This is a genomic window from Ruegeria sp. CDSA141 (assembly GCF_059612005.1).
Window position 1 is genome coordinate 1 of the sequence record NZ_JBXWPT010000010.1, and the last position, 56,367, is coordinate 56,367.

The following is a 56,367-nucleotide window of genomic DNA, read 5'->3' on the forward strand; positions in this document are numbered from 1 at the left end:
GCTGACGACCCAGTTCCGACGTGATCGAGCCAAAAAGCTCAGGATCACGATCAGCAAGGGACTGGGTAAAAAATCCGGTGTCACGAAGATTGGCGTTCATGGGCGCTCCACATGGCTGGGTAAAATTCTTGCGGATTTCCTATCGGAAACGCCACATTTGCAAAAGGCTTAAAGCGACGATTTGGCCCGCTACGGCGTCAAGACTGGCCTATCGGGGAAAGGTATGTTTGTTTCGGAACCAAATGTGCAGCACCGGAAACCGGAAAACATGAAAAAAAGAATCGCCTTTCTTGCCAGTGAGGTCAAAGTGGCGCAAACAGCCCGTGACACTCTGGTGGCCAAACACGGCAATGCCGCTCCTCGCGACGCAGATGTTGTGGTTGCTCTTGGAGGGGATGGCTTCATGTTGCACATCCTGCACAACATGCAGCATCTCGATACACCGGTTTATGGTATGAACCGCGGCACGATCGGGTTCCTGATGAACGAGTACCACGAAGACGACCTGATGGCACGGCTGGAGGAAGCCGAAGAAGAGGTGATTAATCCATTAGCAATGCGGGCGATGGATCAGTCCGGAAAATTACACGAGGCGCTGGCGATCAACGAAGTATCGCTGTTGCGCGCTGGGCCACAGGCTGCTCGTTTGAAGATCAGTGTTGATGGCCGCGAGCGCATGGATGAACTTGTCTGCGATGGAGCTCTGCTGTCTACTGCGGCGGGGTCAACGGCATATAATTACTCGGCGCACGGGCCTATTCTGCCGATCGGCTCGGACGTTCTCGCGTTGACACCAATCGCCGCATTTCGCCCCCGCCGATGGCGTGGTGCCTTGCTGCCTAAAATCGCAAAGGTGCGGTTTGATGTGCTGGATGCGGACAAGCGACCTGTTATCGTTGCGGCTGATTCCATAGCCTTCCCAGACGTTGATTGGGTCGAGATCCGATCCGAGCCAGCGATCTCACATCGCATTCTTTTCGATCCGGGACACGGGTTGGAGGAGCGGCTGATATCCGAGCAATTCACTTAAATTTACGTTTCTGCGAGCTTTTTTGAGCCTGTGTGAAGCAGTTCACAGGGGATTCGCTCACAATTGGATAGTGTGAACTTGCTCGGAGAACACGCCAAGGTGGGAGTGAGTGGCCACCTGAAAGGCGTTTTCGAATGATTGCGCAGATTTTGCGCTGGCGAGGGTGGGTGGTGCTACGCTCGTCATCAGAAATCCGGGCTTATTTTAGCAGTCGGGCCCCGGGTACAATGTCCCGGGGTCTATTTTTTCAGCCACCCTGCAACTCTGTCCTTTCCCATAACGGCAGGCACATTTGCCCCACGCGTGCTTCGATGGCCGCGGCCGCATCCACCGCCAGATCTTCGCGCCAGCGCTGAGCGGCAATCTGAACATTGATCGGCTGAGGACCCTTCGGCAATTCAGCCAGCCGGGCCGGGACACATGCCGCAGGCAGGCCTAAAAAGTTCATCGCATAAGAATATACGGCGCACCCCAGAACCTCGTGCACACCTTCAGCGCCTTCGGAGTCCCGGTCGGGTTTGAAGAACGGTTGTGGCAGGAAAGGCGACAGTACCAAAGGGAAATCCTGCAGAAACAGGGACCATTCGCGCGCGTAGTGGCTTCGTTTGGCCAGCATCTGGATCATCTCGGTTTCAACAATTGGCGGGAACTCCTGGAAATAGACCTCAAAGATATTCTGAATGGTTTTGGAACCAGCGGCTTCGATATCTGATTTCATGAGCGTCAGCACTTCGCCCATCAGCGTACGATAACCGATCCGACCACATTCAAAAACATCAGGCGGGTCAATCTCTTCCACAACATAGCCCGCATCAACCAGCGCCTCTCGTGCCGTGTCGAGCGCTTTCTCGACCTCGGGGTGCAAGGCATAGCCGAATGTGTTTTTTGTAAAGGCCACTTTGACTGGTGCGTCGAGGTCAGGACCACGCCAGGGCATGGGCACGTGAAACGGGTCACGCGCGTCGGCGGCGATCAGGCTGGGCATGGACAGATGCAGGTCGGCAGCCGACCGGGTTAACAGGCCCTGAACGGACATCGATTGCGCCAGCAAGCCGCGTTCGGCTTTCTGGCTTGGGTTCCACGCCGGGACACGCCCCAGCCCGGGTTTCACTGTCACGGCTCCGTTGGCTGCTGCAGGAAAGCGCAGGCTGCCGCCGATATCGTTGCCGTGGGCCAACGCGCCGATTCCGGCCATGACCGCGGCGCCAGCCCCGCCGGAAGAGCCGCCGGGAGAGATATGCCGCCCCCAGGGGTTGTGCGTACGCCCATAAAGCGGGTTGTCCGTGTCGGCGCGGAACGAGAACTCGGGCGTGTTGGTCCGCCCGATAACAATTGCCCCGGCCTTTTGAAGATTGCTCACAACCGGGGCGTCATCCGGTGCCATTACATCTTTCAGAGCAACAACACCGTTGGTTGTGGCATGGCCTTTTTGGTCAACATTCACCTTGATCGTGACCGGCACGCCATGCAGCGGCCCCGTCGGTTGGCCGTTCGCCCGCGCATGGTCCAAGGCCTTGGCACGTTCCAACGCCTCGGCGCGCAGGTCTTCCACCACTGCATTCAGGTCGGGGTTGACCGCATCCATTCGCTCGATCGAGGCCTGAACCGCCTCGGTTGCACTCAGGTCCCCGCGTCTTGTCAGGGTGGCCAGGTCAGTGGCGCTGAGACGCCAGATATCGGTTTGTGTCATGGGTCCTCACTGTCTTAATGCGACAGTAGGGAGGCTGCTTCCGGTTGCAAGAGAAGACACGACAAAGGGCGGCTTGCGCCGCCCTCAGGTTACTTGGCATAACCGATTGTCTGTAAGGCTTCTTTGATTTCGTCAAGAATGGCAGGGTCGTCGATTGTTGCAGGCATTTTATAGTCTTGGCCGTCTGCAATCGACACCATCGTACCGCGCAGGATTTTACCTGAACGGGTCTTGGGCAATCTGTCGACGACCACAGCCAGCTTGAAGGCCGCCACCGGGCCGATCTTTTCCCGAACCATTTTGACGACTTCCTGAACCACGTCGGCATGATCCCGGTTTGCGCCGGCATTCAGGCACAGGAACCCAACGGGCATCTGACCCTTTAGCTGATCCGATACACCGATCACCGCGCATTCGGCCACATCCGGGTGAGCGGCAAGCACTTCTTCCATCCCGCCGGTCGACAGGCGGTGACCCGCGACGTTGATGACATCATCGGTGCGGGCCATGATGTAAAGGTATCCGTCCTCGTCGATCATTCCGGCGTCGCCGGTTTCATAATACCCGGGGAAGTGCTCCAGATAGGATTTCTTGAACCGCTCCTCGGCGTTCCACAGGGTCGGCAGGGTGCCCGGAGGCAGCGGCAGCTTGACAGCGATGGCCCCGAGTTCGCCGGCTTTCATGGGGTGACCACCTTCGTCCAGTATTTGTACGTCATAGCCCGGCATCGGTTTGGCAGGCGAACCCAGCTTGATCGGAAGCTCTTCGATGCCCAGCGGATTGCCGGCAATGGCCCAACCGGTTTCGGTTTGCCACCAATGGTCGATCACCGGAACCTTCAGCGCATCCTGTGCCCATATGATGGTATCAGGATCAGCGCGTTCGCCTGCCAGATACAGAGCCCGCAGATGAGACAGATCGTATTTGGCGATCAATTCGCCCTTTGGATCTTCACGTTTGACGGCGCGGATCGCTGTGGGCGCGGTGAAGAAGCTTTTGACCTTATGCTCGGAGATTACGCGCCAGAAGGTGCCCGCATCAGGGGTGCCGACCGGTTTGCCTTCGAACACAATCGTCGTGTTCCCGTGGATCAGGGGTGCGTAGCAGATGTAGGAGTGCCCAACGACCCAACCCACATCGGACGCCGCCCAGAATACATCACCCGGATCGACGTTATAGATGTTCTTCATACTCCAGTTCAGCGCCACCAGATGCCCGGCAGTTGGGCGCACGACTCCCTTGGGCGCCCCGGTGGTGCCCGAAGTGTAGAGGATATACGCCGGATCGTCTCCGTCGACGGGGACACATTCTGCTGGTTCAACGCCGTACTGGAACCCGTGCCAGTTGTAGTCACGCCCTTCGATCAGCTGAGCAACTTCTTGTTCGCGCTGGAAGATGACGCAGAAATCCGGCTTGTGTTCAGCAAGTTCAATGGCGCCGTCCAGAAGCGGCTTGTAGTGCACCACCCGCCCAGGCTCCATTCCGCAGGACGCGGCTATGATCGCTTTGGGTTTGGCGTCATCGATACGGACCGCCAATTCGTTGCTGGCAAATCCACCAAACACCACGGAATGCACAGCGCCCAGACGTGCGCAGGCCAGCATCGCCTCAAGCGCTTCGGGGATCATCGGCATGTAGATGATGACGCGGTCACCTTTCTCGATACCTTTTGCCCGCAGCGCACCGGCAAGATTGGCCACGCGGTTGCGCAGTTCAACATATGAAATCTCGCGCTTGGTGTGGGTGATCGGGCTGTCATAGATGATTGCGGTTTGTTCGCCGCGCCCGTTTTCCACGTGGCGGTCCACGGCGTTCCAGCAGGTATTGACCCGTGCGTCGCTGAACCATTCGTACAAGGGCGCATTGTCGTCGAACAGCGCTTTGCTGGGTTCCCTGACCCAATCGATCCCCTTGGCGGCGTCCATCCAGAACGCCTCGGGGTCCTTCTTCCAGCTGTCATAAACGTCCTGATACGCCATCTCGTCCTCCTCACAACGACTTGGTCTTTGTGTTAGGACCCAGAAAACTTTCGGGCAAGCGCGTCAAATGACGACGCGTCAGTTTATCGCAAAATATTTGCAGGAAATCGCACAATAGCTTGCAAATTTTTGCAAACCTCTTTTCCAGCATTGAATTTTCCGCGCCGAAAATGCCATTTTGCAAACTTGCAAATTCGGCAGTGCAAAAGATCATGCGAGAGGCGACTCGGCGCAACGCCAATTCGCCACTCATCCGCTATCGTCACCACGGAGGTGAAACGACATATAGCAGCCAAGGTGTGAGTGTTTTATTAACCGCACCCCCGCGAGGATTGCGGTTCACGTCGAGAGGAGACCAGCTTACCCGTAATGCGCCACCGGGGTCCCCGCTATGGCAGCCATGTTCAGCAATCCGCGTGCGGTAATGGACGGGGTGACGATATGCGCTTTGTTGCCCATTCCCATCAGAATGGGTCCGACTTCGATCCCGTCCGCTTTCATTTTCAGAATATTTCTCACGCCGCTGGCTGCGTCCGCATGGGCAAAGATCAGCACATTTGCCGCGCCCTGAAGGCGTGATCCCGGAAAGATCCGCTCGCGAAGGTCCGCATCAAGGGCGGCATCCAGGTTCATTTCCCCTTCATAGATAAAGTCGCGTGGTTTCTGGTCCAGGATTTCCAATGCGGCGCGCAGGCGTTTTCCGGAACCTTCTGCCTGATTGCCGAATTGCGACTGCGAACAGAATGCGATCTTGGGCTCAAGCCCAAATCGACGAACATGCCGTGCCGCGCCAATGGTCGATTCGGCCAACTCCTCCGGTGTCGGCAGTTGCCGAACGTGCGTATCGGCTATGAACAAGGGGCCGTCTTCCAATATCATCAGTGACAAAGCGCCGTGCGGGCGCAGGTCGCCGTCGGCCAGCACCTGTTCAACATAGTTCAGATGCCAGCGATATTCGCCAAACGTGCCGCAGATCATACTGTCAGCTTCGCCTCGATGCACCATGATCGCGCCGATGGCGGTCGTATTTGTGCGCATGATTGCCTTGGCCAGGTCAGGCGTCACACCTCGGCGCTGCATGATCTGATGATACGAGTTCCAGTAGTCGTAATAACGCGGATCGTTTTCCGGGTTCACGATCTGGCAATCTGTGCCCGGGCGAATAGTCAGGCCCAGCTTTTCGCAACGGGATTCGATTACTTCGGGTCGCCCGATCAGGATCGGCGTTTCTGTTGTTTCCTCAAGAATGGCCTGTGCAGCCCGCAGCACCCTTTCGTCTTCGCCCTCGGCAAAAACGATGCGACGGGATGCGACAGCCGCAGCCTCGAACACGGGGCGCATCAAAAGGGCCGACTTGAAGACAGTCTGGTTGAGCTTTTCCTTGTAGGCCTCAAGGTCCTTAATGGGGCGCTTTGCGACGCCGCTTTCCATGGCTGCCTTGGCAACCGAAGACGAGACGACGCCCACCAGACGCGGGTCAAAGGGTTTCGGGATCAGGTAATCCGGCCCAAAGGTCAGTTGTTCGCCCTTATAGGCGGCTGCGGCCTCGGCGCTTGTCGTCGCGCGGGCCATATCCGCAATGCCGTCAACGCAGGCAATCTGCATTGCATCATTGATCTCGGTCGCGCCCACATCCAGAGCCCCCCGGAAGATAAACGGGAAACACAATACGTTGTTGACCTGATTGGGGAAATCGCTGCGCCCCGTGGCGATGATCGCGTTCGGGGCAACCTCACGCGCGGCCTGTGGCAAAACTTCAGGCGTTGGGTTGGCCAGTGCGAAGATGATTGGACGATTGGCCATTTTCTTGACCATTTCGGGCTTCAGGACATTCGGGCCGCTAAGGCCCAGAAACAGATCTGCATCGCCGATTACATCATCCAGAGTACGCAAGTCCGTTTTCTGCGCGAACTGCGACTTATGCGGGTTCATATCCTCGGCACGCCCCTCGTAGACGAGCCCGTGAATATCGCACAGCCAGATGTTTTCCTGTTTCACACCCAGCTTCACAAGCATGTTCAGGCACGCAATCCCGGCAGCCCCGCCACCGGTTGATACGACCTTGATGTCTGCAAATGTCTTTCCGGCTACATGCAGAGCATTCTTCGCAGCGGCCCCCACGACAATGGCCGTTCCGTGCTGATCGTCGTGGAAAACGGGAATGTTCATGCGTTCGCGGCACAGCTTTTCGACTATGAAACAATCCGGCGCCTTGATGTCTTCCAGGTTGATGGCCCCGAATGTCGGCTCCAGCGCGCAGACGATATCCGCCAGCTTTTCCGGATCGGGCTGATCGACTTCGATATCAAAACAGTCAATGCCTGCGAACTTTTTGAACAGGACGGCTTTGCCTTCCATCACCGGTTTCGAGGCCAGCGCCCCGATATTGCCTAAACCAAGAACCGCAGTGCCGTTGGACACCACGGCGACAAGGTTGCCGCGCGCCGTATACTTTTCAGCGTTCGCAGCGTCGGCTTTGATTTCAAGGCTGGCCTCGGCAACGCCGGGCGAATAGGCGCGCGCCAGATCGCGACCATTGGCCATCGGTTTCGTGGCCTTGATCTCAAGTTTTCCAGGTTTCGGATGGGCGTGATAGTCAAGCGCGGCCTGTCGCAGGCTGGGGGTGTCAGACATTGGAGATTCAGTTCCCTCTGAGAATTTGATTTAACATTAAACTATTCGTCCGAGCTTGGCTACGTTGCGTAATTTTGCCGACGTCTCGCAGTTGCGAACCGGAATTGGGTTGAATTTTGACACATTTTTTTTACATCTAGGTAACTTTGCGAAACGAACAAACACTCAGGCAAGACGAAGCAGTAATGACTTTCAAGGCAAATGATCAGGTCGATGGCCTGTCCTCTGGTCCTGTGGCGGATACTGGAGTTGCGCGGCTGACCATATGGTTTGCGGTGCTGTCGGGTGTTGTGCTTCTTGGTGCTGTTGGCATCTGGCCAGAACAGGCACTGGTTTTCAATCAGGAAGGCGGATTGTTTGAAACAATTTCCGCGGCGTGTTTGTTTGCAGCGGGTGTGGCGGCTTTGTGGCGATACCCGGGTGTCACCCGGCTGTATATCGGGCTGACATTCCTATTGTTGGCCGAGCGTGAGCTTGAGGAAAGCGTTTACCCTGAAGGCAGTTTGCCGTTCCTGATCCTTGACGGTCTGGATGCCGTGCTGGACGTCACTGTGGTCAGGGTCCTGCTGGCCTGCGTTGTTCTGAGCGGCGTCATCTGGCATGGGATCCCGACGGGATGGCGTGCTATCAAGCAACGCGCGTCTTTTATGATCGTGTTCATAGTGGCCGGCTGTCTTGCCGTCATCGCCCAACTTCTCGAGGAATTCACCGGGCTGCACAGCGACGCTTTGTCGTCAGTTATGAAAACGCGCCTTTTCGTGATGGAAGAAACGCTCGAGATGTTCTTTTCGATTGGCATTTTGGCCTCTGTTCTGATCGGATGGCCAAAATCGAAATCTGATGAGACATCTCATGACAAAGACATCCGAACCTTCCCGGACCCAAGCTGAATTTCGTTTGCCTACCCAGGAAATTCGAAACGACATCCCCTTTTATACCAAGGTGTTGGGGATGCAGATGGACATGATCTATCCCGCAGACGATCCGCGCGTCGCAGTGTTTTCAGGGCACGGTCTGCGGCTGCGGATCGAAAAAGACGCGCCCGAAGGTCCGGGAGCATTGCGCATCCTGACAGATGACCCGGAAAGCTTTGCAGATGGCCAACGCGTTCTTGTCGCGCCGAATGGGACCCGGATCGAAATCGAAGAGCGAAATCCGCCGCTGGTGATGCCTGAAACAGTTCATTCCTTCGTGGTGCGCAGGCTCAAGGATCAGGCACCCTGGATCATCGGCCGGGCTGGGATGCACTATCGCGATCTGGTGCCAGACCGTTTGGGCGGATCGATCATCGCAAGCCACATCCGTATCCCGGACGGTGGTCCGGTGCCCGACATGGTGCATTTTCACAAAGTTGGGTTCCAACTGATATTCTGCATCCATGGCTGGGTGGATGTTGTCTACGAGGATCAGGGAGAGAAAATGCGCCTGAATGCAGGGGATTGCTTTATCCAGCCGCCGGAAATTCGTCACCGTGTACTCGAAGCGTCAAACAATGTTCAGGTCATCGAAATAGGGGTGCCAGCAGAACATGTCACGGAAATCGACCATGACATGCAGCTTCCAACGCCGCATTTTCGCCCGGAGCGCGAATGGCAAGGGCAACGCTTTGTCTATAACCAGGCCAAGGACGCTGAATGGGTACCGTTCCGTCTTCCGGGTTACATCTGCCGCGACACGACAATTGCCGAGAACACCAAAGGGGTCGCAGGGGTCCAGGTCGTCCGCAAAGGGCAGGGCGACACCGAATGGGCCAGCCACGATACGGACATTCACTTTACCTTCGTGATGGACGGAGCGGTCACGCTGGAAGGCGAAGGGCGCGAGCCCTACCGGCTGGAGCAAGGAGACGCCTTTGTCATCCCGCCCGGGATGTGCACGCGGTTATCTGCCCCATCGGACGACATCGAGTTGCTGGAAGTCACCTTGCCCGGTACCTTCAACACAACACTGGGCTGACTGAAAAACATCGGCTGGGGGCTTCAACTTCTCCGCCTTTTTACTTTACGGTGCAATTTTCTGACCAGACGATCAAAAAATGGGGAATCGCCATGTCGCTCAAAGACGCTGCTTTGTCCGTCCGGGAAAATGCCTATGCGCCTTATTCGAATTTCAAGGTTGGCGCGGCGCTTCGATCCTCCTCGGGTCAGGTCTATTCCGGGTGTAACGTTGAGAATGTGGCATATCCCGAAGGCACCTGTGCTGAGGCCGGTGCAATCGCCTCGATGGTTGCTGCGGGCGAGCAGGAATTTACAGAAGTCTACGTGGTTGCCTCCAGCCCTCAGCCTGTGCCGCCCTGCGGTGGGTGCCGCCAGAAACTGGCCGAGTTTGGCAAGCGCGATGTGAAAGTTACTCTGGCAACCGTGGACGGTGCCGAATTTGAGACAACCATCGGGGATCTGTTGCCGGGCGCATTCGATGCTTCACACATGGAGGATGTCTGATCGCATGGACGCCCGCTCGATCATAGCAAAACTGCGCAGGCAGGAGGTGCCGGGTCGCGAGGAACTGATCTGGTTTGCGCAGGGACTTGCGGACGGAAGCGTCAGCGACGCGCAGGCCGGGGCTTTTGCCATGGCCGTCTGCATGGGCAGTTTGGGCGCTCAGGGGCGTGCGGATTTGACGATCGCGATGCGCGACAGTGGAGACGTACTGACTTGGGATGTGGACGGACCGGTGATCGATAAGCACTCGACCGGAGGTGTCGGGGACAGTGTCAGCTTGGTTCTTGCCCCGGCGCTTGCGGAATGTGGGGCGTATGTCCCAATGATCTCGGGCCGGGGCCTGGGGCACACTGGTGGAACGCTTGACAAGCTTGAGGCTATCCCGGGGGTCAACACTCAGATCGGGCAGGACCGTCTTGCGCAGATTTTGCGCGAAACCGGCGCCGCCATCGTCGGAGCGACGGGCCAGATCGCGCCGGCAGACAAGCGCCTTTATGCGGTGCGGGATGTGACCGCGACAGTTGAGAGCCTGGACCTGATCACAGCGTCGATTCTGTCCAAAAAGCTGGCCGCCGGCCCGGACGCGCTGGTTCTTGACGTCAAGGTCGGCAGCGGCGCTTTCATGAAAACGATGGAAGATGCCCGCAAATTGGCCACCGCATTGACCGAGACCGCAAACGCAGCAGGGTGTCGCACGTCGGCGGTGATCACTGACATGAATCAGCCATTGGCCCCGGCGTTGGGGAATGCTTTGGAGATCGCTGAGGTGATGAAAGTCCTGACCGGCTCGGATATGTCACCTTTGGCAGACATTTCTGCCGAGCTGGGGGGCGTCTTGCTGACCGATGCAGGAATGTGCGGTTCGGTCGATGAGGGACGTGATAAAATCTTTGAAATCATCCGTGACGGACGCGCCGCAGAGCGATTTGGGCGCATGATGGCAGCGGTTGGTGGCCCCGTTCAGTTCGTCGAGACCTGGGCTCGGTTCCTTCCTGAGGCGAATGTCATCCAAGAGGTTCCGGCGCCGCGGGACGGCTTCATTTCTGCTATCGATGGCGAAGCTCTGGGTCTTGCCGTGGTTGCGCTGGGCGGTGGCCGTCAGGTCGAAAGTGATGAGATCGATCCAGCCGTCGGAATATCCAATATTCTCCGGCTGGGGGATCGTGTGACCAAAGGTTCACCGATTGCCGTGATCCATGCTGCTCGGGAAGATGCCGCGCGCCGAGCCGCAGAAACCGTGCTGAGCGCGATTGAGATCAGCGATACGACTCCGATGCTTCCGGATCTGATCCACGAAAGGATTAGCGTATGAGCCGTGCATTTCTCGTCGTCATGGATTCCGTTGGAATAGGCGGTGCGCCTGATGCCGATTGTTTTTTCAATGGGGACGTCCCGGATAGTGGGGCAAATACGCTGGCTCATGTCGCGCAGGCTTGTGCCGAAGGGCGGGCCGAAGACGGTCGCTCGGGCCCTTTAAACCTGCCGAACCTCGACGCGATGGGTTTGGGTGCGGCTGCGCGACTGGCGTCTGGGGACGCAACCCCCGGATTGGACGCCAGACCCATTGGGCTGTGGGGCTGCGCGCGCGAGCATTCGCCCGGCAAAGACACGCCCTCGGGCCACTGGGAACTGGCAGGTCTGCCGGTACCCTGGGAATGGCACTATTTCCCGGATACGGTTCCAGCTTTTCCTGCGGACCTGAGCCGGGCAGCGGCCCGGGCCGCCGGGACCGAAGGCATCCTTGGCGATTGCCATGCCTCGGGCACGGCGATCATCGCTGAATTAGGTGCCGAGCATATGCGAACCGGCTGGCCGATCTGCTACACCTCAGCCGACAGTGTGTTTCAGATCGCAGCCCATGAAGAGAGTTTCGGGCTGGACCGTTTGCTGGGTATGTGCCGCGCACTTGCACCGCGCTTGCACGAGATGAAAGTGGGCCGTGTCATTGCGCGCCCCTTTGTCGGCACGCCAGAGGCGGGATTTGAACGGACAACCAACCGCAAGGATTTCGCCATTCAGCCGCCCGCTCCGGTTCTGACCAATTGGGTGCAGGATGCCGGGCGGAAGGTGCACGCGGTGGGCAAGATCGGCGACATCTTTTCCATGCAGGGTATCGACACGCTGCGCAAAGGGTCGGACGCTGAACTCATGCGGCACCTTTCAGATCTGGTGGATGACGCCGAAGAGGGCAGCCTGACTTTCGCCAATTTTGTTGAATTCGACAGTCTTTATGGCCACCGTCGGGATATCAGCGGCTATGCCCGAGCATTAGAATGGTTCGACCGGGAGATCGGTGAGATTCTGGCCAGGCTCCGCCCCGGCGACCTGTTGGTGTTGACCGCCGATCATGGCAATGATCCCAGCTGGACCGGAACAGATCACACACGTGAACAAGTACCGGTTCTGATTTCCGGGTCTGGCACGGGGCAGATCGGCCAGGTGGACTTTGCCGACATTGCCGCCAGCATCGCCCATCACCTGAACATTCCGGCGCAAGGGCCGGGAAGGAATTTTCTATGAGCGTCGCCGACCTGCCGAAAATAGAACTGCACCTGCATCACGAAGGCGCCGCGCCACCGGCATTCATCCGCCAGCTTGCGCATGAGAAGCGGGTGGACCTGAGCGGTATCTTTAAGTCCGACGGTTCTTATGATTTTCGCGATTTCGCGCATTTCCTGAATGTGTATGAGGCCGCCTGCGAAGTCCTGAAAACGCCTGAAGACTTCCGGCGGCTGACATTGGCCATTCTCGAAGAAAGCGCCCGGAACGGCGTGGTCTATTCGGAGACCTTCCTCAGCCCGGACTTTTGCGGGGGTGGTGATCTGCACGCGTGGCAGGACTATCTGAATGCCATTCAGGACGCTGCGGATGAAGCCGAACGCAAGTTCGACATAACCCTGCGGGGTGTCATCACATGTGTCCGCCATTTTGGCCCCGAGCAAGCCAAGCGGAGCGCCTATTGTGCAGCAGAAACAGCGGACGACTGGATTACCGGTTTTGGCATGGGGGGAAATGAATCCGTTGGCACACAGGGTGACTTCAAATGGGCTTTCGACTGCGCGCGCGAAGCCGGGCTTCGCCTGACGACACATGCGGGTGAGTTCGGAGGCCCTGAAAGCGTGCGTGATGCTGTGCGCGATCTGGGGGTCGAGCGCATCGGGCACGGAGTTCGCGCCCTCGAGGATCCGGACCTTGTTCGCGAACTGGTCGACCGGGAAATCACTCTTGAGGTCTGTCCTGGATCGAATGTGGTTCTGGGGCTTTTCCCCGATTTTGCGGCCCACCCGATTGCGAACTTGCGCGATGCAGGCGTGAAGGTAACGGTATCCACAGACGATCCCCCGTTTTTTCACACGACCATGCGACGGGAATATGAGATGTTGAACGCAGCCTTCGGCTGGGAGGCCGAAGATTTTGCGGCCCTGAATCAGGCCGCCCTGGAAGCGGCCTTTTGCGATGATGATACCCGCGCGCGGGTCAACAAAAGACTGGAGAACACATGAGCGAACATCTGACCGTCGTCGATCACCCGCTGGTGCAACACAAACTGACGCTCATGCGGGACAAGGGTACCTCGACCGCCGGGTTCCGGCAGTTGCTGCGCGAAATAACGTTGTTGTTGGCCTATGAGGTCACGCGCGAAATTCCGTTAACCACGCGCCATATCGAAACGCCGATGGAAGAAATGGATGCCCCCATTCTTGCGGGCAAGAAAATGGCGCTGGTGTCGATCCTGCGTGCCGGAAACGGGATGCTGGATGGGGTGTTGGAATTGGTTCCTTCTGCGCGCGTCGGTTTTGTCGGTCTGTATCGCGACGAAGAAACGCTGAAGCCCGTGCAGTATTACTTCAAAGCACCCGAGAGCCTGAAAGACCGTTTGGTTATCGCGGTGGATCCGATGCTGGCCACTGGCAACAGCTCGGCTGCGGCCGTTGACCTGCTGAAAGAGGCGGGGGCGACGGATATCCGCTTTCTCTGTCTGTTGGCCGCGCCGGAAGGGGTCGCGCGTATGAAAGAGGCGCACCCGGATGTACATATCGTCACTGCTGCACTGGACCGCGAGCTGAACTCGAAAGGCTATATCATGCCGGGTCTGGGCGATGCAGGCGACCGGATGTTTGGAACCAAGTAACCCGGATTATTCGCCGCATATGTTTTGCAGCCGGACCCAATCGCGGTCCGGCAACACCTGTTCCAGGGTTCGGCCGACCATGGGATCAGCCTCAATCAGACCCAGTACTGATTCACCGGTAATGTCCTGAGCATAGGCGTAAGGGGTAGAGGGCAGGGCGCTTTGTGAGAACATCGCCAACAAGTCTTCGTCCGGAAGGGATGGTCGGGGCTGCGAAAGGACCTGTTCGGTATACGTGTCAATGATCTCAGGGGTCAGTTCCCCGGTCGTCAACAACCGAAAGGCCGAGGATGCCCCGGTTCTGTCCAGCAGATCATCCAGCGGGTCGTTGAGCGCCGTACGCGCGCGCTCTGCGATAATGTAACCTGCTGCGACGGCAGGGTCTTCATGGTCTTCTACCAGGGCACGATTTAACAGAACGGTGCCACCGGGCAGGCTGAGGCTGTCCTGAACACCTGCGGGCAGAATAATGATCTGCCGGACGCCTGTACGGTGGGCCAACTGATTCAGCGAAGCCTGCGCATCCACAGACGTGCAGGCCGGTCCCGAGACGCGCTCGATCCGACGCAAAATCGTGTCTCCGATCTCCTGTCGTTTGACCTCGGGCACGACCGAGACAACGTGGTTTCGCAAAGCACCGGGGAACCAGAACAACAATACCGCCAGAACCGCTGCCACAACGCCTCCGACGCTCATCCAGCGCAAACGGCCGGGACGGGGACGAGAGCGTTCGATGGCACGTTGCAGCCGATCGATCGCTTCGAGCATCGTGGTTTCGGATTCTCCCAGTTCCAGTGTCTCATCCGGATCACCATCGGGGTTGAAAACAGCCGGAAAGGCACCGGGATTCTGCCGTTCCAGCGCCGCCAAGGACCAATGAGTCAAAGCCCTGTCATTGAAATCGGAAATTGTCAGGGTTGCTTTGCCAATCGATACCACAACTTCGCGCCGCTGTTCATCGGGCGAAGGGCGCCACAGACCGGTGGCTTCGATCCGCTGGTACTTTTTCAGGGCCGTCATCTGGTTGAGGTCTGCTCGAAATTGTTTTGCCGCAGCTTAGCATGGCAAAATCCCCGGGCGCAAACCTGTTGCGCAGGCATTCCGATTTGTGCTGGATACCCGTCAGGAAAAAGATCGCCGATCTTTGATCGCAACAGAGGCGCGAAAATGCAGGCAGACACGTCCACCGCCCCGGTGCTGGCTTCGGCCCTGATGGTAGCTGCGATGGCAATTATCGGCGTGATCGACAACGTTGTGATCCTGCTGGCCGAGACGGTCGGGCTGTGGCAATTCCATTTTATGCGGGCACTTTTGATGCTGCCGCTGATTGTTGGCCTTTCCTTTCTGGGGCTGGGTGGGCTGAGGCCGCATCGGTGGGGACCTGTCATCTTACGCAGTTTGTTGATCACAACGGCTATGTTTTTCTATTTTGCGTCTCTGTCGATGATGCCGATTGCGCAAGCCCTGGCAGGGTTGTTCACCTCCCCGATTTTCGTGCTGTTGATTTCGTCCATTGCGCTCAGACAAAAGATAGGGCCGTGGCGCATTCTGGCTGTACTGATCGGTTTTTCGGGTACTCTTCTGGTTTTGCAGCCAAACCCGGTCGAGTTTGATATGCGTTCGGTTTTCCCGATTGCCGCTGGTTTTTTCTATGCCTTGAGTTCGATCATGACGCGGACATATTGCGCGCGTGAAAGCACGGTTGCGATGCTGGCGGCCATGGTCATTACCCTTGGCCTGTCAGGGGCCGTGGGGGTTATTTTGTTCACGGTCTCGCCTGTTGCCACGCTGGACGGGCCCGAAGGCTTTGTCACGCGGGGATGGGTCTGGGGCGTGGGGCCCGCATTGCAATGGATTTCAATTCAGGCAGTCGGGTCGACGATTGCGGTCTTCATGCTCATCAAAGCCTATCAGGTAGGCGAGACCTCTTACGTGGCCGTGTTCGAGTATTCGGTGATGATCTTCGGGCCGCTCTTTGCATTCGTCGCACTGGGTCAAACCCTCGATCTGATGCAGGTGTCCGGGATCGTCCTGATCGCGACAGCAGGGGTTTTGCTGGGCTGGCGGGCCAAACGGTCATCCACCCAGCAAGAACTTGCCTGACGCGTGCAATACCGCACTCTGTCAACGGTTTTAAAATGCTGCAATCTGAATAAGCGACTTCATTTCGTCTGATCGGGGGCAGGTGGATTCGAACGAACACAACATGGTGTCCGTTTCGAAAATGGCACAAAAGCCGGTTTGTGGCCTGTCAGTGTTTACGAGATCTCTACAAAAATACGTTGAGACGGCCCAAATTGGGCATAAATCTGTCTGAAATAAGACAGTCTCGATTTTTGATGTTAGCTGTTTGGCATAGTGAGTTTGTGCCAAAGGGGGTTAGGCACGTGTCTGAAGTTACGAGTATTTCTGTATATCTTGATCAGTCGTCCGAAACCGATCCATCCAGTTTGAACCACGCCGTGAATGCGCGCCGTGGCGGATTTTTGAACGGCACGAAGATTGCGACAACCAGCGGGTGGAAACCGGTGGAACGCATAGCAGTTGGCGATCTGGTCCGAACACTGGATCACGGGTTCAAAGAGGTGCGCCGCATCTCGACCAGCGTCGTGGTCATTTCTGCCGAAGAGCGCCGTTCGGAGTATTTGCCGGTTTTTGTACCTGCACGCGCCGCATATAACGGGCGTCCCGTCTGGCTGATGCCCGAGCAGGGCATTGCTCTGAACCTGACACGGTCTGATGTCAGGGCCAGCGTGTGTTCCGTAGTGTCCGCACGATTGCTGAACGGCGTGGGTCGGTTTATGTCGCAGGCACCGGGATCGTCGTTTGAGGTCCGTTCCCTGTTTTTCGACGAAGATCAGGTGATCTTTGTTGAAGGCGGCCTGCAGGCTTACTGCCCTTCCGGCCTTTTCAACATGCGCGGCACGGCCAGCGGGCCTGGTTACGATGTCGCTGATGAAGAGACCGGTACAGAACTGGTCAACCTGATTGCAAGCAGGGGCGATATGTCAGCCCTTGCCAACCCATTGGGTGCCCTGCCTGCACCCATTCCGCAGGAGCCGATATTTCCGATCCGTCCGCCCTCTGGGGTCAGGCGACCGGGTCGACCGGGGCGTCCAAACGCGCCGGTGCTGTTTCTGCGGCCCGAATGGCAGATCTAACCAAACACTGACAAAAAAGATGCAGGCGCGTGATCTCACGCGCCTGCATCACTGTTTCAGGCAGCCTTTGCTTCGGGGTTGAAGCGCCCGTAGAAGGTTTGACCCTTCTCGGCCATCTCACGCAGCAGCGACGGGCAGGCAAAGCGTTCGCCATATTTCTCGGCCAGCTGATCACATCGTTCGGCCGCATAGGGCGTGCCGATGATGTCGAGCCAGCTGAGCGGACCACCGGACCACGGCGCAAAGCCCCAGCCCAGAATGGCGCCCACATCGCCCTCACGGATGTCTTCCAGCACGCCTTCTTCCAGCGCCCGAACCGCTTCCAGAACCTGCGCGAACATCAGACGCTCCTGTACTTCGATCAGGTCGGGCTGGTCTTTGGCAAGTGGATATTTTTCCTGAAGACCCTTCCAGTATTCGACACGTTTGCCCTTTTCGTCATAGACGAAGAAGCCGGCATTCGCCTTGCGCCCCAGACGGCCCTGTTCTTCCATCCAGAAGATCAGATCGTCCGAGGGGCTTTCCGGATAGGCATTGCCCATGGCTGCCTTGGTCGCACGGGCGATCTTGGCACCCAGATCAATCGAGGTTTCGTCGGTCAGCTGTATCGGCCCCACCGGGAAGCCCAGCTGACGCGCCGCGTTGTCGATCAGCACAGGGTTTACACCCTCGGCGATCATCCGCACGCCTTCGTTGATGTACGGAATGATGCAGCGGTTGGCGTAGAAGAAGCGGGCGTCGTTGACGACGATGGGTGTCTTGCGGATCTGGCGCACATAGTCCAGTGCCTTGGCCACCGCGCGATCACCGGTTTCCTTGCCCTTGATGATCTCGACCAGCAACATCTTCTCGACCGGCGAGAAGAAGTGGATGCCGATGAATTGTTCCGGACGCACGCTTGCCTTGGCCAGATCCGAGATCGGCAGGGTCGACGTGTTCGAGGCAAAGATGCAATCTTCCGGGATGATCGCCTCTACCTTTTTGGTCATCTCGGCCTTTACGCCAATGTCTTCAAACACGGCTTCAATAATCAGGTCACACCCTTTCAGATGGTCCAGATCCGGTGTCGCCGTGATGCGCGCCAGCATGGCCTCTTTCTTTTCAGCCGTGACCTTGCCGCGCTTGATACCCTTGTCCAGATAGGTTTCGGTATAAGCTTTGCCTTTGTCGGCCGCTTCCTGATCGCGGTCGATCAGAACGACTTCCATGCCAGCTTGGGCAGAAACCAGTGCAATACCGGCCCCCATCATGCCGGCGCCCAGAACGCCGATTTTCTTGACGCGCTGATCGGGCACACCTTTCGGACGGACCGCGCCTTTTTCAAGCGCTTCCTTGTTGAGGAACAGTGTCCGGATCATCGCCGACGAGGAGGGGTTCATCAGAACGTTGGTGAACCAGCGGGCTTCAATTTTCAAAGCGGTGTCAAAATCAACCAGCGCGCCTTCATAGATCGCGCTCAGAAGGGCTTTGGCCGCAGGGAAGGCGCCTTGAGTTTTTCCGTGAACCATGGCGCTTGCGCCCACGAAGGTCATGAATCCGGCAGGGTGGTAAGGCGCGCCACCGGGCATCTTGTAGCCCTTCGCGTCCCAGGGTTTCACCAGATCAGCGTCCTTGGCATTCAGAACCCATTCTTTGGCTGCGGCAACCGGATCGTCTGCAACTGCATCGATCAACTGTGCGCCCTTGGCTTTGGCCGGGTCCATCATCTTGCCTTCAAGCAGTACGGGGGCCGCCGCCATCGCACCAACCATGCGGCTGTAACGGATGGTGCCACCTCCGCCGGGGAAGATGCCCAGCAGGATCTCAGGCAGACCGATCTTGGACTTTGGGTTGCTGGTCATAACTCGGTGATGACAGGCCAGTGCGATCTCGGTCCCGATCCCGGCGCAAGTTCCGTTGATCGCGCAGGCGATGGGTTTGCCGCCTTTCTTGGTCTTGGGGTCCATGCCCGCCAATTCCAGCGTGCGCAGGATGTGGTGCCCGCCCATGACGAAATCAAACAATGCCTGTGCGGGTTCGTCACCCGCTTCCTGACGGATAGTCGCCAGTGTATTCAGGTCCATGCCGCCGGCAAAAGAGCCTTCCTTGCCCGAGGTGATGACAATACCTTTGATCTCGTCGTCGCTTAGGGCCTGATCAATTAGTTGGCTGACTTCTTGAAAAGCTTCGCGGGTCAGCACGTTCATGGATTTTCCCTGGGCGTCCCAGGTAACAAAGGCGACGCCGTCCGCGTCTTTGGTCAGAGTGAAATCAGTCATTGTCATCTCCAATCTGGTCAGCCGTCAGCGGGCTGCCGTCCTTGCGGGTGAAGGAGAAACCGTTCTCATCATCCTTCACCATCATGTCTATGTCGCTGTAAAAGCCGGTCTCGGTCGGGGTTCGCGTGCCCACCACCAAAAAGGTTGCGGGCGCATCGGATTTGTTCACCAGATGATGGCCATTGGCCTCACCTGCGGGCCAAGCGGCGCAATCGCCGGGCAACATCTCATGCTCACCATCGTCATCGATCAGCACGCAGGTGCCACTGAGCATGATGGCAAATTCGTCCTGCTCCATGTGGTAGTGGCGCAGCGAAGACAGGCCCCGCGGTTCAAGCCGCACGATGTTGACCCCGTATTGGGTCAGGCCGCCCGCATCCCCGATCCGCTGAATGAAACGACCCGCAGTCGCCTCGGCCAGCCTGCCGGGGTAGGACGAGCCGCCCTTGAACGGTATCTGTGAAAGATCCAGTTTGGGCATCAGACGCGCTCGATAATCGTTGCCGCACCCATGCCGGACGCAATGCAGAGCGTGGCCAGACCGGTTTCCTTGTCCTGACGCTCCAGTTCATCCAGCAAAGTGCCGATGATAATCGCACCGGTTGCGCCCAGCGGGTGTCCCATCGCGATCGAGCCGCCGTTGACATTGACCAGGGCGGGATCGACATCGAATGCCTGCTGGAACCGCAGCACGACCGAGGCAAAGGCTTCGTTGACCTCGAACAGGTCCAGATCGCTGATCTTCATGCCGTTGTCAGCCAGGATCTTCTCGGTCACAGGAACCGGGCCGGTCAGCATGATGGTCGGGTCGGTGCCGATCTTGGCGGTGGCCTTGATGCGGGCGCGCGGTTTCAGGCCATATTTCTCGCCGAATTCCTTGTTGCCGATCAAGACCGCAGCCGCACCATCCACGATGCCCGAGCTGTTGCCCGCGTGGTGGATGTGATTGATCCGCTCAAGATGCGGGTATTTCAACATTGCTACCTTGTCGAAGCCGGGCATCTGTTCGCCCATCATCTGGAAGGACGGGTTCAATGCGCCAAGGCTTTGCATGTCGGTGCCGGGGCGCATGTATTCGTCACGGTCCAGAATGGGCAGGCCGTTCTGATCCTTGACGGTGATGACCGACTTTTCGAACCGGTTGTCGGCCCAAGCTTCGGCCGCGCGCTTTTGCGATTCAACCGCCAGAGCGTCTGCGTCATCGCGGCTGAACCCATATTCCGTCGCAATGATGTCGGCCGAGATACCCTGCGGCACGAAGTAGGTATCCATCGCCAGAGAGGGGTCAACGGCAATCGCCGCGCCATCGCTGCCCATGGGAACACGACCCATCATCTCAACGCCACCTGCGATGTAAGCGTCGCCTGCGCCGCCTTTGACCTGGTTTGCCGCCAAATTCACTGCTTCCATTCCGCTCGCGCAGAAGCGGTTGATCGCCAGGCCGGGGATCGACTGGTCCAGATCCGAGGCCAGGACCGCCGAGCGTGCCAGACAGCCGCCTTGTTCCATCACCTGCGTGACGTTACCCCAGATCACGTCCTCGACGGCGTGCCCTTCAAGGTTGTTGCGTTCTTTCATCGCGTTCAGGGTCAGGGCGGACAGGCGCACCGAGGTTACCTCGTGCAGGCTGCCATCCTTGCGGCCCTTGCCGCGCGGTGTGCGCAGGGCGTCATAAATATATGCTTCGGTCATGGGTCTTCTCCTCAAGCTCGATCCGACGGGTTGCCGGGCATCAGGTCATAGGGGTGTTTCCAGCCGGGCTGCTCGGACAGGCGAGAAAGCCAGGCGTCGATATGGGGCCAGTCGGCACGATCAAAGCCGAAAGGTTCTGGGTAATAGAGATAGCCACAGCAGCTAAGGTCGGCGTTGGTCACGCCGTCACCAACGATCCAGTCTCGGCCTTCCAGATGCGCGTTCAGCACCTGATAGGCAGCCTTCAGGCGGTCCTGGTTGAAGGCGATCACATCCGGGTTGCGATGCTGTTCGGGCAGAAAGTTGATCAGGAACCGGGTCAGGCCCGCCATCGAGCTGAGCTTGTGATTGTCCCAAAGCACCCAGCGTAGAATGTCATAGTTCTCTTCCCGGTCCTTACCGCCGAACTTGCCGGACTTCTCAGTCACATAGGCCTGGATGGCGCCGGATTGGCTGGTGCGAAAATCGCCGTCGATCAGAACAGGTACTTCGCCCATTTCATTCACTTCGGCGCGATACTCAGGCGTGCGGGTTACACCTTTGAAGAAGTCGACGAAGACCGGTTCCCACTCCAAACTGGACATTTCCAGTGCCAAAGCAGCCTTGTAGCTGTTCCCACTTTCTCCGAAGCAATGAAGTTTGATGGACATGTGCTCGCCCCTCCCAAGGCGCATGGTACGAAGTCGACATTCGCGTATTTCGAGAAAGACCAACCAATAGGCAGCGCCCTTGGAGTTCATCTTTCTGAAAAAACGCCCACCCGAGATCAGGTGGCTGGTTTTGTTAACGTTTCCGCGCCTCAAGCTCGGAATTGAAGATGCGTAGGCGGTGGGTCAGGTTCTCCTCATCAATTACACTGTTGAAATTCTCGAACAGAAACGAAAGTGCCTCGCCTTCGTCCAGGCCAGCCTCGCGCGCGAACGCTTTGAGCTTGCGGTACCCGTCCTCGGTCATTGCGATCGGAAAGCGGCGGGTCAGGCGAAAACGTTTCGGCATGTGGTTTCCTTCGAAAGGCTGGGTCCGGGCAATGTTACCCGAACCCAGACTGTGATCAGAAATTCGCAGCGTCCAGTACCATTACCGTGTCCGCGCCGGTCTGGATGCGTGCAAGATGCATCGCCGTGGCGGGCAGACGGCGGGCCATGTAGAAGCGGCCGGTGTCGATCTTGGTTTCGTAGAACGCTTTGTCCGACGCACTACCGTCCAAAGCCTCTTGCGCGGCCTTGGCCATCTGCGCCCACATCAGGCCCAGGCAAACATGGCCGAACATGTGCATGAAGTCATAAGAACCGGAAAGAGCGTTGTTGGGGTTCTTCATGCCTTCCTGCATGAAGTACATGCCAGCGGCCTGAAGATCCTTTGACGCGGTTTTCAACGGTTCGATGAAGGCCTTGTCATAGGCTTCATTCTTACCGGAGTTTTCCTTGCAGAAGGTTTTGACCATGTCGAAGAAGGCCATGACGTGCTTGCCGCCGTCCTGCGCCAGCTTGCGGCCCACCAGGTCGAGCGCCTGAACGCCGTTGGCACCTTCGTAGATCATGGCGATCCGGGCGTCGCGGGTATATTGCGACATGCCCCATTCCTCGATGTAGCCATGGCCGCCATAGACCTGCTGGGCCTGAACGGTCATGTCATAGCCCTCGTCTGTAAGGAAACCTTTGATGACCGGGGTCAACAGCGAAATCAGGCCGTCTGCATCCTTGTCGCCCGACCGGTGCGCCTTGTCGATCATCGTGGCACCCCACAGAATGAATGCGCGTGCACCTTCGGTGAAGCTTTTCTGGTCCATCAGGTTTCGCCGGATGTCAGGGTGAACGATCAGCGGATCGGCGGGGCCGTCCGGGTTCTTTGCGCCAGTAACATCGCGGCCTTGCAAGCGGTCCTTGGCGTATTCGACAGCATTTTGATACGCAGCTTCGGCCTGAGACAGGCCTTGCATGCCCACACCCAAACGCGCTTCGTTCATCATGGTGAACATGGCGCGCATGCCTTTGTGTTCTTCTCCCAACAGCCAGCCGGTGGCCTCGTCATAGTTCATGACGCAGGTCGAGTTTCCGTGGATGCCCATTTTCTCTTCGATCTTGCCGACCGAGACTCCGTTGCGCTCACCCAGGGAGCCGTCTTCGTTGACCATGAACTTTGGGACGATGAACAGCGAGACACCCTTGATACCCTCGGGGCCGCCGGGAATTTTTGCCAGCACCAGATGGATGATGTTGTCTGCCATGTCGTGATCGCCCGACGAGATAAAGATCTTTTGGCCGGTGATCTTGTAGCTGCCATCGCCCTGCGGCTCGGCCTTGGTGCGCATCAGGCCCAGATCGGTGCCGCAATGCGGCTCGGTCAGGTTCATGGTGCCTGTCCATTCACAGCTGACCATATTGGGCAGGTACGTGTTCTTCTGATCGTCCGTTCCGTGCGCCAGAATCGCCGACGCAGCACCGTGCGTCAGGCCCTGGTACATTGTGAAAGCCTGATTGGAGCCCGAGAACATCTCGCCCACGGCGGTCCCCAGCACATAGGGCATGTTCTGACCGCCATACTCTTCCGGCATGTCGAGGCCAGTCCAGCCACCTTCCTTCATCTGCTCGAAGGCGTCTTTGAACCCGGTCGGGGTGTACACAATGCCGTTTTCCAACCGGCATCCTTCGGTGTCGCCGACAACGTTCAGCGGATGCAGAACATTGGTGGCAACCTTGCCGGCTTCTTCCAGAACCGCGCCGGTAAACTCGGCTTCCAGTTCGTTGTAGCCGGGGATATCCGACTGCGAGACATTCAGTACGTTGTGCAGGATGAACTGCATGTCTTTGATTGGCGCGTTGTAAACGGGCATGTGAAGCTCCCTTAATTCATATGTCCGGATGACAGGTCGAGGTTACTCGGCTGCCTTCTTTTCCTGTTTCATCGAGGCGATGACTTTCTCGCCCCAGCGCAACTGCTCTTTCAGATCGTCGATGGCTTGTGTCAGCTCTTCGCGGCGCGATTCCATATCCTCCAGACGCTCGCACGCGATTTCATAGGTGCGGGTCATCTGAGTGACCTGCTGGTCGCCGACATGGTACAAATCCAGCAGTTGCCGAATTTCTTCTAGGCTGAACCCAAATCGTTTGCCGCGCAGGATCAGTTTGAGCCGCGCCCGATCACGCTTGGTGAACAGACGTTTCTGGCCTTCACGGATCGGGAACAGAAGTTCCTTGGCCTCATAGAACCGCAAGGTGCGTGGTGTGACATCATAGGTCTCGCACATCTCGCGGATGGTCATCACATCTTCGGTCATTCGTCATACTCTCGTCACTGGCGTCATGAGATATGAGTTGCGCAGTTGGTATGCGCTTTACAACATGAGAGTGACGTTTACGTAATCCAGACGCTGCGTCATTTCCAAGTTGACGTAACATCCGGTCACGTAAGCAAGGTTTGACGCAATTTTCTTTCCGCAACGTCAAGCGGGTTTTCCCGCCAAAACCTTCGCAATGGCGGAACACTGCGCACATGCTTGTGCGGGTTCGGAGTGATCATTTTGGATATGCGGAATGGGAGCGGCGGCTATCCCAAAGATTTGGCCGTCTGGTCGCGCAGACGCTTGAGTTCGTCCATGGCTTCATCCAGTTGCTGGCGCTGCTGCTGAAGCTCGTTCATCTGGCGGTCCGCCATCTCGACGAAAGTAGCCATTTGAGCTTCATTGCCCTGATCCTCGTAGATCAAAAGCCATTGACGAATTTCTTCCAGAGGAAATCCGAACTTGCGCCCGCGCATGATCAGCTTCATCCGCGCGCATTCTCGCGGGCCGTAAAACCGCGACCGACCTTCACGGTCCGGTTGCAAAAGCTCGATGTATTCGTAATAGCGCAGAGTGCGCGGGGTTACGTCGAACTCGGCGCACATCTCTTTGAATGACAAACGGTTGTTGGACATTCCCGATCTCCTTGTCAGCAACCTAGGCGGTCCCGATCCCAAGCGCAACAGGTGGGCTTGCCCTTTGCGGAAACAGCGGCTCATAAAGGACGGGCAGAGAACAGGACGCAAACATATGGTCGACAAGACAGTTTTAGCCCGCCAGTTTATCGAGGCGATCCCCCACGCGCGGGCATCGAACCTCAAGCTCACGCAGATCGGCGATGGCGAGGCAGAAATCACGTTGCCCTACAATGAGGATCTGATCGGTGATCCGCGCACAGGGGTGATTCACGGCGGGGCGATTTCCACAATTCTGGACACATGCTGCGGTGCTGCTGTGATGAGCCACCCGTCGGCCCCCGGCGGGACAGCTACGATCGATCTGCGAATTGACTACATGCGCGCGGCGACACCGGGTCAAACGGTCACAGCGCACGCCGTCTGCTATCACATCACGCGGAACGTGGCTTTTGTACGAGCGACGGCTATGGACGACGACAAGGACCTGCCGGTGGCCACTGCCTCTGGATCCTTTACGGTTGAGGGGAAATAACATGGCAAGACCTCGTCCCGAACCAATGCAGGTGGTCAAGCAGCGACGCGATGCAGCGTTGCGTGCGCTGGTTGACGGTGTGCCTTACATCCGCTTTCTCAATATCAGCTTCGACCGGCGCGGGGATGAACTGACCGGTGTTCTGAACTTCGATGACAAGTTGATTGGCAACCCGTTCCTGCCTGCGATTCATGGCGGTGTAACCGCGGCATTCCTCGAAGTGACCGCTGTCATTACCCTTAGTTGGGAACATTTTTTCCCGCGCATCGAAAGTGGCGAGATCGACGGAGAGGCCATTGTGACCGACCCGAATATCCGCTTTCCCAAGACCATCGACTTTACCGTCGACTATCTGCGCTCGGGCCTTCCTCGGGACGCATATGCAAGGGCCTTCATCAGCAGATCCGGGCGGCGTTATGCCTCGGTCCGGGTTGAAGCCTGGCAGGACAATCATGCGAAACTGTTTGCGCAGGCTTCCGGGCATTTCCTGATGCCGCAACCCCCCAGAGATCAGAGCTGACCATGCAGGACGCCTCGGCGCCCATCACGCATAGACGGGTGTTGAAGATCGCGGTGCCGATCGTCCTGTCGAATGCCACTGTTCCCATACTTGGTGCGGTGGATACGGGCGTAGTCGGTCAGATGGGCGAGGCGGCCCCAATCGGGGCGGTCGGCATCGGCGCTGTGATTCTGTCCACTGTCTATTGGATCTTCGGTTTTCTGCGGATGGGAACCACCGGGATGGCGGCGCAGGCACGCGGGGCAGGTGACATCGTTGAAACCCGGGCGTTGCTGATGCGCGGCCTGATGCTGGGTGGCGCGGCTGGGCTGTTCTTCATCCTTGCGCAAGTGGCTGTTTTTGCGGGTGCGTTTGCGCTTTCCCCGGCAAGCCCCGAAGTCGAAGCCCTGACCCGATCCTATCTGGAGATTCGCATCTGGGGGGCACCTGCCACCATTGCATTATATGCTGTTACCGGCTGGCTGATTGCCGTCGAGCGCACGCGCGGCGTGTTCGTCCTTCAGGTCTGGATGAATGGGGTGAATATCGTTCTCGACCTGTGGTTCGTTCTTGGACTTGGCTGGGGGGTCGAGGGAGTAGCCATTGCCACCCTGATTGCAGAATGGACAGGATTGGCATTGGGGTTATGGCTTTGCCGGGATGGGTTCGCAGACGGAATCTGGCGCGATTGGGCGCGGGTTTTCGATGCTGCCCGGCTGCGGCGCATGTTGCAGGTCAACGGTGATATCATGCTGCGTTCCGTTCTGTTGACCGGATCGTTCACCACATTCCTTTTTGTTGGCTCGGATCTGGGTGACGTGAATCTGGCCGCCAATCAGGTCTTGCTTCAATTTCTTGAAATCACGGCCTTTGCACTTGATGGGTTTGCCTTTTCCGCGGAAGCGCTGGTCGGAGGCGCAGTCGGGGCCAGAGACAGGTATCAGGTGCGTCGCGCTTCTGTCATGGCCTCACAATGGGGTGTTGGGGGGGCGCTGTTGCTGGGAGCGTTTTTCTTCTTAGCCGGCCCGGCGCTGATCGACCTGATGTCAACCTCACAGCAGGTACGCGAGGCCGGGCGTGAGTTTCTCTTCTGGGCAGCGATTGCTCCGGTGATCGGAGTGGCAAGCTGGATGTTCGACGGTATCTACATCGGTGCCACCTGGACCCGCGCCATGCGCAATGCGATGATTCAGTCAGTGGCGATCTATGTGGTCGCACTTTTCATACTGGTGCCGAGTTTCGGCAATCACGGCCTGTGGGCCGCGTTGATGGTGCTCAATATTGCACGTGGAGTGACAATGGGCTGGCGCTATCCCAAGCTTGAGGCACAGGTGTCCTAGAGCAGCGTCAAAAGGTTCTCTGGTGGACGTCCGATGGCGGCTTTGTCTCCGGCAATTGCAAGAGGCCGCTCGATCAGGATCGGGTTTTCGGCCATGGCACGGATCAGGTCTTCGTCGGGCGAGGTTTTGCTCAGCCCCAATTCCTTGAACCGTTTTTCGCCTCTGCGTATCATTTCGATAGGTGACAGCCCTAGGGCGGATTGTGCGACGCGAAGTTCGTCGATTGAAGGCGCGTCTTCCAGGTACTTTCGAACGGTGATCTGCGCACCGTTTTCTTCCAACAGTGCCAGTCCGGCGCGGGATTTGGAACAGCGGGGGTTGTGCCAGTATTCGATCACAGCCAATCCTCTCGTTTGCTGCCGACAGCTTGCGATACGGTGTCAAAACCGTCACGAGCCAGCAAGTCATCCAGCCCTTCAGCGATGTCAGCCGCCAGGGAAATGCCGCCATACACCATCGCAGTATAGAACTGCACAGCCGATGCCCCGGCACAGATCTTGGCGTAGGCCTGCTCGGCATTGCTGATGCCGCCAACGCCTATCAGGGGGATATCCCCGCCCGTCAATTTGCTCAGCCGAGCCAGTACGCGGGTGGATTTTTCAAACAGCGGGGCGCCCGACAAACCACCGGTTTCGTCTTTGTGTACGCTGCGCAAACCGTCGCGGGACAGGGTGGTGTTGGTGGCGATCACAGCGTCCACCCGGGTTTCGCGGGCGACCTCGGCGATGTCCTGCAATTCCACCTCGGTGAGATCCGGTGCAATTTTCAGGAAGATCGGCAGCGGGCGCGGCAGCGCATCACGCGTCTCGATCACACCGCTCAACAATGCGGTGAGTGCGGCTTTGCCCTGCAAATCCCGCAGCTTTTCCGTATTCGGGGATGACACGTTGACGGTTGCAAAATCCAGGTGTTCGGCACAATGGGCCAGCACTTTGACAAAATCGCCGGCACGGTCTTCGCTGTCCTTGTTGGCCCCAAGATTCAGGCCGATGACCGCGTCTTTGGGGCGGTCTGCCAGCCGTTTGGCCATCACCTCCATGCCTTCATTGTTGAAGCCAAAGCGGTTGATGGCTGCCCTGTCCTCGGTCAGTCGAAACAGGCGGGGTTTGGGGTTCCCCGGCTGCGGACGCGGCGTGACCGCCCCGACTTCGACAAATCCGAACCCGGCGCGGGACAGCGGGGTCAAAACCTCGCCATTTTTGTCGAACCCGGCGGCCAGCCCAACCGGGTTCGGCAGGGCCAGCCCGGCAACGACGGTTTTCAGGCGCGGTGTTGTCACTGGCCCTGGCGCGGGTGCGAGTCCGGACTTCAATGCCTTGATCGACATCCCGTGGGCGGTCTCGGGGTCCATGCGGTGCAGGGCGGCCAGCCCCAGTTTTTCTGTCAGTTTCATCCGAACGCCGTCCCGGCTTCACCTGAACCGCATCGGATCAGGCGCGACGTTTCCACCGCAGCCTGACGATGGATTACGGCCGCCCGATAGACCGGGTCCGTTACCATTTCAAGAAACGCATGTGCAGTCGGGTAGCGCGCAACAAAGACGGCATCCCATGTTTCATCCGATGGCCCGATGAGGGTTGATTCAAACACCCCACGCCAGAGGATGCTCACCCCGATACGTTCAATGATCGGAGCGGTTTCAGCCCCGTAGTTCTGATAGGCTTGCGCTCCGGTCAGCCCGGCATTCGCCAGTTCATGGGCGGTTGGGTACTGCGCCTTGGCCCGAAACTTTACCAGATTGAGCATTTCGATCGGGCGGTCTCGATCCAATGCCTTGAAGGCCTCGAACTGGTCGCGGTCCGGGTCGATATAGGATGTCATGACATGTCCCCGGGGAACTGGTGCGCGGTGCCGTCAAAAGGCAGAGGGCGTGACCAGACAACATCTCTCATCCGGATCTGGCGATAGAGATGCGGGAACAGGGCACCGCCGCGCGAGACCTCCCATTTCAGGTCGTCGCCCATCGCATCTGCGTCACAGGCCAACACAGTCAGCCCATCGACACCGGCAAAATGCTTGGCTGCGGTTTCAGCGGCTTGTTCAGCGGTGGAAAAGTGGACAAACCCGTCAGCGACATCAATCGGTGCGCCGTCTGAGGCACCCTGGTTTTGCAAGGCGGCCCACTCTTCGGCTCGGAAAATCTTGTAAATCAGCATACGGACCTGATGCCCCGCGCCGAAGATGGAATCAAGTCGGATTTCTTCTTTGACTCTCTGTCGTCATGCGCGCACGATCACCACAAATAACAACTGGGAGTACCATGATGCAGACCCGAATTTTGACTTCAGTTGCGGTTCTGGGCCTGACCGCTGGTGTTGCGGCAGCCGACTACAAGTTGACAATATTGCACACCAACGATTTTCATTCGCGTTTCGAGCCGATCAATAAATACGACAGCGGATGCGACGCAGAAGACAATGCCGAAGGAAAGTGCTTTGGTGGATCGGCGCGCCTGGTAACTGCCATAGACGAAGCACGTGAACGTGCCGACAATTCGATTCTGGTGGACGGTGGTGATCAGTTTCAGGGGTCTCTTTTCTACACGTACTACAAGGGAAAAGTCGCTGCCGAGTTCATGAACAAGCTGGGCTATGACGCCATGACCGTGGGCAATCACGAGTTTGACGATGGCCCGGAAGTGTTGCGTGGCTTTATCGACTCGGTCGATTTCCCGGTCTTGATGTCCAATGCCGATATTCGCGACGAAGAACTTCTGACCGACCACATCAAGAAATCTACTGTGATCGAGGTGGGTGGCGAACAGATTGGCCTGATCGGGCTTACGCCGATCGATACGCATGAACTTGCGTCGCCCGGTCCCAACGTGACCTTTTCAGACCCGGTACCGGCGGTGCAGGCCGAGGTCGACAGGCTGACGGACGAAGGCGTCAACAAGATCATCGTGCTCAGCCATTCAGGCTATGGCGTCGACCAGCGTGTCGCGGCAGAGACAAGCGGGGTCGATGTAATCGTCGGCGGCCATTCGAATACCTATCTTTCGAATGCGTCAGACAAGGCTGTTGGCCCGTATCCTACAGTGGTCAACGGTGTGCAGATCGTTCAGGCGTATGCCTACGGTAAATTTCTGGGCGAATTGAACGTCACGTTTGATGATGACGGCAATGTGGTCGAAGCCGTTGGTGAACCTTTGATCATGGACAACACTGTGACCGAGGATCAGGCCGCATTGGACCGGATCGCGGAACTGGCGGTGCCTCTGGATGAAATCCGAAACAAGGTTGTTGCAAGCACGGCTGAAGCCATCGAAGGCGATCGCGCTGTGTGTCGTGTGCAGGAATGCCAGATGGGCAATCTTGTTGCTGATGCGATGCTGGCGCGGGTTGCCGATCAGGGTGTACAGATTGCCATTGCAAACTCGGGTGGTTTGAGGGCGTCTATCGATCCCGGAGATGTGACCATGGGCGAAGTGCTGACCGTGTTGCCGTTCCAGAACACCCTGTCAACTTTTGAGATTACCGGACAGACCGTGATCGACGCGCTTGAAAATGGTGTCAGTCAGGTGGAAGACGTGAAGGGGCGTTTTCCTCAGGTCGCCGGCCTGCGCTTTACCTGGGACCCCAGTGTTGCGCCGAACGAAGGGCGTATCATTGATGTGATGGTCGCCGAGGGCGACGGTTTTGTTCCGATTGACCCGAATAAAACCTACCTGGTCGTAACCAATAACTACGTCCGCAACGGTGGTGATGGGTACGCGATGTTCGAGGGTGACGACAAGAACGCCTATGACTTCGGTCCGGATCTTGCGGATGTAACTGCCGAATACCTGGCGGCAAATGCTCCGTATCAGTCTTATGTTGATGGGCGCATCAAGCAGAAGTGACTCTGCTTTCAGGATTAACAAAAGCCGCATCGCTATGGTGCGGCTTTTTTTTGTTTCCTAACGGATCAGCTGAAGTCGTATTCCGGCCAGAGTTCCGGGCCAAGCCGTCAAGCATCGGTTTGATCTGATCCGCGACCTCGCGCCAGCCCCTGATTGACTTGGGCGAACCCCTAGAGACAGTAAGCCTTTGCACGTTTTGCAGGCACTTTCGGGTTGTTGGGGTGTGAGGCCAGTTTGTGGGTGGTGAACCGGGCAATTGACCTCCAGTTTTCCCCTCAGTCCTACTCTCGCCCATGACCCGCACAAGGTGCCGGTGGACTGGGAATTGTTATTTCCTTTTCGGGTATTAGCCAAATCACGCGTTACCTGACCCGTGTGTATCAGCGCGCTCGCCAATTTCTGGGCAAGCAGCGGATCATCGGGCTTTGTCCACGAAGCTTCAACGAAATGTGGACAAGGCTTTCCTTACTGCATCACCTCGGTCAAAACGAAGCCGGAAAAGGTTTGATAATCCGAGGCCTTCGGGAATTTTTGAGTTTCTGCGGGGTCTTTTCAGTGCCTGTGGACGCTTGCCAGCCTCCCAAAAGGCCACCGCTTTGCTCTTGTGGGATCGCGTTTTCTGGTTTTCCATGCGACCCAGTAAGATCCTGTGTCAGAACCAGGATTGTAACGGTGGTCCATTACCATGTGCGGACGGTTTGCAATAACTCTTCCCAATGACGCGATGGCGCAGCTGTTTTCCGCGCGTCCGGCTAATGCGTTGCCAACCGTCCCGAACTTCAACGTGTGTCCGACAAATCAGGTGCATGTGGTGCGGGGCGGTGAATCAGGCCGTCATCTGGATGCGCTGCGCTGGGGGTTTCTGCCACATTGGTACAAGACGGAAACTGCCGGGCCGTTGCTGATCAACGCACGTGCCGAGACTTTGGCGGAAAAGCCCGCCTTTCGCGATGCCTGCCGATCACGCCGCTGTCTGATTGTCGCAACAGGGTTTTACGAATGGACCAAGACGGACGAGGGAACGCGCTTGCCTTGGTATATCCATCGCAGGGATGGCGCCCCGATTGCCTTTGCAGGGATCTGGCAGGACTGGGGGGGGGATGAAAACCGTCAGGGCACCTGTGCCATCGTGACAACGGCGGCCAACGAAAACCTCAGCACGATCCACCATCGGATGCCCCTGATCCTTGAGCCCCCACACTGGCCATTATGGCTGGGTGAAGCTGGAAAGGGGGCCGCACGTCTGATGCAGCCGGGGGAAAGGGATGTGCTGGCTTTTCATCGCGTCGGTCCGGCCGTCAACTCAAACCGGGCCAGGGGGCCTGATCTTATTGAGCCTTTCGACGCGTGAGGGCGCATGACCTTTCCTTTGGAAACGCGGCAAGCTAGACCTTCGGCATGGCTCTGAACTTTCCTGATCTGACACAGCTTTACGCGCATGACTATGACACAGTCATTGATGTGCGCAGCCCTGCCGAGTTCGCTGAAGATCATCTGCCAGGTGCGATCAATCTGCCGGTTCTGAATAACGAGGAACGCGCCCGTGTCGGAACCATGTATGTACAAGAGAGCCCGTTTCTGGCGCGTAAACTTGGGGCTGCTTTGGTGTTCCGCAACGCGGCCAACCACATTGAGCGGCATCTAAGCCATCACGAAGGCAGCTGGCGCCCCTTGGTCTATTGCTGGCGTGGCGGACAGCGTTCCGGGTCGTTCACCTGGATGCTGCAACAAATCGGCTGGCGGGCGGAAGTGATTGAGGGCGGCTATCGCACCTACCGCAGGTTGGTGAATGCGTATTTGTATGATGATCCGTTGCCGCATCGGCTGGTGGCGCTGGATGGCTATACCGGAACGGCCAAGACAGAATTGTTGGCCCTGTTGCGCGCACGTGGAGTGCAGGTTCTGGACCTCGAAGCACTGGCCAATCATCGAGGATCATTATTGGGGGAAAGACCGGGCGGGCAGCCCAGCCAGAAAGCCTTTGAATCAGCTTTGTCGGGAGCGCTTTGTTCGATGGACTCGGCGCACCCGGTTGTGGTCGAAGCGGAATCTTCCAGGATTGGGAGCCTGATATTGCCACCCAGCCTGTGGAACGCTTTATGTGCAGCCCCGAGGGTGAACATCACGGCGCCACTCGAAGCGCGTGCCGCCTATCTGGTTCAAGCCTATGATGACATCCTGTCAGACAGCGACCGGTTGCGAGAACGGCTGTCGCCGCTGCGGTCTCATCGTGGTCACGAGGTTGTTGATGGTTGGATGCAGCTGATCAATGCAGGTCAAAAACAGGTGCTTACTCAGGCCCTGATGGAGCAGCATTATGACCCGGCATACGCAAAGTCGCGGCGGTCCCGTTCTGTTGAGGAACTGGCCGATATTGAGATCGCTGTTCTGAACGACGCCGGCCTGAGCGAGGCAGCGACCCGGATCGAAAGCCTGCTGGATCAGCTTTGAAGACGCAGCCTCGGTGCTTCGGTGAGTTCGCCGATTGCCATGGCTGGATACCCATCGTTCTTGAGGTCTTCCAGGACGGTATCGGCATCCTTCGCCGCGACCGCGGCCAGCAGGCCGCCTGCTGTCTGCGGGTCGAACATCAAGGCGGCTTTGCCCTCGGCGGGCAGGTCAGGTGCTATTGCCCGGTTGTCTGCAAATAGGGTTGACCGAACACTCTGGTCCGTCAGCTCCTGCGCGCCTTCCATCACGTCCACAGCACCCAGATCCATCATGGCCCCGCATCCGGAAGCGTCGCAGATGCCTTGCAGGTGTCCGGCCAGACCAAACCCGGTCACGTCGGTCATCGCATGGGCCCCGGCCAATATGCGGGCCGCCTTGCCCTGCGGCTGCACCATGTGCTGGTAGGCTGCGGCGACCCAGGCACCGTTGGCCTGGCCGGCCATCTCAGCCGCCATAAGAACACCGCTTCCTATGGGTTTGGTCAGGATCAGACAATCGCCCGGTTGCCCGCCCGCCAGTGTGATCGGGGCGGTTTCGCATAACCCGGTCAGTGTGAAGCCAATCGTCATCTCGTCACCCATGGAGCTGTGCCCGCCCACAATCTCGGCACCGGCGTCCCGCATGACGGCTCCTGCGATTGACATGATTTCCGACATGGTACGGCTTTGCAGGGCAGAAGACATGCGTGGCAAGATGATGGTTGCCGTGGCTGCCTGAGGCGTGGCCCCCATGGCCCAAATATCGCCTAAGGCGTGAACAGCCGCGATACGGGTCATAAGCGCAGGATCTTTGGTGAAAGCCCGCAGGTGATCGGACGTCATGACCTGCTGAACTCCGCCCGTCTGAAGCAGAGCCGCGTCATCGCCGGGCAAGGGGGTGATGTCCGGGCGAATGGGAGCGGGTTGCGATTTCAGTGCAATGTGCAATGCACCCCGCCCGACCTTGGCACCGCATCCGCCACACATCGGTTTTTCACCCAGCGCCTCAACAAGTCCGGCCGCACTTTCGCGAGGCAGCACAGGGGGCTTCATCTGCGGCAGTTCCCGGAACTTGTTCATGAAGGTCTGGTCAATGTGGTTCTTCCATGTCCACATCATCGCTCCGCTGAAGGATGCTCCCAACCGTTCACCCAACGCCGATTTGCCGCCCAGTGAAATCAGTTTCAGGTAGTCCTTCTGCGGGACATATTTGCGCATCCGTCCAGCCCCCAGCGCCGCGCGCAGATTGTCGAACAGAAGCGGTGCTTCGCGCACTGCATAAACCCCGGCTTTGGGTCTGGGATTGTCCACCAGATGGGCGCAATCACCGGCGGCAAAAACCACTGGATCGCTGGATTGGAGGTAGCTGTTCACCCGGATGAAGCCATCCTCAAGGTCCAGCCTGGTCTTTTCGATCCAGTCATACGGGCGGGCTCCGGCCGCACCTGTTACGAAATTGGCGGGAATTGTGCGCCCATCTTGCAATGCGACGTGTTCCGAAGCGATCCGGCTGATTGCTGCGTTTTCGATCACTTCCACACCAAGATCCTGCATGGCTTGCCGGATCGTCGCTGCCGCTTTGGGTTTGGTGGCCGTCAGGGCAAAGGCATTGTCGATCAGTGTAACCTGTGCTGTCCGACTTTTGGCCTTTAGCGCGTGAGCCATCGCCATGACCAGTTCAACCCCGGCGACTCCACCGCCGATTACGGCGACCGAGGCAGCGCCGCTGCCTTCCAGATAAGCAGCCCACTTTGCCGCGAATGGCCCCAGTGGTTTGGCCGGTACCGCATGTTCCGAAAAGCCGGGCATTGCAGGCATGTCCGACGAAATGCCAACATTGACCGACGCCACGTCGAAACCAACCGGAGGATGCCCGGGAACATGTATTTCTTGACGATCGGTATCGAGTCCGTCGACCGAGCCCAGAATGACCCGCGCGCCTGCAAAACGCGCCAGTTTGACCAGATCGATGTCCAGCTCCCACCGGTCATAGTGTCCGGCGATATATCCTGGCAACATTCCGGAATAAGGGGCCGTTGGGCCGGGGTTGATCACTGTCACCCGCGCCCCGGGCAAAGGGTTCATCCCCCATTTGCGCAGCAGCAGCGCGTGGGTGTGACCTCCGCCAACAAGAACCAGATCGCGGGTCAGGGGCAGAGGAGGAATGTGCATAGGTTTCAATTCGCGCTATGGTCCGGGACGTCCTCGACCTGCTCGACGGCGTGGGTGGCCCAAAGCTCATCCTCGCCGGCATCCGGCAGGTCTTCTGGGTTTTCATGACGGTGTATGTGCCATTTTGCAATGAACAGGGCCGTGATCGGAGCGGTCAGGAACAAGAACAGAGTGATCAGCAGCTCGTGCAGGGACAGCTTTCCTTCCAGAAGAACAGAATGCACGATCGAGGCCAGAAGCACGCCGCCCACCCCCAAGGTCGTTGCCTTGGTCGGCGCGTGCAGGCGGGACATCGGGTCTTTCAGCTTGATCATGCCAAAAGACCCGACAAAGCCGAAGATACCCGAGACGATCAGGAAAAAGGCGATCAGCAGTTCCACGATGAATGTCATCCCGCCCTCATTCGATAATGTTGCCGCGCAACATGAAGCGCGCATAGGCCACGGTGGAAACAAAACCGAGCATGGCAATGATCATGGCGGCTTCGAAGAAGATCTCTGTCCCCTGATCCAGCCCATATAGGATCATCAGGGCGATGGTGTTGATCACCATAGTGTCCAAGGCCAGAACCCGAGTACCGACCCCGTCAGCGGAGATGATACGCCACAGACACATCATGATCGCCGCACCGAAACAGGCAAATGCAAAATAAATCGCGTAGTCGATCATTCGAAAATCTCCTTCAGGCGACGTTCATAGCGCTGTTTGATCTGGTCCCGCACGGCCTCGGGGTCGGGGGCATCAAGACAGTGCACCAGCAGATTATGCCCCTGAGCTGACAAATCACAACTGACGGTGCCCGGAGTCATCGTGATGGTGCCCGCAAGAACCGTGATCGCTTCGGGTGTGCGCAGTTCAAGCGGGACGCAGATCCAGTTGGGCTGGCGGTTATCATTGCGTTTGAACAGGATGATCCGGGCCACTGTCACGTTCGCAACCACGATATCCCAAAGCACCACCAGCATGTATTCCACAATCATTGGCCAGTTGCGAAGTTTGGGACGATCCGGCCAGTAGGGTTGAGTGACGAATGGAATGATGATCCCGAGAATTAGGCCAAAGACCAGAGAGTTCAGCGAAGGCTTGTTCGCCAGCAGTACCCAGACCAGCGTCAGCAAAATAGTCAGGTGGGGGTGCGGGAAAATCCGGCGCAGCAGTTTCATCACTCTTCCCTTCCCAAGACGGCAGAGATGTAGTTTTCAGGCGCAAACAACTGCTCTGCGGTTTTGCTCGTGTACTCCAGAGCCGGACCTGCGAACAGGGTCAGCAGGATCAGACCTGCCACGGCCCCGAACACGGCCGTAAAGGCAAGGCCGGGTTGCGGTTCGGGGGCGGTGGGGGCAGACGCCTCTTCGCCTTCGACGGTTTCTTCGGTTGCGACAACTTCAGCGTCATGGCTTTTCCAGAAGATCAGCGACCCGGCGCGGGCCAGCCCGACGATGGTGACAAATGATCCGATCAGGATCACTGCCCACACTGCGGTGGCATCGGATGCATCACGCGAAGCGTCCAGAACCAAAAGTTTGCCTACAAAGCCGGACAGTGGCGGCATCCCGGCCATGGCGATGGCGCCAACAAAGAACAACGCGGCTATCAACCCGCTTTGTGGCATTGGCGGTTTGGGGGCGATGGTCCCTCCCTGTCGTTCCATGATCAGGTCCGCAACGAGGAACAGCAACGCCGTCGCAAGGGTCGAATGGAAGACGTAATAAAGGGCGGCTGCCGTTGCGTCGGGCGTGAATTGCGCAATCGCGATCAGCAAGGTGCCCATGGATGCAATGGCACAGAAGGCAACCATGCGGGCAATATGCTGCGACCCCAGAATGCCGACAACGCCGACCGCAAGCGTTAGCAGCGCCGCAGGTTGCAGCCACTCGCCAACCAGACCCTGCGTGGCTTCTACTTCTGGACCGAAGGCCAGCGTGTACATCCGCAGGATCGAATAGGCACCGACCTTGGTCATGATTGCAAACAGGGCCGCAACGGGCAGGGGGGCGTTGGCATAGCTGGCCGGTAGCCAGAAGTGCAGGGGCAGAACGGCAGCCTTGATACAGAAGACCAACAGCAACAGCACCGCACCAACGCGCAGCAATGCGGTATCTTCGGCCGGAATTTCCGCAACGCGTACGGCGATGTCCGCCATGTTCAGCGTACCGGTCACGCCATAGATCGTACCGAGGGCAAACAGAAACAGGGTCGACCCCAAAAGGTTGTAAGCCACATACTGCACACCCGCTTTCAACCGCACCGCGCCACCGCCATGTGTCATCAGGCCGTAAGAGGCGATCAGCAGAACCTCGAAGAAAACGAAAAGGTTGAAGGCGTCGCCAGTCAGGAAGGCGCCACAAACACCCATGAGTTGGAAATGGAACAGCGCATGAAAATGCTTGCCCCGGTCATCCCAGCCCGAGGCAATGGCATATAACACAATCGGCAGGGCCAGCAGGGCAGCCAGCAGAACCATCATTGCGGACATGCGATCCAGCACCATGACAATGCCAAACGGGGCGGGCCAGTCGCCAAGCTCGTACACCTGAATATCCCCGCCCGAGGCCTGAGCCGTGATCGTCAGCGCAATCCCAAGCAAAGCCACAACACCGGCGACCGAGAAGATGCGCTGCAGGTCCAGATGGTATCGCAGGACCATGATGATGAACGGGGCCAGAATCGCGGGCAGGACGATCGGCGCAACGATCCAGTGGTTCATGCGTCATCTCCCGGTGCGTCAACACTGTCCTGGGCGGTCATGTCGATATGGTCGTCTTTGGCGGACAGGTATGCGCTGAGTGAGATCATCACGATCACGGCAGTCATCCCGAAAGAAATCACGATAGCGGTCAGAACCAGCGCCTGCGGCAGCGGGTCGGTATAGGGGACGTCCTTGTACTTGTTCAGGACTGCCGGTGCGTTCAAAGCAAGTCGCCCGGTCGCGAATAGAAACACGTTCACCGCGTATGTGATCAGAGACAGGCCCAGAATGACAGGGAACGTCCGACGGCGCAGGATCAGGAATATCCCGGCGGCAGTCATGATGCCGACGGCAGAGGCTACGAGCGCTTCCATCAGGCCTGCTCCTTCTCTTGTTCTTCTTCCAGAAGATCATCCCGCAGTGGGTTGATATCCATCGGGAATTCCTGTGCCATTCCCGGCTGCCACGCAAGTCGCGACAAGCTGTCCAGCGCCAGCATCACCGCGCCCAGAACCGCCAGGAAAACACCTGTATCGAACAGCATGGCGGTGGCCCATTCGAACTCCTCCAGCGGTGGCCAGTGAAGATAGCCGAAATCACTGGTCAGGAAAGGACGATCGTTGAACCATGCACCCAGTCCGGTTGCTGCGGCGATCAAAACGCCCCAGCCGATGGTGCCGTGGTAATAGAATCTCTGCCGCTCGATGGCCCAGGTATAGCCGCTGGCCATGTACTGCATCAGGTAAGCGATGGCGACGATAAGCCCGGCGATAAAACCGCCACCGGGCTGGTTGTGCCCGCGGAAGAAGATGTACGCCCCGACCATAAGTGCGATCGGCATCATCACGCGGGTAACCACAACCATCATCAGCGGATGCGAGTCCCCGGATTGCGGCCAATGCGGTTTGCGGTTCAGCAGATAGCTGCGGACATTTGTACCGAGAACGGATTCCGTCAGCGCAAAGATGATCAGTGCGGCGATGCCCAGAACGATGATCTCGCCAAAGGTATCAAAACCCCGGAAGTCAACAAGGATCACATTGACCACATTGGTGCCGCCGCCGCCTTTGTAGGAATTGGCCAGATGGAACTCTGAAATCGTCGGGAAAGCGAAATCGCGCATCATCATCGCGTAGATCAGCGCACCGGTGCCAAGGCCCGCGACGACGGATATCGCGGCGTCCCGCCAGCGTCGGGCCGCTGAACTGTCCCAGGGCGTTTCGGTCGGCAGGAAGTTCAGCGACAGCAACAAAAGGATCATTGTCACCACTTCGACCGAGATTTGCGTCAAGGCGAGATCCGGGGCCGAGAGATAGTTGAAGGCAATCGAAACGATCAGGCCAACGACTCCGATCAATACCAGCGACAACAGGCGGTTGCGGTGGAACCACATGATGCCCAGCGTCGCGCCAACCAGACAGATCCACCCGATGATCGGAATGATCTGTGCCGGCAGTGGAACGCGGGTCTCAATACCAATTGTCCCGGTCGAATACGCGTAATAGCCGAGGCCAACGGTAAAGGCGACAAAGATGATTGCATAGCGGCTGAGAATGCCGTTGTGCATCTCATCGGTGATCCAGCGGCTCAGTCTTGTCAGCCCGTCTATGATTGCTTCGAAGATCTGCTTGGCCTCGGGGCGGGGCAGTGCGTTCCAGATCTGCTCACCCCGTTTGTGCAGCGCCAGCAGGAACAGGCCGCCCAGCGTGGCCACAACCGACATGTAAAGGGCCGGTGTGAAGCCATGCCAGAGTTTCAGTGAATAGTAGGGCAGCTTTTCACCGCCAATCACCGCGCTTGACACCACTGCAACCAGAGGTCCGACAATGGCAGCGGAATAAAGGCCAATCAGGATGACAAGCATGACCAGGAATGCCGGTGCGATCCACAACCCAACGGGCGGGTCATGCGGATGGGCCGGATAATCTTCCCGCTCTGGACCAAGGAAAACATGACTCACAAAGCGGAAGGAATAGGCGGCAGAGAACAACGCAGCCAGCAACGCCAGGCCCGGAACCAGGTAATGAGAGTGCAGCCATGTGGTGTGCACGGTCTCCTCAAGCATCATCTCTTTGGACAGGAACCCGTTCAAGGGCGGCAGCCCGGCCATTGAGAGGGCGGCAATCGTGCCGATGGTGAAGGTGATCGGCATCAGGTGGCGCAAGCCGCCCAGCCTTTTGATATCGCGCGTGCCGGTCTCGTGATCCACGATCCCGGCGGTCATGAACAAGGCGGCTTTGAACGTCGCGTGGTTGATGATGTGGAACACGGCAGCGACGGCGGCAATTTTTGTGCCGAAACCCAGAAGCATGGTGATCAAACCCAGATGCGAAACGGTCGAAAAAGCCAAAAGCGCTTTGAGATCGTCCTTGAACAACGCGATTGACGCGCCGATCAGCATGGTGACCAGACCCGTGGTGGCCACGATATAGAACCAAGCATCCGTGCCAGCCAGAACCGGCCACATCCGTGCCATCAGAAACAAGCCGGCTTTCACCATGGTGGCAGAGTGCAGATATGCCGAAACCGGTGTCGGTGCTGCCATGGCGTGCGGCAGCCAGAAATGAAACGGAAACTGTGCCGATTTGGTGAAACAGCCCAGCAGGATCAGGACAAGCGCAGGCATATAGAAGGGTGAGGCCTGAATAAGCTCTTTGTTCTGTAAAATGACGCTGAGGTCATAAGATCCAACGATGTTGCCAAGGATCAGCATCCCGGCAATCATCGCCAGGCCGCCAGAGCCAGTGACCGCCAGTGCCATACGCGCACCTTGGCGGCCTTCGGGCAGGTGTTTCCAATAACCGATCAGCAGGAATGAGCTGAGCGATGTAAGTTCCCAGAAAATAAGCAGAAGTAGGACGTTGTCTGAAAGGACGATCCCGACCATCGCGCCCTGAAACAGCAGAAGATAGGTATAGAACTGCCCCATCGGATCTTCGCGCGACAGATAGAACCTTGCATAGAGGATGATCAGCAATCCTATGCCCAGGATCAGCAACGCGAACAAAAATCCCAAGCCGTCCAGCATGAAATTCGCGTTCAGACCCAGCCCCGGTATCCAGTCGAACCGGGCGGTTACGACTTCTCCTCGCATCACTGCGGGGATATGGATCAGCAAGCCCATCAGGGCCAGGAACGTGGTCAAACCGGCGGAGGAAGCGGCTGCGTTCCGGCCTGCACGGATCAGCAGGGCGGGAAAAACAGCGCCAAGGAAGGGAAGGGCCGCGATAAGGAATAGGGACAAGTGCGATACTCCGATCTGGGCGGTCAGTGTGAAGCCAATTTTGTAAAGATATTTTGCCGACTGTCCAGATATTGTAACTTTTTTACAGAGTCCTAATGGTTCGGTCAGGTATTCTGCCACGTTGCGAAATAATGACACGATCTTGATACTGGTCGGGGTTTTTCAACGCCCCCGATTCACCCCACCTGTGATAGAACAAATCTCAGCGAACAGGAGGCTGAATCTTGGCCGAGAAAGTGAACCGAATCCGAAGATGGATGTTGATCGGCGTTTGTGCTGCGATCGCAGGTGGGTTTGCGATCAGGGAATACCGTTTGATCCCCGAAGACCACGGTGGCGGCCGGATCAGCGTAGCCGTTGCCCATGAACAGGCGGTAGACGGGCGCATTCTGCTGGTCGATATCCGCACCCCGCGCGAATGGCGGGCATCCGGAATTGGCGAGGGTGCTGTGCCGCTGGATATGCGGCGCGAAGATTTCGTCAATGCACTGACGGAATTGACCGGTGGCAATCAGGCAGCGCCAGTGGCGCTGATCTGCGCGCGCGGTGTGCGTTCAGCACGCCTGAGCAACCGCCTGATCGAGGCTGGATTTACCAATATCATCGACGTGCCCGAGGGCATGCTGGGTTCGGCCGCAGGGCCGGGATGGGTTCGGGCCGGATTACCGGTTCAAAAAATTGATGAGGATGCAGGATGATCCGGGAATTCAGCCTGGCTTTAGCCGTTACAGTGACCGGGCAAGCCGCTTTGGCGGGGTGTGCCGGGCAAGAGGATACATGTGAGACGCCCATGGGTGCCTATCACATCGAACTGCCCGATGCCGACAATGCGCCCATGGTGGTTTTCCTGCATGGGTATGGCGGCAGCGGGTCGGGTACGATGCGCAATCGCGGGATGGTCGAACCGCTGTTGAAACGCGGTTACGCGGTGATGGCCCCTGAGGGGCTGGAACGGCCCGACCGGGGCGGAACCAAAAGCTGGAATTTCTATCCAGGCTTTGGGGATCGGGACGAAACCGCTTTTCTGACCGAATTGGTGCAAGACGCGGCAAAGCGGTTTGGTATCGACGCCGACCGTGTCTTGCTGGGCGGGTTTTCCGCTGGTGCTTTCATGGTCAACTATCTGGCTTGCGAGGCCCCCGATACGTTCTCGGCCTATGTTCCGGTTTCCGGTGGTTTCTGGCGTCCGCATCCTGAAACCTGCAATGGACCGATCCGCATGTTCCATACGCATGGCTGGACAGACAATGTGGTGCCGCTGGAAGGGCGCCTGCTGGGCGGAGGGCGCTATCAGCAGGGGGATATCTACGCGGGCCTGGAAATCTGGCGTGATGCCAACAGATGTATAGATCACAAACCAACCGGGTTCAGTACTACAGGTGATTTCATGCGCCGACGCTGGACCACCTGTGCCGAAGGCAGCGCGCTGGAATTTGCTTTGTTTCCCGGAGGGCATACCGTTCCCGCGGGCTGGGCCGACATGATGGTCGATTGGTATGAAGGGCTTCCCGGCAGTTAATCACTCGGCCGGGGTCATGTTGCCTTTGCCTTCGACCAGTCGCTTCAGTTCATCGCGATAGCGGCGCGCTGACCGGGTGATGGCGGGTTCGCTGAAGTCCTCCCGCATTCCGACCATTTTGCGCGCGGCACCTGCCGAGACACCGCTGAGCGCAGATAATGGGATAGCCAGAGCCAGGCTGATGGCAATCGGGGCCAGCCAGATCGACACCAGACCGGACAGGATACCGACGCTCAGCGCCACTCCACTGACGGTTTCAAGTGCATGGCACAGGATCAGCGTTCGCAGACCATAGGTGCCACCGTCGCGGGCCTGAGGCGACCAACCGCGCTGAATGCCGAAAGCCGTACGGAAAACAGCGATCATCTGTTGCACCATCAGGATCGGAGCGTAAAGGATCGACAATAGAACCTCTGCCAGGAAAGAGCCAAGGAATTTCCGCCCGCCACCGAAATCCGCGTAGCGTACACCGCTTAGCGGCAGGGCCAGAACGCCCAGAACCTTGGGGGCCAACAGCATCGCGTACATGACCAGAATGATCAGCGCGTGACGGGTTTCCGACATCTCGGGCCATTGCGGGAACAGAGGATTGTCGGGGCTGAAATAATGCAGGACAGAGGCATCCTGACCCTGACCGATAAGCGCCCACATCAACAACAGGGCGAACCACAATGGGGACATCAGATAGCCGACTGCGCCATGGAACATGTGGAACCGCGACACGGCACGGAATCCGGATGAACCCAACAGTTTCAGGTGTTGCAGGTTGCCCTGACACCAGCGGCGGTCCCGCATGGCGTGATCGATGAGGGTGGGCGGTGTTTCTTCATATGATCCGCGAATGCGCGGCAGAAATCGCACGGCCCATCCGGCGCGGCGCAACAGGCCAGCCTCGACGAAATCGTGGCTCATGATCAGTTTGTCCTGACCGCTGAACGAACGCAGCTTGGGCAATCCGGCGCTTGCGGCAAAAGCCTTGGTGCGGATAATCGCGTTGTGGCCCCAATAGTTGCCTTCCTGCCCGCACCAGCGGGCCAGACCTTCGGCAAAGGCAATGCCGTAGACGCCGTTCGCAAATTGCTGCATCCGGGCAAAGACAGACTGCGCGCCGATCAGTTGCGGATAGCTTTGAATCAAGCCCGCACCCGGATCGCATGCCAGTGCATCGGTCAGGCGATGGATCGCGCGCCCGGTCATCAGGCTGTCGGCATCCAGCACCAGCATGGCATCCCAATCCGCGCCCCAGCGGCTGACCCAGTCGGCAATGTTGCCCACTTTGCGATCGGTATTCTGTTCGCGGCGGCGATAGTACAGCTCAAGCCCGGGTGCCAGCGTGGTGCGCAGTGCCTCGACGCTGGCCTGTTCCTGTGCCGCAATTTCCGGGTCGCGCGTGTCCGACAGGATGAACATGGCATAGTGGTGCTGCCCGCCGCGCGCCTGAAGATCTTCCAACATGGTGCGGGCATTGCCCAGTACGTTCCAGGGGACCTCGTTGTAGACCGGGGTCAGCAGCGCCACCCGCAGGGGTTGCCCTGCGGTCCGGCGCTTGGGACGTTCCTGTTTTGCCAGCGACGCCATGCCCAGCAAAACGGTGCAGACGGTGAAGGAAATCCAGAAGAAGTTGAACGAGATCAAGGTCAAAAGGATGCCTTCAATCACGTTGATGCCCGCCGCACCGAACCAATCGCTCATGACCCATAGCAAGGCCAGAGTGGCGGCCATTGCAGGCGAAAAGGCAAGCGCGCGCCAGAATCCGGTAGATGACCTGTTCTGACCGGAAGGTGCGTCCGCATCCCGGAAACGTGCGCCAAAGTTCTGCGCAGGCATCGCCAGAGGGGCTTCGGGCGGCATGATATGCAGATCGCGGTTCATGTGGTCCATCGATATAGCCAGACCTCTGAGGCAGGCTGTTTGTCTTTCAGCAACTGCGCCCGCAGTTCCACATGGTTACGCTCGCCGGGCTGGAATGAGAACGCCAGACGCAGGCCACCGGTATCCGGGTTGCGTTGCAATACCCCGTCCGAGGTTTCCGCATGGGGGGAATCCACGAAAACCGTGATCGCGTCGATATCCGCGAACAATTCGCTGTCTTCAAAGTCGATGACGGCCAGCCGGCCTTCGCCAAAGGTGTTCTCGCCCATCGCGGTGTTGATTACGCGTGGCATCGGTGTGCGTTGGGGTTCTTCCCCCCAGATCAAGCGATAGGACAGGTCGACCTGACTGCCGGCCGCAAAGGGCTCAGCCGGACGCCAATAGGCGACGATGTTGTCATAGATTTCCTGATCTGCCGGGATCTCAACCAGCGTCACCGAGCCTTTGCCCCAGTCTTCCTGGGGCTCGACCCAAAGGCCCGGGCGCTTGTGGTAATTTGCCTCGAGATCGGCGTAGTCCGAAAACTCTCGTTTGCGCTGTATCAGACCAAACCCGCGTGGGTTTGTATCGACGAAGGATGAAACCTGCAGACGGGTCGGGTTGGCCAACGGACGCCACAAAACCTCGCCCGCGCCATTGCGGATCAGCAGGCCGTCACTGTCGTGTACAGCAGGGCGGAAATCGTCGAACCGGCTGTGGTTGGTCTGGTCGAACAGGAACATCGAAGTTCCCGGAGCGATGCCCACATGGGGCAGTTCTTCGCGCGGGAACAGCGTTGCCTCGACATCCATGATGCAATCCGCGCCCGCCGTGACGTTGAAACGATAGGCTCCGGTCACGCTGGGGCTGTCCAACAATGCATGCACGACCATGTTGCGTTGGCCCGGTTCGGGACGCTCCAGCCAGAAACGGATGAATTCGGGGAATTCCTCACCATCCGGATCGCCGGTTTTCAACGCCAGACCCCGCGCGGACAGTCCGTATACCTCGTGCAGACCGATGGCGCGGAAATAGCTGGCCCCCTGCCAGACGCAGAATTCATCTGTTTTACCGGGGCGGTGCATTTCAGTGCGCAGGCGCAGGCCGGAGAAGCCCAGCGTGTCATCGATTGGCAGTTGCGGCACGTCTTCGGACTTGTCGAACATTTCCAGATCGAAGGCGACCGGCTTGGTCATGCCGTTCTCGACCGTCTCCACCTTTACGGTGCGGGGGAAATACAGGCCGGGGGTGAAGAAATCGACATTGAATGGCGTCTCGGTTTCGTACCACAGCGCCCGGTCAAGCCGGAACCGGATGGAGCGGTATTGCTGATAGCTCAGGTCCTGCCATTCCTGTGGTACCATCTCGCGTTCCACATAGGGGCGGCTGGCCAGATCGCGGGCCATTTCAATTACGTAATCACGGTCAAAAGGCGTCTCACCGCCCGTCGCGTACGCGGTCGGGGCAAAGGCCAAAGCAGTCGTCGAGACGAGGAATTCGCGGCGTGTGAATTTCATTTCTTCGACTTCCAGGGTTGTGACTTGAACCAAGCTGCCAGATAAGCAACGCCGATGATCATCGCAAACCCAATCATGTTGGCGACAAAGACAGTGGCGACATCCCGCCCAGCCTGATCCAGCGCGACGCCGATCAGCCGGGCCGCGGCCATGGAAAACACAAAGACGGCAAGGGATTGCTGGCCGACCTTTGTGATAACGGCCAGCAGAAATTGCCAGATACGTGCGCCCACACCATGACCTGTTGCGATCAGACGGTGGCCGTGCTCGCCCGCTGCAACCCATCCCAGATAGGCCAGCGACAGAAAGTGGACATATCGCAGAAGGCCGAACTCGGTTTTACCGCGCAGCTCTTCGGTCAGGGGCCAGCCCTTGCGGATCACTGCGCCTAGCTCGGGCGCAGCCGTATTGATCCAGGTGAAGACTTTCCAAGACCCTAACGGAGCCGACAGGACGACAAAGGCAATTGCCACCCAGATCAAAGACTTTGACACGGGCGGGGCCGGGATCCAACCGCGCATGAACGCAAAGCCGGTGAAGAACAGCAATTGCCAGCCAAAAGGGTTGAAGAACCACTGGCGCGCGGACCAGGGTTCAGCGGGAAGGGCCAGCGCGCCGGTTTGTGCGATGAACCAGATGGCCACGCAAACTGCCGCCATCAGCCAGAAACTGACGCGGTAGAGCGCCATGTAGAGCGGCATCAGCGCCAGTACGACCAGATACATCGGCAGGATATCGAAGTAGTTCGGAACATAGGTCAGAGTGAAAATCCCGACCATCTGCGGCGCGGGGTCATTGAAAAAATGCTGTAGGTTCAGCGACGAGACATAGGTTTTCTCGAACGTGCCAGTCTGATCCAGCGCGGCCATCGTCATGGCAACAAAGAAGAACAAGGCAATATGCGCCCAATAAACCTGCCAAATGCGGTACGCGACACGTGCGGTTCCCATCCACCAGCCTTTGCGCAGAAATGCACCTCCAAAGGCGATGGCCGAGGCCATACCCGAACAGAACACAAAGATCTCGGTTGCATCGGAATAGCCAAACCGCGCGGGAATCCATTTGGCCCAGGGATCATTGGGGATATGTGCAATCAGGATGATAAACATCGCAATGCCACGGTAGAAATCCAGCCGCGGATCGCGCGTGCTGGCAGAGGCTGCGGCGGGGGCCGCAGCGGGTGCAAAATCAGAAGCGGGCGATATGGTCGCCATACGTTTTCTGTCCTTCTTGGTCTTCTTGTTATTCGGCGGGGACGCTTTGTGCGTCACCACTGTCACGGGCCGCGTCGATCAGGGCGCGGCGCGCGATGGCATAATTGTCTTCACCTCCGGCGCGCTTGGCCCGGCGATCATCCAGAATGCGCTCGACTGCATCGAGGCGCCCGGCCCGAAGACCGGAATCGATGGTAATGCGTTCAAATACATCGCGTTGAGCGTGGCTGCCACCGGCCAGTTGCATGGAACCGCGTGCTGTCAAAAGATGATCAAAGGCCGTGGCGTAATGACCGTCACCAAAGGCCTCGAGGCCCATGGCAGCGGCAACACCGGGATCCGCCATTCGGCGGGTCATGTCGTCATTGGCGCGCGCTGCATCCTTGTTCATGCGGCTCAGCATCTTGGCCGTGGCGTCGGCGCGGTTATCACCGGTCAGCGCCAGCAAATAGTGTAGATCCGCGAAGATCAGGCAACCGTCTTCAGTCCGCGCTGCACTCAGATCAGCCAGTTCTTCCCAGCGGTTCCCAACATCTACGCCTTCGAGCTCAAGCCGAGTCAGAAGTGAAGTTGCGTTCGAGATGTCCCGGTAATCGTCGGTTTTGTCCTTGCGAATATGGGCGTCATACAGCTCCTTCACATGATCAACCTGACCCAGATCCAGATGCATCAGTGCCTTGTGCCACCAGACGTGGTAACGGAAATTGTTGCAGTGGGACCAGGCGGCCTCACGCCCGGCCAGCCAGTCAAGGCCAAGTTGCGCGTTGCCTGTCATCTCATGAACGTGGGCCACCGCGTGAAGGCCCCAGGCGTCGTCGGACACCATCCACAGCGCCTGTCGGCCTGAGATCTCGGCCTTCTCGTAAGCGCCGGTTTCCTCCAGTGCGAAGGAATGACAGCCCAGCAGATAACCGCGCCCCGGATGATCCGGTTCATAAGCGGGCATCACCCGCTCGATCGAGCGGCGCATCCCGCCCGCATCACCCAGAACGAAGCGGGTTGCGTGGCTTAGTTTCATCGCCAGAGTGTCCTGCGGATGGTCACGCAGGATTGTTTCGAATGTCTGAACCGCCTGCGCCTGTTGGCCGGCCAGATACAGGGCCAGCGACTCCACATACAGACGTTCGCGCTCAGTTACGGGCTGACGTTCCATCGCCGCATTGGCGGCAGCCAGCGCTTCGACGGCAACCGCCATCATCTCTCGCCGTCCAAGCAGCGCCATGAACAGACCTTTGATCGCATGACCCAGCGCGAAGTCGGGCTCAAGTTCAAGCACTTTGCCCAAATGCTGAGGCGTGACAGCGGCATGAGCCATGAACCCAAGCTGAACACCATTCCACGCTTCGACGGCCGCCGGCTGGGTCAGGGTGTTCATCTGTCCGAAAACGTCTTGTTTCATGCTTGGGTCCAATCTGATTGCGATATTTGACACTGTTCGATGTAACAGAGTGTGCGAGAGCGGCGTAACAGTATCGACCCTGCTCTCGAATTGGTGAAATGACGTGTGCGTAAAAGACGAAAAAAACCGCCGATTCAAGGGCATGTTTCAGCAACTTGCCGCCTAAATGTGCAAGTATTTCAATCCTCGAACGGGTTTTCAGCGCTCAGAACGGCCTCGGTATCGGCTCCACAGACCGGTGGAGCATTTCGATATGTTACAGGCGTGCGAGACAGGTTCAGAGGATTCCCTATCAGGTTGACCTGACCCGGATGGGCCTGCATGGCAATCTGCATTTGTCTTGCAGCCACTTGTTCCGTGTTGAACACCTGATCCAGCGTCTGCACCGGGCCGACGGGCACTTTGACAGCTTCCAGGCCGGAAATAACGGTCTGGGTGTCCAGCGCCTGCACCGCAGGACGAAGGATGGAATTCAGTGCGTTACGATGCTCCAATCGGGCCGGGTTGGTCGCGAATCTCAGATCGTCTGCCAGTTCAGGAGCATTGATGAAGCCGCAGAGCTTTCTGAACTGGCCGTCATTTCCAACCGCGAGAATCACGTGCCCATCGGCGGTTTCGTAAACGTCATAAGGGACGATATTCGGGTGCCCGTTGCCGCGTCTTTGCGGAACATTGCCTGACGTCAGATAGTTGACGCCTTCATTGATCAGCCAGGCAATCTGAGAATCTACCAGCGCCAGATCGATCTGTTGGCCCTCGCCGGTCAAGTCGCGGTGGCGCAGTGCGGCCAGGATACCAACAGTCGCATACATCCCGCACATCACGTCGGCGATGCCAACGCCCACTTTCATGGGGGCGCCCTCGGGGTCGCCGGTCAGCGACATGATCCCGCCATAGCCCTGCGCCATCAGGTCGTAGCCGGGCTTGCTGGCATTCGGCCCAGTTTGACCGTAACCCGAGATTGAACAGTACACGAGGCTTGGAAACTCTTGCGACAGGGTGGCGTAGTCCAGCCCATACCTGGCCAAGCCGCCCGGTTTGAAGTTCTCGATCAGGATGTCCGCGTGTGACGCCAACCGTCTGATTTCCGCCTGACCCTCGGTCGAGGAGATATCCAGCGCGACGGATTTCTTGTTGCGGTTGGCCGACATGAAATAGGCGCTCAGATCCGAGCGGTTGCCCTCGGCATCGCTCACGTATGGCGGGCCCCATTGCCGCGTGTCATCGCCCCCGGTTGCCGGGTTTTCGATCTTGATGACGCTTGCACCCAGATCGCCCAGCAGTTGCGTGCAGGTGGGGCCTGCCAGGATCCGGCTAAGGTCCAGAACCTTGACACCCTTCAATGGGCCTTCAGATGCGGCCATCATAGCCTCCACGCTCAACTTCAGCGGCAATCACTGTAAATGTCTCAGCCTTTACAGCAGCTTCCAGTGCGGCGCGCAACTCTGTCCTGTTATGAACCGTATGGCCATTGCCGCCAAAGGCCCGGCCCATGGCGGCAAAGTCATGATGGCCGAAATCGACGCCCGTGCTACGCATCTGTCGCTGGCGTTGTTTCAACTCGATCAGGGCAAGGCTGGCATCGACGAAAACCAGAAAAATCGGGTTGCCGCCCATTTCAGCAGCAGTCGACAATTCTCCTGCAACCATTAGGAACCCGGCATCGCCCGAGAAGCTGATCACCGGGCGGTCGGGCTCTGCCAGTTTCAGGCCAATGGCCATAGGAACAGCGCAGCCCATAGTGCAGAGCGCCGAGGATTGGATCAACCCGCGTTCTTCGTTGCACGCCCACATCTGGCTCAACAGAATGCGGTGAGCGCCACTGTCGGCGGTGGCCAGGGTTTCAGGCGGCAGGACAGAACGTGTTTCGGAAATTACGGCAGCGGGCCCCCAGCTTTCATCGGTGGAGAAGGCCTTTGCCAGCGAGGCTTTAACCTGCGCTGGCTCGTTGCCCGGCCATGTTTCACGGGCCGGGTTGCCTTTGGCAATTGCCTCCAATGTCTCGCCCGTGTCGGCGACAAGGTTCAATCCAGCCTGATGCATGTAGTGGTCGTTGACCACGGCAGAGATATCGATGACGCGTTTTTCTTCCGGATCCCAGATCTCACGCCAACCGGTGCGCATTTCGATCGGGTCATATCCCAAACACAATACCAAGTCCGATTGTTCGATCAGAGGCACGAGATGCTTGTCAGCCAGCGGCGATAGTCCTGCGCCGCCGAGACACAGCGGGTGATCCTCGGGCACGACACCTTTGGCCTTGTAGGTCGTCACGAAAGGAACATCAAAATGCTCCAGGAACGCCCGTACCACACTGCGCGAGTCGTCATAGAGGACATCCAGGCCGATAATGGCAATGGGGCGTTCGGCCTCGGCCACCCAGCGGCGGGCCTTCTCAAGGCATTCACCGCCGGGGCTGACCGGCGCGACCTTGGCCAGCCGGCGGCGTTTCACGCCGGTTACAGGCGTGTCGGCCACTGAAATCGGAACGTCGATATGAACCGGGCCCGGTCGTGGCTGCATGGCTAATGACACCGCCTTGTCGGCAATGACATCCGCGCCCTTGGCTGTCAGTGTATAAGTGCCCTTGGTGATCGAGCGATAAACCCTGCTGTGATCCATAACCTGATGGGAATAGGTCAACGCTTCGTCCGCGTCGACACATCCGGTCAGAACGACCATCGGCACACGATCCTGCAAAGCGTTCGCCACCACATTGATCCCGTTCATTGCACCCGGACCCAGAGTGGCCACCAGAATCGCAGGTGCACCGTCGCGATGATGCACGGCTTCTGCCATGAACCCGGCAGAGTTTTCGTGCTTGGTCAGATGAAAGGCGATCCCTGCCTTTTCCAGTGCGTCGACCAGCGTCAGGACCTCGCCCCCCGGCATCCCAAAGGCGTGACGACAGCCCGCTTCATAAAGACGTTGGGCCAGAAGATCCGCAGCGCGGGGCGAGGAGTCCTGCATCAGTCATGCTCCGAGAAACTGTTTCGAAGCAGATTGCGGAGGACGCCTCTGGACGCAAGGCGGTTCACGGCAGTGTGACTATTTGACTGCGCTTTCAGCGATCGATTGAAACTTTGTGTCAAGTTCTGTGGCAATATTCACCAGGTCTTGCCCACCTTCCGATGCGTAAGGCGTAAAGACAAAGCTGGGGGTCTTGTAAGACAGGGTCGCCGTCCCGTCTTCGTTCTCGGTTAAGTAAAACCGGATCGGAGCCTCGATCATCGCGTGGACCGAGGTCTCCAGAACCCGCACGGCGTAGTCATTGTTGAAGGCCCCGATCACGCGGTTTCCCGGAAGGGTAATCCCACGTGCTGCCGCCGCTTTGGTCGGGCCCGCCTGAGTCACGACGATCAGTCCGTTTTCCTTGATCGCGGCTTTGGTTGCGTCAACCAGCTCGGCGTACGGCTTTTGGGATGGGTATACGGCCCAGCCCTCGGGCGTGTCTTGAGCCCAAAGGGGTAAAGCGATCAGGCAGAGCAGGGGAATGAAGGCTTTCATCAACGCGTCTCCGGTATCTTGCTTTGACCTGTGTGCTAGACTTGAGAGTTCAGCGCAGTCACGAATCCGTGTTCGCCGAGCGGCGCTGCACCTCGCGTTTCTTCAGCACGTAGATATCCATGATCCAGCCATGATCGGCTCGGGCGCGGGCGCGCGTATCAAGGATCCGCTGCGCGACCTGATCCAACGGGCCACTTATCAACAGCTCTTCTTTCATACCCACATAGGCACCCCACCAGATGTCATACTCTGCCCTTTCAAGGGATTGGAACGAGCATTCCCCATCCAGCATGACGGCGACTTTTGAAGCGGTTTCAGGCCAGCCTTCATCCCTGATACGGCGCCCGGTGGTCACGACATAGGGTGCGCCCAGATCATTGATCGGGATCGCATGAGCCGCGGTCAATGCCTGCAAGGCTGTGATACCCGGAATCACCTTGGTGTTGGGCTTGGGGTCCAGCCGCACCGCAATGCGCAGCGAACTGTCATACAGGGACGGATCGCCCCAAATCAGCAGCGCAATGTGCTGCGCCTCCGGGTGGGCCTCTATCGCCTCTTGCCAGCGCAGTGCAATGGCGTCGTGCCATTCGTCTACGCCATGCAGATAGCCGTCATCCGCGCGGCGCTTGGGGATGTCAAAATAGGCAATCTCCGGCGGTGTCTCGGTTACCCGATCAATGATTTCCTCACGCAGCCCGGCCAGATCGGCCTTGTTCTCACCTTTGCGGGGGATCAGGATCAGATCGGCCGACCGGATCGCCTGCGCACCCTGAAAGGTCACATGATCCGGGTTGCCGGTGCCGATGCCAATCAGGCTCAGGTCAATCATCTTCGCACTCCGCCAGCGGCCCATAAAGGATCAGGGCCGGAGCTGTGCCGATCTCGGATTTCAGCTGTTCGGCCAAGGCGCCGATGGTGGTGCTCGTCAGCTTCTGATCCGGAGTCGAAACCGATTCAGCCATCAGGGCAGGCGTATCCAAAGGCAGGCCGCGGGAATGCAAAGCTTCTGCCAGAAGCGGGAAAGTACGTTTGCCCATGAATACGACGGTGGTGGCCTGAGAATCGGCCAGTGCTGTCAGGTTCAGATCGTCCGGCAACGCGCCACTGACATCATGTCCTGTCACGAACTGCACCCGCCGTGCGGTCAGACGACGCGTCAGCGGAATGCCAGCGGCAGCTGCGGCAGCGACGGCAGACGGGATGCCGGGAATGATCTCGAATTCAATGCCTGCATTACGCAGGGCAACAAGCTCTTCTTCCAGGCGCCCGAACATGCCGCCATCGCCGGACTTCAGCCGCACGACATGTTGGCCGGTCTGGGCGTAGTCCACAAGCAACCGGCTGACATGGTCCTGCTTGGGGGACGGTCGACCGGCCCGTTTGCCCACGCCCACAAGATCCGCGTCTTCGCGCGCATGGCTCAATATAGGCCCGCTGCTGAGGTCATCGAACAAAACCGCATCGGCCTTTTGCAGGCGATCTACGGCCTTCAGTGTCAGCAATTCCGGATCACCAGGGCCGGATCCGACGAAAGAGACAAATCCGCTCATTCAGATGCCTCCGCAATCAGGTGAAAGAACGTACCGGTGACATTGCCGCGAACAGAGCCGGTCTGAGGCCCTTCTGCGCCTTCGGCATCAAACACACGGGCGAGTGGCGCGTCAGGCTGATCCACGATCGAGGAATAGTGGAACTCATGCCCGCGCAGCGCCGCATTCTGTGCAAATCCCGGCATCGGGGCCAAAAGTTCGGCTTTGCGATAGCCCAGGTTGAATTTGCGTTTTTGGTACGACGTCACCAGCCCCAGCAGGCCAGCCATTTCATGCCGCACGCCATCCTTGTCGATCAGCGCATGACCCAGCGCCATATATCCACCGCACTCCCCATGCACAGGCCTTGTTTCCGCGTGCTTGCGCAGACCAGCGAGGAACGTTCCGGCAGCAGCCAACGTCCCGGCATGCAGTTCCGGATATCCGCCGGGTAGCCAGACCAGATCGGCATCCGTCGCCGGAGCTTCATCGGCCAGAGGTGAGAAGGGCAGTATCTCGGCCCCTGCTGCGCTCCAGCCTTCCAGCAAATGCGGATAGGTAAAGGAAAATGCCGCATCGCGAGCCAGTGCAATCCGCTGGGCCGGAGGGCGCGGCAGCGCGTCTGACGATGGCCCAATGGGGCCTGAGGAAGCCGCCCGTTTGATCGTTTCCAGTTCCACATGTTCGCGCAGAAATGTAGCATATCCCACAATGGCGCTTTCCAGATCCGGGTGTTCGACGGCTTGAATCAAACCCAGGTGACGCTCGGGGAGGGTAAGGTCGCCTCGGCGCGGCAGAACACCGAGTACCGGCAAGCCTGCACGTTCCATCCCCAACCGTGTCAGGCGCTCGTGCCGGGGGCTGGCGCAGCGGTTCAGGATCACTCCCGCAAAGGGAAGATCGGGGTTGTACATCTTGAACCCCAGCGCTGTGGCCGCCGCGGATTGCGCCTGACCGCCAACATCCAGAACCAGTACGACCGGCCAATCCATCCGTGCGGCAGTCTCGGCGCTTGACCCATGACCCAACTCGCCCGGCTTGGCCACGCCATCGAACAGGCCCATCGAGCCTTCGGCCACCACGATGTCAGCGCCTTCGGCCTGAGCTGAAATTGCGTTCAACAGCGGGTCACCCATCGCCCAACTGTCCAGATTAAACGAAGCCCGACCAGCCGCGGCTCGGTGGAAGGCGGGGTCAATATAATCCGGTCCGCTCTTGAACGGTTGAACGGTCAGGCCATCCTCGGCCAGCGCTCGCAACAGGCCCAGCATGACCGTTGTCTTGCCTGTGCCAGAGGACGGTGCGGAGATCAGAAGGCCCGGAGGGTTAATCATCACCATGGCTCCAGCTCGACCAGGGGCTCTCGGCACTTTGTGGACGATAGCGGCGGTCGTAATCTTTCGAATAAAGGCAGCTTTCGTCAAAGCCTTCGCCCGCCAGTGCCGGACCAACCATGATCAACGCAGTGCGCGAGATGCCGTCGTCCAGGGCTTCCTTGAGCGTTTCCAGCGTCGCGCGGATGATCCGTTCATCCGGCCAGCTTGCACGATAGACCAAGGCAACTGGGCAGTCTGTGCCATAGGCAGGGATCAGGTCAGCAATGACCTTGTCCAGATTGCCGATCGACAGGTGAATGGCAAGTGTCGCCCCTGTGCGTGCGAAATTCTCCAACGTCTCGCCTTCGGGCATGGAAGATGCGCGGCCCGGCGTCCGGGTCAGAACCACGGATTGCGCCAGGCCGGGCAAAGTAAGTTCGGTTCCCAAAGCCGCCGCAGCCGCGGCAAAGGACGGAACGCCCGGGGTTACGCTGACCGGGATGCCCATTTTTTTCAGGCGGCGGATCTGTTCCCCCATCGCCGACCAGACCGACAGGTCGCCGGAATGCAGACGGGCCACGTCCTGGCCGGCCTGATGTGCGGCCTCGATCTCGGCCATGATCTGATCCAGGTCCATTGGTGCGGTGTTCACGATCTTTGCACCTTCGGGGCAGTGGTCGAGGATTTCTTCCGGAACCAGGGAGCCTGCGTAGAGGCAAACGGGGCAGGATGCGATGATGTCGCGTCCACGCAGTGTCAACAGGTCGGCAGCGCCCGGTCCGGCGCCGATGAAATGAACGGTCATGTCTGTCCTCCGATGGCTATGGCACAGGT

Annotated in this window: 54 protein-coding genes (1 of these 54 only partly in view); 18 read left to right on the forward strand and 36 right to left on the reverse strand. The window is 58.3% G+C overall.

What is annotated here, in order from left to right; genetic code table 11:
* The first annotated feature begins 223 nt into the window (after positions 1–223).
* Positions 224–1,030, forward strand: coding sequence for an NAD kinase (locus tag AC2FLP_RS14320; RefSeq protein WP_496684438.1), 807 nt, complete (start codon positions 224–226; stop codon positions 1,028–1,030).
* A gap of 247 nt (positions 1,031–1,277) precedes the next feature.
* Here AC2FLP_RS14320 and AC2FLP_RS14325 read toward each other — a convergent pair whose 3' ends face one another.
* The 4 genes from AC2FLP_RS14325 to AC2FLP_RS14340 all read right to left on the reverse strand — a co-directional run bounded on the left by AC2FLP_RS14325 (position 1,278) and on the right by AC2FLP_RS14340 (position 7,333).
* Complete coding sequence (locus tag AC2FLP_RS14325) at positions 1,278–2,720, reverse strand: amidase family protein (RefSeq protein WP_299901654.1); 1,443 nt, start codon at positions 2,718–2,720, stop codon at positions 1,278–1,280.
* 89 nt (positions 2,721–2,809) lie between these two features.
* Positions 2,810–4,699 (reverse strand): propionate-CoA ligase PrpE, encoded by a 1,890-nt coding sequence (prpE, locus tag AC2FLP_RS14330; protein WP_299901651.1) that lies wholly within the window; start codon positions 4,697–4,699, stop codon positions 2,810–2,812.
* A 10-nt stretch (positions 4,700–4,709) separates the two neighbouring features.
* The gene (locus tag AC2FLP_RS14335) at positions 4,710–4,952 is read right to left on the reverse strand and encodes a hypothetical protein (protein WP_299901648.1); all 243 of its coding nucleotides are present in this window, start codon (positions 4,950–4,952) and stop codon (positions 4,710–4,712) included.
* A 107-nt stretch (positions 4,953–5,059) separates the two neighbouring features.
* Positions 5,060–7,333 (reverse strand): NADP-dependent malic enzyme, encoded by a 2,274-nt coding sequence (locus AC2FLP_RS14340; protein ID WP_496684443.1) that lies wholly within the window; start codon positions 7,331–7,333, stop codon positions 5,060–5,062.
* Between the two features lie 185 nt (positions 7,334–7,518).
* On the opposite strand from AC2FLP_RS14340, the gene AC2FLP_RS14345 reads away from it, so the two are divergent.
* The 7 genes from AC2FLP_RS14345 to upp all read left to right on the forward strand — a co-directional run bounded on the left by AC2FLP_RS14345 (position 7,519) and on the right by upp (position 13,906).
* Complete coding sequence (locus tag AC2FLP_RS14345) at positions 7,519–8,223, forward strand: hypothetical protein (RefSeq protein ID WP_496684446.1); 705 nt, start codon at positions 7,519–7,521, stop codon at positions 8,221–8,223.
* Positions 8,186–9,289, forward strand: coding sequence for a cupin domain-containing protein (locus AC2FLP_RS14350; protein WP_299901641.1), 1,104 nt, complete (start codon positions 8,186–8,188; stop codon positions 9,287–9,289). Before AC2FLP_RS14345 ends, AC2FLP_RS14350 begins: the two co-directional genes overlap by 38 nt.
* 71 nt (positions 9,290–9,360) lie before the next feature.
* Positions 9,361–9,774 (forward strand): cytidine deaminase, encoded by a 414-nt coding sequence (locus tag AC2FLP_RS14355; protein WP_256369674.1) that lies wholly within the window; start codon positions 9,361–9,363, stop codon positions 9,772–9,774.
* A gap of 4 nt (positions 9,775–9,778) precedes the next feature.
* Positions 9,779–11,086, forward strand: coding sequence for a thymidine phosphorylase (locus AC2FLP_RS14360; protein WP_299901638.1), 1,308 nt, complete (start codon positions 9,779–9,781; stop codon positions 11,084–11,086).
* The gene (locus AC2FLP_RS14365; RefSeq protein WP_496684449.1) at positions 11,083–12,294 is read left to right on the forward strand and encodes a phosphopentomutase; all 1,212 of its coding nucleotides are present in this window, start codon (positions 11,083–11,085) and stop codon (positions 12,292–12,294) included. The genes AC2FLP_RS14360 and AC2FLP_RS14365 overlap by 4 nt, the downstream gene beginning before the upstream one ends.
* Complete coding sequence (locus tag AC2FLP_RS14370; protein WP_299901632.1) at positions 12,291–13,277, forward strand: adenosine deaminase; 987 nt, start codon at positions 12,291–12,293, stop codon at positions 13,275–13,277. Before AC2FLP_RS14365 ends, AC2FLP_RS14370 begins: the two co-directional genes overlap by 4 nt.
* Complete coding sequence (gene upp / locus AC2FLP_RS14375) at positions 13,274–13,906, forward strand: uracil phosphoribosyltransferase (RefSeq protein ID WP_117869551.1); 633 nt, start codon at positions 13,274–13,276, stop codon at positions 13,904–13,906. The genes AC2FLP_RS14370 and upp overlap by 4 nt, the downstream gene beginning before the upstream one ends.
* Positions 13,907–13,912: 6 nt before the next feature.
* Here the strand turns inward: upp and AC2FLP_RS14380 are convergent, their stop codons facing one another.
* Complete coding sequence (locus tag AC2FLP_RS14380; RefSeq protein ID WP_117869550.1) at positions 13,913–14,926, reverse strand: hypothetical protein; 1,014 nt, start codon at positions 14,924–14,926, stop codon at positions 13,913–13,915.
* Between the two features lie 147 nt (positions 14,927–15,073).
* On the opposite strand from AC2FLP_RS14380, the gene AC2FLP_RS14385 reads away from it, so the two are divergent.
* Positions 15,074–16,009 (forward strand): DMT family transporter, encoded by a 936-nt coding sequence (locus AC2FLP_RS14385; protein ID WP_299901629.1) that lies wholly within the window; start codon positions 15,074–15,076, stop codon positions 16,007–16,009.
* A gap of 284 nt (positions 16,010–16,293) precedes the next feature.
* Positions 16,294–17,067: a Hint domain-containing protein gene (locus tag AC2FLP_RS14390; RefSeq protein ID WP_496684454.1), complete on the forward strand. Its 774-nt coding sequence runs from the start codon at positions 16,294–16,296 to the stop codon at positions 17,065–17,067.
* A gap of 56 nt (positions 17,068–17,123) precedes the next feature.
* Here the strand turns inward: AC2FLP_RS14390 and AC2FLP_RS14395 are convergent, their stop codons facing one another.
* From AC2FLP_RS14395 to AC2FLP_RS14430, 8 genes are all read right to left on the reverse strand, one after another.
* The gene (locus AC2FLP_RS14395) at positions 17,124–19,325 is read right to left on the reverse strand and encodes a 3-hydroxyacyl-CoA dehydrogenase NAD-binding domain-containing protein (protein ID WP_496684467.1); all 2,202 of its coding nucleotides are present in this window, start codon (positions 19,323–19,325) and stop codon (positions 17,124–17,126) included.
* Complete coding sequence (locus tag AC2FLP_RS14400) at positions 19,318–19,806, reverse strand: cupin domain-containing protein (protein ID WP_496684470.1); 489 nt, start codon at positions 19,804–19,806, stop codon at positions 19,318–19,320. Before AC2FLP_RS14400 ends, AC2FLP_RS14395 begins: the two co-directional genes overlap by 8 nt.
* The gene (locus AC2FLP_RS14405) at positions 19,806–21,017 is read right to left on the reverse strand and encodes an acetyl-CoA C-acetyltransferase (protein ID WP_496684473.1); all 1,212 of its coding nucleotides are present in this window, start codon (positions 21,015–21,017) and stop codon (positions 19,806–19,808) included. Before AC2FLP_RS14405 ends, AC2FLP_RS14400 begins: the two co-directional genes overlap by 1 nt.
* An 11-nt stretch (positions 21,018–21,028) precedes the next feature.
* The gene (locus tag AC2FLP_RS14410; RefSeq protein WP_496684477.1) at positions 21,029–21,667 is read right to left on the reverse strand and encodes a glutathione S-transferase family protein; all 639 of its coding nucleotides are present in this window, start codon (positions 21,665–21,667) and stop codon (positions 21,029–21,031) included.
* Positions 21,668–21,800: 133 nt separating this feature from the next.
* A complete protein-coding gene (locus tag AC2FLP_RS14415) occupies positions 21,801–22,013 on the reverse strand; it encodes a hypothetical protein (RefSeq protein WP_117869544.1) in 213 nt (70 codons plus the stop codon).
* A 55-nt stretch (positions 22,014–22,068) separates the two neighbouring features.
* Complete coding sequence (locus AC2FLP_RS14420) at positions 22,069–23,850, reverse strand: acyl-CoA dehydrogenase C-terminal domain-containing protein (RefSeq protein ID WP_496684480.1); 1,782 nt, start codon at positions 23,848–23,850, stop codon at positions 22,069–22,071.
* A gap of 42 nt (positions 23,851–23,892) precedes the next feature.
* The gene (locus AC2FLP_RS14425; protein WP_117869542.1) at positions 23,893–24,294 is read right to left on the reverse strand and encodes a MerR family transcriptional regulator; all 402 of its coding nucleotides are present in this window, start codon (positions 24,292–24,294) and stop codon (positions 23,893–23,895) included.
* Between the two features lie 269 nt (positions 24,295–24,563).
* On the reverse strand, positions 24,564–24,932 hold the full coding sequence (locus tag AC2FLP_RS14430) for a MerR family transcriptional regulator (RefSeq protein ID WP_152457425.1): 369 nt from the start codon (positions 24,930–24,932) through the stop codon (positions 24,564–24,566).
* Positions 24,933–25,047: 115 nt separating this feature from the next.
* Here AC2FLP_RS14430 and AC2FLP_RS14435 point away from each other — a divergent pair, with 115 nt between their 5' ends.
* Genes AC2FLP_RS14435 through AC2FLP_RS14445 form a run of 3 tightly spaced genes read left to right on the forward strand, consistent with a single transcriptional unit; the run spans position 25,048 to position 27,306 of the window.
* Positions 25,048–25,467 (forward strand): PaaI family thioesterase, encoded by a 420-nt coding sequence (locus AC2FLP_RS14435; protein ID WP_496684484.1) that lies wholly within the window; start codon positions 25,048–25,050, stop codon positions 25,465–25,467.
* A 1-nt stretch (position 25,468) separates the two neighbouring features.
* Positions 25,469–25,987: a PaaI family thioesterase gene (locus AC2FLP_RS14440; protein WP_117869539.1), complete on the forward strand. Its 519-nt coding sequence runs from the start codon at positions 25,469–25,471 to the stop codon at positions 25,985–25,987.
* A gap of 2 nt (positions 25,988–25,989) precedes the next feature.
* On the forward strand, positions 25,990–27,306 hold the full coding sequence (locus AC2FLP_RS14445; RefSeq protein WP_117869538.1) for an MATE family efflux transporter: 1,317 nt from the start codon (positions 25,990–25,992) through the stop codon (positions 27,304–27,306).
* Here AC2FLP_RS14445 and arsC read toward each other — a convergent pair.
* The 4 genes from arsC to AC2FLP_RS14465 are packed head-to-tail and all read right to left on the reverse strand — an operon-like array spanning position 27,303 to position 29,462.
* Complete coding sequence (gene arsC, locus AC2FLP_RS14450) at positions 27,303–27,644, reverse strand: arsenate reductase (glutaredoxin) (protein WP_299901605.1); 342 nt, start codon at positions 27,642–27,644, stop codon at positions 27,303–27,305. The genes AC2FLP_RS14445 and arsC overlap by 4 nt on opposite strands.
* Positions 27,641–28,699: a quinone-dependent dihydroorotate dehydrogenase gene (locus AC2FLP_RS14455; RefSeq protein ID WP_299901600.1), complete on the reverse strand. Its 1,059-nt coding sequence runs from the start codon at positions 28,697–28,699 to the stop codon at positions 27,641–27,643. The genes arsC and AC2FLP_RS14455 overlap by 4 nt, the downstream gene beginning before the upstream one ends.
* Positions 28,696–29,127, reverse strand: coding sequence for a DUF1330 domain-containing protein (locus AC2FLP_RS14460; protein WP_496684489.1), 432 nt, complete (start codon positions 29,125–29,127; stop codon positions 28,696–28,698). Before AC2FLP_RS14460 ends, AC2FLP_RS14455 begins: the two co-directional genes overlap by 4 nt.
* The gene (locus AC2FLP_RS14465; protein ID WP_299901590.1) at positions 29,124–29,462 is read right to left on the reverse strand and encodes a DUF952 domain-containing protein; all 339 of its coding nucleotides are present in this window, start codon (positions 29,460–29,462) and stop codon (positions 29,124–29,126) included. Before AC2FLP_RS14465 ends, AC2FLP_RS14460 begins: the two co-directional genes overlap by 4 nt.
* 107 nt (positions 29,463–29,569) lie before the next feature.
* Between AC2FLP_RS14465 and AC2FLP_RS14470 the strand changes: the two genes are divergently transcribed.
* From AC2FLP_RS14470 to mnmH, 3 genes are all read left to right on the forward strand, one after another.
* Positions 29,570–31,147: a bifunctional metallophosphatase/5'-nucleotidase gene (locus tag AC2FLP_RS14470; RefSeq protein WP_496684493.1), complete on the forward strand. Its 1,578-nt coding sequence runs from the start codon at positions 29,570–29,572 to the stop codon at positions 31,145–31,147.
* Positions 31,148–31,832: 685 nt separating this feature from the next.
* Complete coding sequence (locus tag AC2FLP_RS14475) at positions 31,833–32,498, forward strand: SOS response-associated peptidase (RefSeq protein ID WP_299901584.1); 666 nt, start codon at positions 31,833–31,835, stop codon at positions 32,496–32,498.
* A gap of 47 nt (positions 32,499–32,545) precedes the next feature.
* On the forward strand, positions 32,546–33,598 hold the full coding sequence (mnmH, locus tag AC2FLP_RS14480) for a tRNA 2-selenouridine(34) synthase MnmH (RefSeq protein ID WP_117869532.1): 1,053 nt from the start codon (positions 32,546–32,548) through the stop codon (positions 33,596–33,598).
* Here mnmH and selD read toward each other — a convergent pair.
* From selD to AC2FLP_RS14515, 7 genes are read right to left on the reverse strand one after another with little or no spacing between them, the layout of a single operon-like run.
* Positions 33,589–35,748, reverse strand: a complete 2,160-nt coding sequence (gene selD / locus AC2FLP_RS14485; RefSeq protein WP_299901580.1) for a selenide, water dikinase SelD — start codon at positions 35,746–35,748, stop codon at positions 33,589–33,591. The two genes, mnmH and selD, sit on opposite strands and share 10 nt — an antisense overlap.
* A gap of 5 nt (positions 35,749–35,753) precedes the next feature.
* The gene (locus tag AC2FLP_RS14490) at positions 35,754–36,140 is read right to left on the reverse strand and encodes a Na+/H+ antiporter subunit G (RefSeq protein WP_117869530.1); all 387 of its coding nucleotides are present in this window, start codon (positions 36,138–36,140) and stop codon (positions 35,754–35,756) included.
* Positions 36,141–36,147: 7 nt separating this feature from the next.
* Positions 36,148–36,417, reverse strand: coding sequence for a K+/H+ antiporter subunit F (locus AC2FLP_RS14495; RefSeq protein WP_117869529.1), 270 nt, complete (start codon positions 36,415–36,417; stop codon positions 36,148–36,150).
* A complete protein-coding gene (locus AC2FLP_RS14500; RefSeq protein WP_117869528.1) occupies positions 36,414–36,911 on the reverse strand; it encodes a Na+/H+ antiporter subunit E in 498 nt (165 codons plus the stop codon). The genes AC2FLP_RS14495 and AC2FLP_RS14500 overlap by 4 nt, the downstream gene beginning before the upstream one ends.
* Positions 36,911–38,455, reverse strand: a complete 1,545-nt coding sequence (locus AC2FLP_RS14505) for a monovalent cation/H+ antiporter subunit D (RefSeq protein ID WP_496684499.1) — start codon at positions 38,453–38,455, stop codon at positions 36,911–36,913. Before AC2FLP_RS14505 ends, AC2FLP_RS14500 begins: the two co-directional genes overlap by 1 nt.
* Positions 38,452–38,811: a Na+/H+ antiporter subunit C gene (locus AC2FLP_RS14510; protein WP_117869526.1), complete on the reverse strand. Its 360-nt coding sequence runs from the start codon at positions 38,809–38,811 to the stop codon at positions 38,452–38,454. Before AC2FLP_RS14510 ends, AC2FLP_RS14505 begins: the two co-directional genes overlap by 4 nt.
* Complete coding sequence (locus AC2FLP_RS14515; protein ID WP_117872802.1) at positions 38,811–41,681, reverse strand: monovalent cation/H+ antiporter subunit A; 2,871 nt, start codon at positions 41,679–41,681, stop codon at positions 38,811–38,813. Before AC2FLP_RS14515 ends, AC2FLP_RS14510 begins: the two co-directional genes overlap by 1 nt.
* 257 nt (positions 41,682–41,938) lie before the next feature.
* Here AC2FLP_RS14515 and AC2FLP_RS14520 point away from each other — a divergent pair, with 257 nt between their 5' ends.
* Together AC2FLP_RS14520 and AC2FLP_RS14525 are read left to right on the forward strand one after the other, a co-directional pair.
* Positions 41,939–42,379: a rhodanese-like domain-containing protein gene (locus AC2FLP_RS14520; protein ID WP_299901668.1), complete on the forward strand. Its 441-nt coding sequence runs from the start codon at positions 41,939–41,941 to the stop codon at positions 42,377–42,379.
* The gene (locus AC2FLP_RS14525) at positions 42,376–43,200 is read left to right on the forward strand and encodes a CE1 family esterase (RefSeq protein ID WP_299901568.1); all 825 of its coding nucleotides are present in this window, start codon (positions 42,376–42,378) and stop codon (positions 43,198–43,200) included. Before AC2FLP_RS14520 ends, AC2FLP_RS14525 begins: the two co-directional genes overlap by 4 nt.
* Here AC2FLP_RS14525 and mdoH read toward each other — a convergent pair whose 3' ends face one another.
* From mdoH to AC2FLP_RS14585, 12 genes are all read right to left on the reverse strand, one after another.
* Complete coding sequence (gene mdoH, locus AC2FLP_RS14530; RefSeq protein WP_496684666.1) at positions 43,201–45,072, reverse strand: glucans biosynthesis glucosyltransferase MdoH; 1,872 nt, start codon at positions 45,070–45,072, stop codon at positions 43,201–43,203.
* On the reverse strand, positions 45,069–46,568 hold the full coding sequence (locus AC2FLP_RS14535; RefSeq protein ID WP_496684503.1) for an OpgD/OpgG family glucan biosynthesis protein: 1,500 nt from the start codon (positions 46,566–46,568) through the stop codon (positions 45,069–45,071). Before AC2FLP_RS14535 ends, mdoH begins: the two co-directional genes overlap by 4 nt.
* Complete coding sequence (locus tag AC2FLP_RS14540; protein WP_299901562.1) at positions 46,565–47,782, reverse strand: OpgC family protein; 1,218 nt, start codon at positions 47,780–47,782, stop codon at positions 46,565–46,567. The genes AC2FLP_RS14535 and AC2FLP_RS14540 overlap by 4 nt, the downstream gene beginning before the upstream one ends.
* Before the next feature lie 28 nt (positions 47,783–47,810).
* Complete coding sequence (locus AC2FLP_RS14545) at positions 47,811–49,181, reverse strand: tetratricopeptide repeat protein (RefSeq protein ID WP_496684505.1); 1,371 nt, start codon at positions 49,179–49,181, stop codon at positions 47,811–47,813.
* A gap of 179 nt (positions 49,182–49,360) precedes the next feature.
* Entirely contained in the window at positions 49,361–50,545 is a 1,185-nt protein-coding gene (locus tag AC2FLP_RS14550) for a CaiB/BaiF CoA transferase family protein (protein WP_496674774.1), read from the reverse strand.
* Positions 50,532–52,151, reverse strand: a complete 1,620-nt coding sequence (locus AC2FLP_RS14555) for a thiamine pyrophosphate-binding protein (protein ID WP_496684508.1) — start codon at positions 52,149–52,151, stop codon at positions 50,532–50,534. Before AC2FLP_RS14555 ends, AC2FLP_RS14550 begins: the two co-directional genes overlap by 14 nt.
* A 78-nt stretch (positions 52,152–52,229) precedes the next feature.
* Positions 52,230–52,688, reverse strand: a complete 459-nt coding sequence (locus AC2FLP_RS14560; RefSeq protein WP_496684510.1) for a DUF302 domain-containing protein — start codon at positions 52,686–52,688, stop codon at positions 52,230–52,232.
* A gap of 58 nt (positions 52,689–52,746) precedes the next feature.
* A complete protein-coding gene (gene cobF, locus AC2FLP_RS14565) occupies positions 52,747–53,517 on the reverse strand; it encodes a precorrin-6A synthase (deacetylating) (protein WP_496684512.1) in 771 nt (256 codons plus the stop codon).
* Positions 53,510–54,238, reverse strand: coding sequence for a uroporphyrinogen-III C-methyltransferase (gene cobA, locus AC2FLP_RS14570; RefSeq protein WP_496684515.1), 729 nt, complete (start codon positions 54,236–54,238; stop codon positions 53,510–53,512). Before cobA ends, cobF begins: the two co-directional genes overlap by 8 nt.
* A complete protein-coding gene (locus tag AC2FLP_RS14575) occupies positions 54,235–55,557 on the reverse strand; it encodes a cobyrinic acid a,c-diamide synthase CobB (protein ID WP_496684518.1) in 1,323 nt (440 codons plus the stop codon). The genes cobA and AC2FLP_RS14575 overlap by 4 nt, the downstream gene beginning before the upstream one ends.
* On the reverse strand, positions 55,544–56,338 hold the full coding sequence (gene cobM, locus AC2FLP_RS14580; protein ID WP_496684521.1) for a precorrin-4 C(11)-methyltransferase: 795 nt from the start codon (positions 56,336–56,338) through the stop codon (positions 55,544–55,546). The genes AC2FLP_RS14575 and cobM overlap by 14 nt, the downstream gene beginning before the upstream one ends.
* Positions 56,335–56,367, reverse strand: partial view of a cobalamin biosynthesis protein gene (locus AC2FLP_RS14585; protein ID WP_299901542.1) — the final stretch only. Its footprint extends 348 nt past the window's final position; the window shows 33 of its 381 coding nt (coding positions 349–381); its start codon lies beyond the right edge, outside the window — the gene reads right to left on this strand; it ends in the stop codon at positions 56,335–56,337. Before AC2FLP_RS14585 ends, cobM begins: the two co-directional genes overlap by 4 nt.

Excerpts from the sequence above, each read along its gene's own strand:
- AC2FLP_RS14320 (WP_496684438.1), top strand. The coding sequence starts at position 224 with ATGTTTGTTTCGGAACCAAATGTGCAGCACCGGAAACCGGAAAACATG.
- AC2FLP_RS14325 (WP_299901654.1), bottom strand. The coding sequence starts at position 2,720 with ATGACACAAACCGATATCTGGCGTCTCAGCGCCACTGACCTGGCCACC.
- prpE (WP_299901651.1), bottom strand. The coding sequence starts at position 4,699 with ATGGCGTATCAGGACGTTTATGACAGCTGGAAGAAGGACCCCGAGGCG.
- AC2FLP_RS14335 (WP_299901648.1), bottom strand. The coding sequence starts at position 4,952 with ATGAGTGGCGAATTGGCGTTGCGCCGAGTCGCCTCTCGCATGATCTTT.
- AC2FLP_RS14340 (WP_496684443.1), bottom strand. The coding sequence starts at position 7,333 with ATGTCTGACACCCCCAGCCTGCGACAGGCCGCGCTTGACTATCACGCC.
- AC2FLP_RS14345 (WP_496684446.1), top strand. The coding sequence starts at position 7,519 with ATGACTTTCAAGGCAAATGATCAGGTCGATGGCCTGTCCTCTGGTCCT.
- AC2FLP_RS14350 (WP_299901641.1), top strand. The coding sequence starts at position 8,186 with ATGACAAAGACATCCGAACCTTCCCGGACCCAAGCTGAATTTCGTTTG.
- AC2FLP_RS14360 (WP_299901638.1), top strand. The coding sequence starts at position 9,779 with ATGGACGCCCGCTCGATCATAGCAAAACTGCGCAGGCAGGAGGTGCCG.
- AC2FLP_RS14365 (WP_496684449.1), top strand. The coding sequence starts at position 11,083 with ATGAGCCGTGCATTTCTCGTCGTCATGGATTCCGTTGGAATAGGCGGT.
- AC2FLP_RS14370 (WP_299901632.1), top strand. The coding sequence starts at position 12,291 with ATGAGCGTCGCCGACCTGCCGAAAATAGAACTGCACCTGCATCACGAA.
- upp (WP_117869551.1), top strand. The coding sequence starts at position 13,274 with ATGAGCGAACATCTGACCGTCGTCGATCACCCGCTGGTGCAACACAAA.
- AC2FLP_RS14380 (WP_117869550.1), bottom strand. The coding sequence starts at position 14,926 with ATGACGGCCCTGAAAAAGTACCAGCGGATCGAAGCCACCGGTCTGTGG.
- AC2FLP_RS14385 (WP_299901629.1), top strand. The coding sequence starts at position 15,074 with ATGCAGGCAGACACGTCCACCGCCCCGGTGCTGGCTTCGGCCCTGATG.
- AC2FLP_RS14395 (WP_496684467.1), bottom strand. The coding sequence starts at position 19,325 with ATGACTGATTTCACTCTGACCAAAGACGCGGACGGCGTCGCCTTTGTT.
- AC2FLP_RS14400 (WP_496684470.1), bottom strand. The coding sequence starts at position 19,806 with ATGCCCAAACTGGATCTTTCACAGATACCGTTCAAGGGCGGCTCGTCC.
- AC2FLP_RS14405 (WP_496684473.1), bottom strand. The coding sequence starts at position 21,017 with ATGACCGAAGCATATATTTATGACGCCCTGCGCACACCGCGCGGCAAG.
- AC2FLP_RS14410 (WP_496684477.1), bottom strand. The coding sequence starts at position 21,667 with ATGTCCATCAAACTTCATTGCTTCGGAGAAAGTGGGAACAGCTACAAG.
- AC2FLP_RS14415 (WP_117869544.1), bottom strand. The coding sequence starts at position 22,013 with ATGCCGAAACGTTTTCGCCTGACCCGCCGCTTTCCGATCGCAATGACC.
- AC2FLP_RS14420 (WP_496684480.1), bottom strand. The coding sequence starts at position 23,850 with ATGCCCGTTTACAACGCGCCAATCAAAGACATGCAGTTCATCCTGCAC.
- AC2FLP_RS14425 (WP_117869542.1), bottom strand. The coding sequence starts at position 24,294 with ATGACCGAAGATGTGATGACCATCCGCGAGATGTGCGAGACCTATGAT.
- AC2FLP_RS14430 (WP_152457425.1), bottom strand. The coding sequence starts at position 24,932 with ATGTCCAACAACCGTTTGTCATTCAAAGAGATGTGCGCCGAGTTCGAC.
- AC2FLP_RS14435 (WP_496684484.1), top strand. The coding sequence starts at position 25,048 with ATGGTCGACAAGACAGTTTTAGCCCGCCAGTTTATCGAGGCGATCCCC.
- AC2FLP_RS14440 (WP_117869539.1), top strand. The coding sequence starts at position 25,469 with ATGGCAAGACCTCGTCCCGAACCAATGCAGGTGGTCAAGCAGCGACGC.
- AC2FLP_RS14445 (WP_117869538.1), top strand. The coding sequence starts at position 25,990 with ATGCAGGACGCCTCGGCGCCCATCACGCATAGACGGGTGTTGAAGATC.
- AC2FLP_RS14455 (WP_299901600.1), bottom strand. The coding sequence starts at position 28,699 with ATGAAACTGACAGAAAAACTGGGGCTGGCCGCCCTGCACCGCATGGAC.
- AC2FLP_RS14460 (WP_496684489.1), bottom strand. The coding sequence starts at position 29,127 with ATGACATCCTATATCGACCCGGACCGCGACCAGTTCGAGGCCTTCAAG.
- AC2FLP_RS14465 (WP_299901590.1), bottom strand. The coding sequence starts at position 29,462 with ATGCTGATTTACAAGATTTTCCGAGCCGAAGAGTGGGCCGCCTTGCAA.
- AC2FLP_RS14470 (WP_496684493.1), top strand. The coding sequence starts at position 29,570 with ATGCAGACCCGAATTTTGACTTCAGTTGCGGTTCTGGGCCTGACCGCT.
- AC2FLP_RS14475 (WP_299901584.1), top strand. The coding sequence starts at position 31,833 with ATGTGCGGACGGTTTGCAATAACTCTTCCCAATGACGCGATGGCGCAG.
- mnmH (WP_117869532.1), top strand. The coding sequence starts at position 32,546 with ATGGCTCTGAACTTTCCTGATCTGACACAGCTTTACGCGCATGACTAT.
- selD (WP_299901580.1), bottom strand. The coding sequence starts at position 35,748 with ATGCACATTCCTCCTCTGCCCCTGACCCGCGATCTGGTTCTTGTTGGC.
- AC2FLP_RS14490 (WP_117869530.1), bottom strand. The coding sequence starts at position 36,140 with ATGACATTCATCGTGGAACTGCTGATCGCCTTTTTCCTGATCGTCTCG.
- AC2FLP_RS14495 (WP_117869529.1), bottom strand. The coding sequence starts at position 36,417 with ATGATCGACTACGCGATTTATTTTGCATTTGCCTGTTTCGGTGCGGCG.
- AC2FLP_RS14500 (WP_117869528.1), bottom strand. The coding sequence starts at position 36,911 with ATGAAACTGCTGCGCCGGATTTTCCCGCACCCCCACCTGACTATTTTG.
- AC2FLP_RS14505 (WP_496684499.1), bottom strand. The coding sequence starts at position 38,455 with ATGAACCACTGGATCGTTGCGCCGATCGTCCTGCCCGCGATTCTGGCC.
- AC2FLP_RS14510 (WP_117869526.1), bottom strand. The coding sequence starts at position 38,811 with ATGGAAGCGCTCGTAGCCTCTGCCGTCGGCATCATGACTGCCGCCGGG.
- AC2FLP_RS14520 (WP_299901668.1), top strand. The coding sequence starts at position 41,939 with ATGTTGATCGGCGTTTGTGCTGCGATCGCAGGTGGGTTTGCGATCAGG.
- AC2FLP_RS14525 (WP_299901568.1), top strand. The coding sequence starts at position 42,376 with ATGATCCGGGAATTCAGCCTGGCTTTAGCCGTTACAGTGACCGGGCAA.
- mdoH (WP_496684666.1), bottom strand. The coding sequence starts at position 45,072 with ATGAACCGCGATCTGCATATCATGCCGCCCGAAGCCCCTCTGGCGATG.
- AC2FLP_RS14535 (WP_496684503.1), bottom strand. The coding sequence starts at position 46,568 with ATGAAATTCACACGCCGCGAATTCCTCGTCTCGACGACTGCTTTGGCC.
- AC2FLP_RS14540 (WP_299901562.1), bottom strand. The coding sequence starts at position 47,782 with ATGGCGACCATATCGCCCGCTTCTGATTTTGCACCCGCTGCGGCCCCC.
- AC2FLP_RS14545 (WP_496684505.1), bottom strand. The coding sequence starts at position 49,181 with ATGAAACAAGACGTTTTCGGACAGATGAACACCCTGACCCAGCCGGCG.
- AC2FLP_RS14550 (WP_496674774.1), bottom strand. The coding sequence starts at position 50,545 with ATGGCCGCATCTGAAGGCCCATTGAAGGGTGTCAAGGTTCTGGACCTT.
- AC2FLP_RS14555 (WP_496684508.1), bottom strand. The coding sequence starts at position 52,151 with ATGCAGGACTCCTCGCCCCGCGCTGCGGATCTTCTGGCCCAACGTCTT.
- AC2FLP_RS14560 (WP_496684510.1), bottom strand. The coding sequence starts at position 52,688 with ATGAAAGCCTTCATTCCCCTGCTCTGCCTGATCGCTTTACCCCTTTGG.
- cobF (WP_496684512.1), bottom strand. The coding sequence starts at position 53,517 with ATGATTGACCTGAGCCTGATTGGCATCGGCACCGGCAACCCGGATCAT.
- cobA (WP_496684515.1), bottom strand. The coding sequence starts at position 54,238 with ATGAGCGGATTTGTCTCTTTCGTCGGATCCGGCCCTGGTGATCCGGAA.
- AC2FLP_RS14575 (WP_496684518.1), bottom strand. The coding sequence starts at position 55,557 with ATGGTGATGATTAACCCTCCGGGCCTTCTGATCTCCGCACCGTCCTCT.
- cobM (WP_496684521.1), bottom strand. The coding sequence starts at position 56,338 with ATGACCGTTCATTTCATCGGCGCCGGACCGGGCGCTGCCGACCTGTTG.